The organism is Ruegeria atlantica (genome assembly GCF_013032505.1).
GTDB lineage: Bacteria > Pseudomonadota > Alphaproteobacteria > Rhodobacterales > Rhodobacteraceae > Ruegeria > Ruegeria atlantica_F.
Genome location: NZ_WQCG01000002.1, coordinates 403,701 through 460,514, shown reverse-complemented (window position 1 = coordinate 460,514; position 56,814 = coordinate 403,701). Strand labels below are relative to the sequence as shown.

At 54.1% G+C, this 56,814-nt stretch carries 56 protein-coding genes (2 of these 56 running past the window's edge); 28 read left to right on the top strand and 28 right to left on the bottom strand.

The features are described 5' to 3' along the window. A protein-coding gene (locus GOW92_RS09215; RefSeq protein WP_170560092.1) for a DUF4396 domain-containing protein crosses the window boundary here: on the top strand, positions 1-343 show its final stretch. Its footprint begins 512 nt before the window's first position; 343 of the gene's 855 nt are visible here — the last part of the coding sequence; its start codon lies off the left edge, out of view; it ends in the stop codon at positions 341-343. Between the two features lie 144 nt (positions 344-487). Here the strand turns inward: GOW92_RS09215 and GOW92_RS09210 are convergent, their stop codons facing one another. The 5 genes from GOW92_RS09210 to GOW92_RS09190 are packed head-to-tail and all read right to left on the bottom strand — an operon-like array spanning position 488 to position 4,093. Next, positions 488-862, bottom strand: coding sequence for a nuclear transport factor 2 family protein (locus tag GOW92_RS09210; protein WP_170560090.1), 375 nt, complete (start codon positions 860-862; stop codon positions 488-490). After that, entirely contained in the window at positions 859-1,755 is an 897-nt protein-coding gene (locus tag GOW92_RS09205; protein WP_170560088.1) for an alpha/beta hydrolase, read from the bottom strand. Before GOW92_RS09205 ends, GOW92_RS09210 begins: the two co-directional genes overlap by 4 nt. Before the next feature lies 1 nt (position 1,756). Next, the gene (locus GOW92_RS09200) at positions 1,757-2,233 is read right to left on the bottom strand and encodes a flavin reductase family protein (RefSeq protein ID WP_170560086.1); all 477 of its coding nucleotides are present in this window, start codon (positions 2,231-2,233) and stop codon (positions 1,757-1,759) included. Beyond that, positions 2,233-2,910, bottom strand: a complete 678-nt coding sequence (locus tag GOW92_RS09195) for a glutathione S-transferase family protein (protein WP_170560084.1) — start codon at positions 2,908-2,910, stop codon at positions 2,233-2,235. The genes GOW92_RS09200 and GOW92_RS09195 overlap by 1 nt, the downstream gene beginning before the upstream one ends. Further along, positions 2,903-4,093 (bottom strand): LLM class flavin-dependent oxidoreductase, encoded by a 1,191-nt coding sequence (locus GOW92_RS09190; RefSeq protein ID WP_170560082.1) that lies wholly within the window; start codon positions 4,091-4,093, stop codon positions 2,903-2,905. The genes GOW92_RS09195 and GOW92_RS09190 overlap by 8 nt, the downstream gene beginning before the upstream one ends. Positions 4,094-4,207: 114 nt before the next feature. Between GOW92_RS09190 and GOW92_RS09185 the strand changes: the two genes are divergently transcribed. After that, positions 4,208-4,813: a helix-turn-helix domain-containing protein gene (locus GOW92_RS09185; RefSeq protein ID WP_170560080.1), complete on the top strand. Its 606-nt coding sequence runs from the start codon at positions 4,208-4,210 to the stop codon at positions 4,811-4,813. A 264-nt stretch (positions 4,814-5,077) separates the two neighbouring features. Here GOW92_RS09185 and GOW92_RS09180 read toward each other — a convergent pair whose 3' ends face one another. Continuing rightward, positions 5,078-5,302, bottom strand: a complete 225-nt coding sequence (locus GOW92_RS09180; RefSeq protein ID WP_170560078.1) for a hypothetical protein — start codon at positions 5,300-5,302, stop codon at positions 5,078-5,080. Positions 5,303-5,783: 481 nt separating this feature from the next. Here GOW92_RS09180 and GOW92_RS09175 point away from each other — a divergent pair, with 481 nt between their 5' ends. The 4 genes from GOW92_RS09175 (at position 5,784) to GOW92_RS09160 (ending at position 10,347) form a co-directional block, all read left to right on the top strand. Continuing rightward, the gene (locus GOW92_RS09175; RefSeq protein WP_170560076.1) at positions 5,784-6,989 is read left to right on the top strand and encodes a YcaO-like family protein; all 1,206 of its coding nucleotides are present in this window, start codon (positions 5,784-5,786) and stop codon (positions 6,987-6,989) included. Then, on the top strand, positions 6,986-8,344 hold the full coding sequence (locus tag GOW92_RS09170) for a TfuA-like protein (protein WP_170560074.1): 1,359 nt from the start codon (positions 6,986-6,988) through the stop codon (positions 8,342-8,344). The genes GOW92_RS09175 and GOW92_RS09170 overlap by 4 nt, the downstream gene beginning before the upstream one ends. After that, positions 8,331-9,623 carry a hypothetical protein gene (locus tag GOW92_RS09165; protein ID WP_170560073.1) on the top strand — a complete coding sequence of 431 codons (1,293 nt, stop codon included), beginning with the start codon at positions 8,331-8,333 and terminating at the stop codon, positions 9,621-9,623. Before GOW92_RS09170 ends, GOW92_RS09165 begins: the two co-directional genes overlap by 14 nt. Before the next feature lie 148 nt (positions 9,624-9,771). Next, positions 9,772-10,347, top strand: coding sequence for a pentapeptide repeat-containing protein (locus tag GOW92_RS09160; RefSeq protein ID WP_170560071.1), 576 nt, complete (start codon positions 9,772-9,774; stop codon positions 10,345-10,347). A 55-nt stretch (positions 10,348-10,402) separates the two neighbouring features. Here the strand turns inward: GOW92_RS09160 and GOW92_RS09155 are convergent, their stop codons facing one another. The 3 genes from GOW92_RS09155 to GOW92_RS09145 all read right to left on the bottom strand — a co-directional run bounded on the left by GOW92_RS09155 (position 10,403) and on the right by GOW92_RS09145 (position 14,893). Next, positions 10,403-12,172 carry an adenylate/guanylate cyclase domain-containing protein gene (locus GOW92_RS09155; RefSeq protein WP_368040267.1) on the bottom strand — a complete coding sequence of 590 codons (1,770 nt, stop codon included), beginning with the start codon at positions 12,170-12,172 and terminating at the stop codon, positions 10,403-10,405. A gap of 94 nt (positions 12,173-12,266) precedes the next feature. Then, positions 12,267-12,869 carry a GNAT family N-acetyltransferase gene (locus GOW92_RS09150; RefSeq protein WP_170560068.1) on the bottom strand — a complete coding sequence of 201 codons (603 nt, stop codon included), beginning with the start codon at positions 12,867-12,869 and terminating at the stop codon, positions 12,267-12,269. A gap of 554 nt (positions 12,870-13,423) precedes the next feature. After that, entirely contained in the window at positions 13,424-14,893 is a 1,470-nt protein-coding gene (locus GOW92_RS09145; protein ID WP_170560066.1) for a di-heme oxidoredictase family protein, read from the bottom strand. Positions 14,894-15,258: 365 nt separating this feature from the next. Here GOW92_RS09145 and GOW92_RS09140 point away from each other — a divergent pair, with 365 nt between their 5' ends. From GOW92_RS09140 to GOW92_RS09125, 4 genes are all read left to right on the top strand, one after another. Beyond that, positions 15,259-15,747 carry a hypothetical protein gene (locus tag GOW92_RS09140; RefSeq protein ID WP_170560065.1) on the top strand — a complete coding sequence of 163 codons (489 nt, stop codon included), beginning with the start codon at positions 15,259-15,261 and terminating at the stop codon, positions 15,745-15,747. Between the two features lie 78 nt (positions 15,748-15,825). Continuing rightward, positions 15,826-16,233, top strand: coding sequence for a hypothetical protein (locus tag GOW92_RS09135; protein ID WP_170560063.1), 408 nt, complete (start codon positions 15,826-15,828; stop codon positions 16,231-16,233). Between the two features lie 53 nt (positions 16,234-16,286). Continuing rightward, positions 16,287-16,766, top strand: coding sequence for a helix-turn-helix transcriptional regulator (locus GOW92_RS09130; RefSeq protein ID WP_170560061.1), 480 nt, complete (start codon positions 16,287-16,289; stop codon positions 16,764-16,766). 362 nt (positions 16,767-17,128) lie between these two features. Next, on the top strand, positions 17,129-18,046 hold the full coding sequence (locus GOW92_RS09125) for a DMT family transporter (protein WP_254452961.1): 918 nt from the start codon (positions 17,129-17,131) through the stop codon (positions 18,044-18,046). 198 nt (positions 18,047-18,244) lie between these two features. On the opposite strand, the gene GOW92_RS09120 is transcribed toward GOW92_RS09125, so the two are convergent. Beyond that, positions 18,245-18,949: a helix-turn-helix transcriptional regulator gene (locus GOW92_RS09120; RefSeq protein ID WP_170560059.1), complete on the bottom strand. Its 705-nt coding sequence runs from the start codon at positions 18,947-18,949 to the stop codon at positions 18,245-18,247. 105 nt (positions 18,950-19,054) lie between these two features. On the opposite strand from GOW92_RS09120, the gene GOW92_RS09115 reads away from it, so the two are divergent. Together GOW92_RS09115 and GOW92_RS09110 are read left to right on the top strand one after the other, a co-directional pair. Next, positions 19,055-19,492, top strand: coding sequence for a VOC family protein (locus GOW92_RS09115; RefSeq protein ID WP_170560057.1), 438 nt, complete (start codon positions 19,055-19,057; stop codon positions 19,490-19,492). 39 nt (positions 19,493-19,531) lie between these two features. Continuing rightward, a complete protein-coding gene (locus tag GOW92_RS09110) occupies positions 19,532-19,888 on the top strand; it encodes a VOC family protein (RefSeq protein WP_170560055.1) in 357 nt (118 codons plus the stop codon). 156 nt (positions 19,889-20,044) lie between these two features. Here GOW92_RS09110 and GOW92_RS09105 read toward each other — a convergent pair whose 3' ends face one another. The 6 genes from GOW92_RS09105 to GOW92_RS09080 are packed head-to-tail and all read right to left on the bottom strand — an operon-like array spanning position 20,045 to position 25,246. Continuing rightward, positions 20,045-20,983, bottom strand: coding sequence for an HAD hydrolase-like protein (locus tag GOW92_RS09105; RefSeq protein WP_170560053.1), 939 nt, complete (start codon positions 20,981-20,983; stop codon positions 20,045-20,047). After that, positions 20,947-21,762: a phosphonate ABC transporter, permease protein PhnE gene (phnE, locus tag GOW92_RS09100; RefSeq protein ID WP_170560051.1), complete on the bottom strand. Its 816-nt coding sequence runs from the start codon at positions 21,760-21,762 to the stop codon at positions 20,947-20,949. Before phnE (GOW92_RS09100) ends, GOW92_RS09105 begins: the two co-directional genes overlap by 37 nt. Beyond that, positions 21,762-22,577, bottom strand: coding sequence for a phosphonate ABC transporter, permease protein PhnE (gene phnE, locus GOW92_RS09095; protein ID WP_170560049.1), 816 nt, complete (start codon positions 22,575-22,577; stop codon positions 21,762-21,764). The genes phnE (GOW92_RS09100) and phnE (GOW92_RS09095) overlap by 1 nt, the downstream gene beginning before the upstream one ends. Next, entirely contained in the window at positions 22,574-23,368 is a 795-nt protein-coding gene (phnC, locus tag GOW92_RS09090) for a phosphonate ABC transporter ATP-binding protein (RefSeq protein WP_170560047.1), read from the bottom strand. Before phnC ends, phnE (GOW92_RS09095) begins: the two co-directional genes overlap by 4 nt. Positions 23,369-23,428: 60 nt before the next feature. Next, on the bottom strand, positions 23,429-24,403 hold the full coding sequence (gene phnD / locus GOW92_RS09085) for a phosphate/phosphite/phosphonate ABC transporter substrate-binding protein (RefSeq protein ID WP_170560045.1): 975 nt from the start codon (positions 24,401-24,403) through the stop codon (positions 23,429-23,431). A gap of 60 nt (positions 24,404-24,463) precedes the next feature. Beyond that, positions 24,464-25,246, bottom strand: a complete 783-nt coding sequence (locus GOW92_RS09080) for a DeoR/GlpR family DNA-binding transcription regulator (RefSeq protein ID WP_254452959.1) — start codon at positions 25,244-25,246, stop codon at positions 24,464-24,466. Positions 25,247-25,750: 504 nt separating this feature from the next. Here GOW92_RS09080 and GOW92_RS09075 point away from each other — a divergent pair. From GOW92_RS09075 to GOW92_RS09060, 4 genes are read left to right on the top strand one after another with little or no spacing between them, the layout of a single operon-like run. Next, positions 25,751-26,776, top strand: coding sequence for an ABC transporter substrate-binding protein (locus GOW92_RS09075; RefSeq protein ID WP_170560041.1), 1,026 nt, complete (start codon positions 25,751-25,753; stop codon positions 26,774-26,776). After that, positions 26,777-28,993, top strand: a complete 2,217-nt coding sequence (locus tag GOW92_RS09070) for an ABC transporter permease (RefSeq protein WP_170560039.1) — start codon at positions 26,777-26,779, stop codon at positions 28,991-28,993. Continuing rightward, entirely contained in the window at positions 28,990-30,060 is a 1,071-nt protein-coding gene (locus GOW92_RS09065; protein ID WP_170560037.1) for an ABC transporter ATP-binding protein, read from the top strand. Before GOW92_RS09070 ends, GOW92_RS09065 begins: the two co-directional genes overlap by 4 nt. After that, complete coding sequence (locus GOW92_RS09060; protein WP_170560035.1) at positions 30,061-30,627, top strand: histidine phosphatase family protein; 567 nt, start codon at positions 30,061-30,063, stop codon at positions 30,625-30,627. It begins immediately after the preceding gene. Between the two features lie 3 nt (positions 30,628-30,630). On the opposite strand, the gene GOW92_RS09055 is transcribed toward GOW92_RS09060, so the two are convergent. Together GOW92_RS09055 and GOW92_RS09050 are read right to left on the bottom strand one after the other, a co-directional pair. After that, positions 30,631-31,422: an inositol monophosphatase family protein gene (locus tag GOW92_RS09055; RefSeq protein WP_170560033.1), complete on the bottom strand. Its 792-nt coding sequence runs from the start codon at positions 31,420-31,422 to the stop codon at positions 30,631-30,633. Between the two features lie 151 nt (positions 31,423-31,573). After that, positions 31,574-32,776 (bottom strand): aminotransferase class I/II-fold pyridoxal phosphate-dependent enzyme, encoded by a 1,203-nt coding sequence (locus tag GOW92_RS09050; protein WP_170560031.1) that lies wholly within the window; start codon positions 32,774-32,776, stop codon positions 31,574-31,576. A gap of 743 nt (positions 32,777-33,519) precedes the next feature. On the opposite strand from GOW92_RS09050, the gene GOW92_RS24765 reads away from it, so the two are divergent. Together GOW92_RS24765 and GOW92_RS25145 are read left to right on the top strand one after the other, a co-directional pair. Beyond that, on the top strand, positions 33,520-34,050 hold the full coding sequence (locus tag GOW92_RS24765) for a hypothetical protein (RefSeq protein ID WP_217356534.1): 531 nt from the start codon (positions 33,520-33,522) through the stop codon (positions 34,048-34,050). Between the two features lie 149 nt (positions 34,051-34,199). Further along, on the top strand, positions 34,200-34,424 hold the full coding sequence (locus tag GOW92_RS25145) for a hypothetical protein (protein WP_170560027.1): 225 nt from the start codon (positions 34,200-34,202) through the stop codon (positions 34,422-34,424). Between the two features lie 45 nt (positions 34,425-34,469). On the opposite strand, the gene GOW92_RS09035 is transcribed toward GOW92_RS25145, so the two are convergent. Next, the gene (locus tag GOW92_RS09035) at positions 34,470-35,852 is read right to left on the bottom strand and encodes a glutamate decarboxylase (RefSeq protein ID WP_170560024.1); all 1,383 of its coding nucleotides are present in this window, start codon (positions 35,850-35,852) and stop codon (positions 34,470-34,472) included. Further along, positions 35,849-37,276 (bottom strand): amino acid permease, encoded by a 1,428-nt coding sequence (locus tag GOW92_RS09030; protein ID WP_217356533.1) that lies wholly within the window; start codon positions 37,274-37,276, stop codon positions 35,849-35,851. The genes GOW92_RS09035 and GOW92_RS09030 overlap by 4 nt, the downstream gene beginning before the upstream one ends. A gap of 1,129 nt (positions 37,277-38,405) precedes the next feature. Here GOW92_RS09030 and GOW92_RS09025 point away from each other — a divergent pair. The 8 genes from GOW92_RS09025 to GOW92_RS08990 all read left to right on the top strand — a co-directional run bounded on the left by GOW92_RS09025 (position 38,406) and on the right by GOW92_RS08990 (position 45,509). Next, complete coding sequence (locus GOW92_RS09025) at positions 38,406-39,143, top strand: GntR family transcriptional regulator (protein WP_170560021.1); 738 nt, start codon at positions 38,406-38,408, stop codon at positions 39,141-39,143. A gap of 7 nt (positions 39,144-39,150) precedes the next feature. Beyond that, a complete protein-coding gene (locus GOW92_RS09020; RefSeq protein ID WP_170560020.1) occupies positions 39,151-40,188 on the top strand; it encodes an ADP-ribosylglycohydrolase family protein in 1,038 nt (345 codons plus the stop codon). Next, entirely contained in the window at positions 40,185-41,117 is a 933-nt protein-coding gene (locus GOW92_RS09015; protein ID WP_170560018.1) for a PfkB family carbohydrate kinase, read from the top strand. The genes GOW92_RS09020 and GOW92_RS09015 overlap by 4 nt, the downstream gene beginning before the upstream one ends. A 39-nt stretch (positions 41,118-41,156) precedes the next feature. Then, entirely contained in the window at positions 41,157-42,191 is a 1,035-nt protein-coding gene (locus GOW92_RS09010; protein WP_170560016.1) for an ABC transporter substrate-binding protein, read from the top strand. 32 nt (positions 42,192-42,223) lie between these two features. After that, a complete protein-coding gene (locus GOW92_RS09005; protein ID WP_170560014.1) occupies positions 42,224-43,087 on the top strand; it encodes an ABC transporter permease in 864 nt (287 codons plus the stop codon). After that, complete coding sequence (locus GOW92_RS09000; RefSeq protein ID WP_170560011.1) at positions 43,084-43,869, top strand: ABC transporter permease; 786 nt, start codon at positions 43,084-43,086, stop codon at positions 43,867-43,869. Before GOW92_RS09005 ends, GOW92_RS09000 begins: the two co-directional genes overlap by 4 nt. After that, positions 43,869-44,915 (top strand): ABC transporter ATP-binding protein, encoded by a 1,047-nt coding sequence (locus GOW92_RS08995; RefSeq protein WP_170560009.1) that lies wholly within the window; start codon positions 43,869-43,871, stop codon positions 44,913-44,915. The genes GOW92_RS09000 and GOW92_RS08995 overlap by 1 nt, the downstream gene beginning before the upstream one ends. A gap of 231 nt (positions 44,916-45,146) precedes the next feature. Next, positions 45,147-45,509, top strand: coding sequence for a DUF4345 domain-containing protein (locus GOW92_RS08990; protein ID WP_170560007.1), 363 nt, complete (start codon positions 45,147-45,149; stop codon positions 45,507-45,509). Positions 45,510-45,538: 29 nt separating this feature from the next. Here GOW92_RS08990 and GOW92_RS08985 read toward each other — a convergent pair whose 3' ends face one another. After that, on the bottom strand, positions 45,539-45,967 hold the full coding sequence (locus GOW92_RS08985; RefSeq protein ID WP_170560761.1) for a VOC family protein: 429 nt from the start codon (positions 45,965-45,967) through the stop codon (positions 45,539-45,541). A gap of 315 nt (positions 45,968-46,282) precedes the next feature. On the opposite strand from GOW92_RS08985, the gene GOW92_RS08980 reads away from it, so the two are divergent. Further along, positions 46,283-49,075 (top strand): bifunctional aconitate hydratase 2/2-methylisocitrate dehydratase, encoded by a 2,793-nt coding sequence (locus tag GOW92_RS08980; RefSeq protein ID WP_170560005.1) that lies wholly within the window; start codon positions 46,283-46,285, stop codon positions 49,073-49,075. A 37-nt stretch (positions 49,076-49,112) separates the two neighbouring features. On the opposite strand, the gene GOW92_RS08975 is transcribed toward GOW92_RS08980, so the two are convergent. The 6 genes from GOW92_RS08975 to GOW92_RS08950 all read right to left on the bottom strand — a co-directional run bounded on the left by GOW92_RS08975 (position 49,113) and on the right by GOW92_RS08950 (position 55,381). Continuing rightward, complete coding sequence (locus GOW92_RS08975) at positions 49,113-50,045, bottom strand: hypothetical protein (RefSeq protein WP_170560003.1); 933 nt, start codon at positions 50,043-50,045, stop codon at positions 49,113-49,115. Positions 50,046-50,051: 6 nt separating this feature from the next. After that, positions 50,052-51,365: a TRAP transporter large permease gene (locus tag GOW92_RS08970; RefSeq protein ID WP_170560001.1), complete on the bottom strand. Its 1,314-nt coding sequence runs from the start codon at positions 51,363-51,365 to the stop codon at positions 50,052-50,054. A gap of 4 nt (positions 51,366-51,369) precedes the next feature. Next, on the bottom strand, positions 51,370-51,903 hold the full coding sequence (locus GOW92_RS08965) for a TRAP transporter small permease (protein ID WP_170559999.1): 534 nt from the start codon (positions 51,901-51,903) through the stop codon (positions 51,370-51,372). Positions 51,904-51,971: 68 nt separating this feature from the next. Beyond that, positions 51,972-52,949: a TRAP transporter substrate-binding protein gene (locus GOW92_RS08960; RefSeq protein WP_170559997.1), complete on the bottom strand. Its 978-nt coding sequence runs from the start codon at positions 52,947-52,949 to the stop codon at positions 51,972-51,974. 51 nt (positions 52,950-53,000) lie between these two features. Then, positions 53,001-54,251 (bottom strand): NAD(P)/FAD-dependent oxidoreductase, encoded by a 1,251-nt coding sequence (locus tag GOW92_RS08955; protein WP_170559995.1) that lies wholly within the window; start codon positions 54,249-54,251, stop codon positions 53,001-53,003. Continuing rightward, positions 54,248-55,381 (bottom strand): enolase C-terminal domain-like protein, encoded by a 1,134-nt coding sequence (locus tag GOW92_RS08950; RefSeq protein ID WP_170559993.1) that lies wholly within the window; start codon positions 55,379-55,381, stop codon positions 54,248-54,250. The genes GOW92_RS08955 and GOW92_RS08950 overlap by 4 nt, the downstream gene beginning before the upstream one ends. Before the next feature lie 99 nt (positions 55,382-55,480). On the opposite strand from GOW92_RS08950, the gene GOW92_RS08945 reads away from it, so the two are divergent. Further along, positions 55,481-56,401 (top strand): LysR family transcriptional regulator, encoded by a 921-nt coding sequence (locus GOW92_RS08945; RefSeq protein ID WP_170559991.1) that lies wholly within the window; start codon positions 55,481-55,483, stop codon positions 56,399-56,401. Here the strand turns inward: GOW92_RS08945 and GOW92_RS08940 are convergent. Then, positions 56,362-56,814 carry the 3' end of a thiamine pyrophosphate-binding protein gene (locus GOW92_RS08940; RefSeq protein WP_170559989.1) on the bottom strand. 1,242 nt of this gene lie beyond the right edge of the window, so only the last 453 of its 1,695 coding nucleotides appear in the window; its start codon lies off the right edge, out of view — the gene reads right to left on this strand; it ends in the stop codon at positions 56,362-56,364. The two genes, GOW92_RS08945 and GOW92_RS08940, sit on opposite strands and share 40 nt — an antisense overlap.

Genomic DNA, 56,814 nt, shown 5'->3' with positions numbered 1-56,814 from the left:
GTCCGATGACCCTCTTACCCCACAATTCTGGTTCCGCATGAGCCTTGCCACCGTTGTCGGAGCGGTGATCGCTTTTCCGATAAACCGATGGTTGGTGGCGAACCAGCTGAAGCACGGCTGCATGACGCTCCCCGGTGCTGATGGCCCGGCGTTTGCGCTCGGCCATGTTTCACCGGAACAAAACAAGATGGCAGGTCAGGATAACCACAAAATGGCAGGTCATCGTCACATGGAAATGAAAAGGTTACCCTTTAGAAACGCTGCGATGTGGGTTGTTTCGACTTACGCCCTGCTTATCGCAGCACTGTGGTTGACAGCAAAACTTGTACCGATCAGGTTTTGAGTCACGCGTGCTCGGCGTGAAGCGACCCCGAGAAATTCCAGCTGATCGTCTGTCTCACTAAGCCCGCTCTTGATTAGACTTGTCCAAACTACGGGGCCCTCTGACAAAACTGCCGAAAGTCCGGTCGCATTAAGCGTCGACCGATCAGCTTGTCCGTTGTTTGTAATACGTGTCTTTGTGGACGATCATCCCATCGCGGTAAGTCAGGATGTCAACGCTCAGGAATTCTTCCTTCGTGCCATCTTTATGCGTCGCAGTTCGCCGATATTCGCAATAGGCTTTGTCACCAGAAATTGCGCAGTCCAGTGTTTCCCAATGTACTTTTTCAACTTTTTCGAATAGCGCAGAGAAAGCGGCTCGGATCGTGGCGGCACCTTCAAGCCGAACGCCATGCTCATCGGGGCCCACCGCATGGTCAAAGGTAGCATCCTCGGCGAAATGCTTCATCACGGCGTTGATGTCGTTGGCGTTGAAGGCATCTCCGACAGAGTCGACAAGATCTCGGGTCAAAGCGGTCATGTGTGCGGTCCTTTTCCTTGAAGCATATTGCATGTGTGTTTGAAGAAGGGGCTTGTCCGGTCAACAAGCGTGTTCAACTCGTCAAAATGATCAACGTCGGGCACAACATAGAGGCCCATTTGGCGGTCTTGGGTCTCGTATTTTTCGACATACATGCGCGCTTGACGGTGGAATTCATCCGTTTCCGCGCCACCAACAACAACCAGCTGAGGTGCATTTGTAACCGGGGGATGGTTGGTCATCGGGCTTTCGGCCTCGGCCTCTTCCGGAGTCATCCGGATGCCGGAATTGAGCGCCTCCGTCAGACGCACTGGTTCGAGGTAGCTGAGCGGTGAAACCGGGATGCCCGATTTGATCAGGTCTGCTGGAAGATCTGCTCTGAAAGCAGGCCAATTGGTCGCCATCATCATCTGGGTGATATGGCCGCCAGCCGAGTGGCCCATCACTGTGATACGGTCTGGATTGATGCCTAAATCGCGCGCGTTGCGCCAGATATAGTCAATCGCTTCGCGGATTTCATCGGAAATACGCGTGATGGTTACCGATGGGCACAGGTCATAGCCAATGACAACAACATTGATACCCGACGCGACAAAGGGCGGTGCAATGAAGCTGTAGACCGATTTGTCGCCGCGCTGCCAGTAGCCGCCGTGCACATAAACCAGCGTCGGCGCATCCGCATCCTGACAACGGAAGACATCCAGCTTTTGTTTCTCGCCTTCTCCATAGCGGATATCGAGGCTGCAATCGGTAGAGGCGCGCGCCGACTCGCTGTTGCTACTCCAACGCGGAATTACAGTGATTTCATAGTCCGGTCGTCCGGCCCGCAGGTTGTATTGTGCGTCGAACTCATCAGGGCTGAAGCGGGTGTGATAAGTCAGGTGATCGCTCATACTAAACCTCTAATTGCGGCGCGGAGAAGAACGCACCTTGGCAAAAGACAAGTGGGGGAACACCCACGTGGGTGTAGTTGATGACGCGACCCAACAGGATTTCATGATCGTCTGCGTCGACCCTGCCGTGGACCGTACATTCCAAGTGCGCCGAGGCACCGGGGATCAAGGGCGTCACGGTTCCAGGTATCCATTCAGTGTCGGCAAACCGGTTTTCGACATCGCTGGCGAAGTGCATCGCAAGGTCTTTCTGCTCGGTCGACAGGATGTTGACCGCGAAATGATCCGATTTCGACAACGTCGGAAAGACCCTGCCTGATTTTGCGACACAGACCGAGATCACCGGCGGCTGCAATGAGACGGAAGTGAATGAATTGGCGGTTAGGCCCCACGGTTCTCCGTTCTCGTCATAGGCGGCTACGATGGTAACACCCGTCGGAAAGGTGCCAAGTGCGCGGCGATAGTCCCGGACATCCATCAGAGCACCCCTTCGTACGCACAAGCTTTTTCCAGCGCAGCCCATTCATCAGGGTTTGTCCCGAAATGGCGCATAACGTGATCCTGATAAGCGGGGCGTTCCGCCAGCCGCTGATACCAAGCCTCGACATTCGGCAAGGGCGGGCGGGCGACCTCGACGTTGAAATATCGATAGGCAACACACCCCAAGGGAATATCCGCCATGGTAAAGTTGTCCCCGCAGACATAGGCTTTGTCCGCGAGATGCTGATCCAGAATGGTCAGGGCGTCATGGGCTTCGTCGCGCAGCTTGGCTATCTTTTCCGGGTCGCGCTGATCAGGGTGAGTGCGCACGGTTGCAAAGAACAGGTAGATCACGGGCCCAAAGGCGCGGCTGGCCGACCACTCCATCCATTGATCCGCTATCGCACGGGCCTGAATGTCGGACGGGCAGAGCGTTCCTGCGCCGTACCGGTCACAGAGATAGCGCACGATGGCGAGGCTTTCCCACAGCGCAAAGTCTCCATCTCGGATGGCCGGGATCATCCTGTTGGGATTGATCTGCGCATAAATTTCGGTGTCGAGCTTGCCAAAGCTGCCCCCGGCCAGTTGCAGTGTGTAGTCCAGCCCCAGCTCGTTCGCTGCCCAGATCACCGGAATGACGTTCGACGAATAGGGACGCCCCCATATCTCAAGCATGTTCCAGCATCCTTTTCTGGGCGATGGATTGTGTGCCGAATTTCGGAACAACATGCTCGAACAGACGATGCCAGCTGGCGAGGATCTTTTCGTACGACACACCGGTATATTGCTGCATCAGCATGAGGTGATCGAGGCCGATGGTTTCCTGCCGTTCCGCAAACCGATCCGCAACATATTCAGCGTCGCCCACCACGATGATCCCGCGTTTGTTGAGGAAATCGAACCAGTCCATATCTTCATCCTCGGGCGTCATCTCTTCGCCCACGTCCAGATAGCCGTGCTTGGTCCATTCCCCCTTGGGGCGCGACCCGCCAAGGAATTCATAGTAGGCATTGATCGGACCACGGATCGTGTTCACTGCTTCTTCCATGCTTTCGCCAACATAAAACGCCGTGCAGACACCGACACGCTCGCCAAGCTTCACCTCTCGCCCTTCGCGTTGCGACAAGGCTTGGCGATAGGGTTCCCAACAGGCCAGCGTCGCCTTGCGGCCAGCTGCCATCGAGACCACACCCCAACCGCGCTCGCCCGCCAATTTGAACGTGGGTGGTGCGTTCGACATCAGCCAGACCGGCGGATGAGGATTAGAATAGGGGCGCGGATGCACATACATCGCTTTGTATTCGCCATCTTCATCGTGATAACGCGGATCCAGAGGGTCAAAGAACCGGTTGCCCTCTTTCCAGCCGGGGACCGGGAACTGATAGAATTCACCGTGATGGGTGAACGCCTCGTTGGTCCAGGCTTTCAGGATGATCTCAAGGCTCTCCTGAAAAAGCCGCATGACCTTGGCATTGTCGCGCCGGTCTGCATCCTTGTTGAACTGGATGGTCGAGCGTTCGTTGATACCCTTGGCGACGCCGAAATCAAATCGGCCCAACGACATGTTATCAAGCATCGCGGCGTCTTCGGCGACGCGCAGCGGATGCCAATCGGGCAGGATGATGGGGGCTGTTCCGACCCGAAGTTTCTTGCAATGCGCGGCCACGTGGGTCCCCATTTGGATCGGGTTGGGTGGCGCATTCATATACCCGTTATGGGCAAAATGATGCTCAGTGAACCACGCAGTTGTGAAACCCGCCTGCTCAGCCAGCGAACACTGTTCGAGGATCATCTCTAGCGTGCGCTTCCAGGGAATCGTCTCACCGGGACTAAAATTGGCAATCAAATCAAAGCGCATAGTATCCTCCCAGCCGGTAGAAAATCAGTTGATTTTTTTCCCGTATTTCAACTAAGTTGATTTGCACTCGAAAAGTCAACCACAATCATTTATCTCAAAGACATGGAAAAAGACGTGTCTCAGACCGATGCCCAAAGGCTCGGCAGTGAAATTCGCGAAGTCCGCAAGGCGCGTGGACTGACGCTACAACTCCTGTCCGAGTCGGTTTCGTGTTCCAAAGCCTATCTCAGCAGGATTGAGCTTGGGACGGCCAAAGTATCAGAAGACCTGCTTGGCGAAATCAGCGATGCGCTTGCGGTTGACCCCAATTGGTTCTTTCCCAAACAGGAGGGCGACGGGCCGCTGGAGCGAAAGCACGTCGTGCGCCGCGAGAACCGTAGGGCACTGTCAGCGATGTACACGCGCTCAACAGATGAATTGGGCTTTGAGGACGAATTGCTTTCAAGCACATTGTCCGGCCATTGTTATTTGATCCTATCAAGGTTCCGCCCCGGTGCAGGAGAGCCGCCCGAGCCGCTGGAAGGGTATTCATTCGAAGGTGAGCAACACGCCATCGTTCTAAGCGGTGAAGTTGAGCTATGTCTCGGGGACGAGGTCATTTCATTGCGCGAAGGGGATAGCTTTTCCTATCCATCAATGATCGCGCACCGATTTCGCAACAAGACAGAGAAAGAAGCGACAATGGTCTGGGCAATGTCGCCTATACGCATTTCTTGGTGATATTGGCCTGCAGCCATTTATGCACGGAAAGCTCTAGTTTTTGGCGCTTTGAATACGACACGCAAATTACGCTATCATTACATCTGTATTGCTTAACCCACCAATCCGTCATGACGGGCAAACGGATGTAATGGAATGGACATCCCCTAGTCTCTCATCTGATAGGATTTTAAGATGGATGCCATTTGAATATCTATTTCAATTTACCGTTTGAGCGACAATCATTGGCGACACTTAGCCTTCATGTTCCAGGCAACACAAAATTCAAACTGAGGAAAGATATAAGCCTGAAGGTTTTTCGCGCGCCAATACAAGTGCGGCTGCTGCTTCAATGATGGTTTTCCAGCCGCCAAACAAAGCTTTGGCGGCTTCGGTGATGAAGAGGACGACGGTGAAAACTGGGGCTACTTTCTTGGCGTCGGCGTTGGGTACAAGCCTGAGTATGAAGGCTATTAAAAACAAGAAACCAACCCCTTCCCTGCGTTCCAAATCATGTCTCGTGATCGATACTTTTGAGCCCCGATGATCTTGGTGCCTTCATAGTTCAACAAGAAAGGTTTAGCCTTGGACAACCGCAAAGCCGATGGTGTCACTATTGAACGCAATTTGTCACTTTAAGTAAGTTACCTAAACTTTTGTAATAAATGTTTTATTCTCGTATGAAGCATGAGTGTCAAGGCCCGGCAATCTGGCGATAATTGCGGAAACGCTAAGTTATTGAGTTCCAGTCGAGACAAGTCTCCAAAAAACTCGATCTCACCGTTTTCGTACTCGACAGCTTTCCGGCTACAGACTCAAATACCGTGTAACCAGTCGATTGGAAAAACGAACTTCAAAAACCAACAACCAAGTTTATTGATCCCTACAAGAAACCAGCAAGGTTGACCCGCGCGGGATCATCTACCATCCTATCTACCTATAGCTTCTTGTATTGTGCTAACTTGCACGTTTTTTTGGCAAGGTCGATGAAATGACCGATAATTCACAAAAGACCTACGTGCATGATACTCACCGACTGCGCGAACCCGGACAAACCTTAAGGATAGTGCAACCTTTTCTTCGGGAAATGGGCATAACAAGGATCGCGAATCTGACCGGTCTGGATCGGATTGGCTTGCCAACAGTCATGGTTGCTCGACCAAACTCCCGGTCTGTTGCGGTGTCGCTTGGCAAAGGGCTGTCTTTGCAAGCAGCTCAAGCTTCAGGCGTAATGGAGGCGATTGAATCCTGGCATGCCGAACGCGTGCGACTGCCGCAACGGCTAGCCAGATATACAGAACTGATTGCTGAAGCGGCCGTTGTAGATGTGGACCGTCTTCCGCGGGTTGCCGGCGCGCAATTTGATCCGAACGGAAACATGTTATGGGTCGAAGGTCGGGATTTGAACGGCCAAAGCTCTTGCTGGGTTCCTCTTGAGATGGTGGATACCGACTACACTTCCGCTCCGCTGGCTGGACAACGTGCCTTTCCCAGAACAACGAACGGCCTGGCTTCGGGCAATAATGTCGCCGAAGCGAGTTGCCACGCAATTTGCGAATTGATCGAGCGGGACGCAACGACGCTGTGGTCACATCAAACGACGACAGCACGCATTGATCCCGCCACAGTCGACGACGAGCGATGTCAGTCAGCTATTGAAAAAGTAACGACTGCAGATCTGGAAATCGGGTTGTGGAACACCACGTCGGATATCGGAATTGCCAGTTTTCGCTGCGTAATTTGCGAAGCCGGCGGGCAACCCGGCCATATCGGCATTGGCGATGGTTGCCATCCGGACCGCGCAATAGCTTTGCTGCGTGCTGTGACTGAGGCCGCCCAGACACGGTTAACCTATATCTCTGGTGCGCGTGATGATCTGGACCCAGAAGAATTCACCGACCATGCACAATCGGAGCGTTGTCAGTATGTTCGCAATCTGATTGACGACGCCGCCCCGACAGTGAGTTTTCGGGACTGCCCGACGCATTCAACAGAGACGTTTGAAGGCGATCTGGCATTGCTGTCGAACAGGTTAGAGGCCGTCGGGATTTCTCAAATCGTGATCGTGGATCTTTCTCGGCCCGAATACGATCTTTCGGTGGTTAGGGCGGTTATCCCGGGCTTGGAAGCGCCACACGACGACGCGGATTATTTGCCGGGCCCAAGGGCATTGCAGATCAGGGGCGAAATCGCATGACCGTCGTCGTATTTGTGGGCCCTACCCTGCCCTCACAAGAGGTCAAGGCATATCTGGACGCTGTGGTCCTTCCCCCTGTTCAGCAAGGCGATGTCTATCGTGTAGCCAGGAACCAGCCGCAAGCCATCGGGATCATAGATGGGTTCTTCGAAGGTGTGCCCTCGGTTTGGCACAAAGAAATCTTGTGGGCGATGGAGCAAGGGATACCGGTTTTTGGCAGCGCCAGCATGGGCGCTCTGCGCGCCGCGGAACTGGTCGATTTCGGAATGATCGGTGTTGGCGGGATCTTTGAGGATTACCTAAGTGGCGTTTTACAGGATGACGATGAGGTCGCAGTTCTGCACAGCCCGGCAGAGTTGGGGTATCAGCCGCTCAGCACACCGATGGTTTCCATCCGGGCCACTGTAAAAAAGGCACAGGCGCAAGGGATTTTACCTGCTGAAAGTGCCTCTGAAATTCTTGAGCATGCTAAATCCAAACACTACCGGCACCGCATCTGGCAAGACATCGGCCAAGAAGTAAACAAACTGCCTGGAGTTCAGGCCTTTCTGGATTGGCTGCCGAAGAACCAAGTTGATGCCAAGGCAGATGACGCCCGCACGATGCTGGCGCTAATGGCGGATTGCCTGTCGCAAGGCACCCTACCCTCAAACCCTGTTACCCGGACGGAACCGACATTGGTTTGGAAACAGTTACGCAATCGCATCGATTCCGACGTGGTCAAAAACAATGCCGTGATCGACGAATTGAGGTTGGACCCGCAACTTTATTCCGAGCTACGCGACCGGGCGGTGCTGAGCGTTATCGCGCAGGAAGAAGCAACCGTGCAGGATCAGCAACCTGATCGCGAAACCCTGATCCGGCAAATGACGGACCACAGGGCCAAAGCAGGATTGTCTCATAAAGCACATTTGATGGAATGGCTGGATTCGAATGATCTGAACCTCGCGGGGTATGAAGACATGCTGGCGGATGCCGCCCGGATCGATGCGGCGGTCGCCGCGCGTTTACGCCAGTTGGACGGGCCACTGCTGGCCGAGCTGAAACGAACCGGCAGATATGTCGAGCTGCGAGATCGGGCAGTCGCCAAGAGTAATGCTGCCGTTGTGAATGGCCCCGTCTCGGGGGCGGATCGCCTGCGTATGGTTTTGTGGTACTTTGAAAATCGTCTTGGCACGGACGTCCCGGATAACCTTGACAGCTATGCGATCTCGCTTGGCCTAACCGGGCGTGCGGCGCTTGATGATCTTATCGAAGCTGAGTTTTTGTTTTGCGGCAGGAATTCTGGCGCGGGGGCCTCCCATGGCAAGGCGGCATCCGTCAGGCACGAAGGGTCGATTGATGAATGCACATGAGTCTTTAAACGACGAACCCGGCACACGGTTCCTGTTATACCCGCAATCGCCATTTCTGGAGCCGGGTGCTCAACCCGAACTGGTTGAGATTTCGGCTCCGCAGGGTAGCATCGGACCGGGCCCATCCGGCCCACGCATGTACACTGTAAACCCTGTCGGCAAAACCACACCTTACGGCGCCATTGTCCCCGGGCCAAATGGACCGGGTATGTATCTGCCGCCTTGGGACGGATACATCCAACCGCCCGCGATGCCTGATGAGTTAGGGAACTTCTTTCATATTGCCCCGTCGGATCCCTCATTTGAGGCGGCGCATTTGTTCGGATCAGCTCACTTTACAATGGATGTTTGGCAAGGGTATTTCGACCGGCCGATCCCATGGCATTTCGCACGCGATTTCAACCGGCTGGAGCTGTCGCTGCTGCCCAGCCTGGATAACGCCCATATTGGCTGGGGATTTCTGGAAACAGGCGGCACGCATGAGCATGGAAACGAGTACCGCCCCTACAGCCTGAACTTTGACGTGGTCGCCCACGAGATCGGCCATGCCATTATCTATAGCGTGATCGGTATGCCGTCAGACGGGGATGCGTCGGGCGAGTACTACGGATTCCACGAATCCGCGGCTGATATGGTTGCCCTGCTTGCCTCGCTGCATTTTGGATCGGTTGTCGAAGCGCTGCTGAAAAACACGCGGGGAAATCTGTACACGTTCAATCGATTGAACCGGTTTGCGGAACTGGGTGAAAACGCGCAGATCCGGATTGCCGCAAACACACGCTCCATGGCCGAGTTTGCAGCAGGATGGTCCAGCGAACATGACCTGTCGGAACCGTTAACCGGCGCAATGTTTGACATATTCGTGGACATTTATCACGAACGCCTACTGGTGCATGGACTGATCTCGGCTGAAGAAGAACACCTGTCCGACCAGCTTGAGGACTCACCGGAGTACAGCGAGGTTATGCAAGGTATTTTTGATAGCCGCTACGCTGAGAATCCCGAAGGCTTCCGCATTGCTCTGCTCGAAGCACGCGACTATCTGGGAACCTATCTGGCCGATACGTGGGACCGGCTCGACGCGGACATCCTCAGCTATTTCGGCGTCGAAAAAGCACTGCTTGCGGTAGACCAGGAAATCACAGGCGGTGCATTCCGCAACATCATCGAAGGCAATTTCCGCATGCGTGATATTGGTCTGAAATCTGCCGGTCCACGTCTTCCCGATCCCGAGGAAGACAGCCATTCGAATTCGGTTCGCACGCAGGTGCCGGAATGACGTGAAAATCCTTTATTTTTAAGTGGTTTTGTGGCATGCAATCGGAAGAAGTTTTTGGAACGCATTTACTCGGATTTTTGGTTCGGGTTTTTTTAAGGGGGAGATGAGGATTCTGGCTTCGTCGATCCCATAATTGGGAGAGAGAGATATGGCTGAATCCTTGCTCAGTTTTTCAGAAGTGTTGATATATGGCCGTGAGCTCGAAGATTTAGAGTACAAACGCATTCCGTCACAGGGAAAGGGCGACAACAAGCATCTCGACAAACAATTCGGGGTGGCAAAAGGGGAGAAAGGTCCTCGGTTCGCCAAGATTTATGGCTTTGCCTTTGAGGGCACTTATTACGATATGCCGGAGCCGGTGATCTTTCTGGTTCATGGTAAAGGTGAGCTGGTCGCTGATCCCGATAAGCCTGCAGACGACGCATCCCGAGCGCCGCAAGACCCGAGTATTGGCGGCGTCGCAGCGGCCGACTATCAGGTCGCCGATGGCATCCGCGTCTGGCGGTACGACAAATCTGACCAAACCATGCGTATGGACGTGATGACCGGCCAGTTCGAACAAGTCCTGTTGGACATCTATTTCGGCTTTGACAGCCCGGCAATCAGCGGTGCCAAAGTCAGCGGAGCGAAAGTGAGTGGGGCTAAGGTCAGCGGTGCCAAAGTCAGTGGCGCGAAGGTGAGCGGTGCCAAAGTCAGCGGCGCAAAGGTACGCGGCGGCGACTAAATCCAGTTTTCGAAAACAAACTCAGGGGCACCGGAACGCGGTGCCCCTTTGCATTTTAGAAACCGGCCTTTTTCAGACCTTCCACAAAGTGCTGCGTGTCTTCCTCTAGCCGATCCGGTTGAACGGTTGTCCACCGGGCCAGCGAAAAGTTCGGATGCGCCTCGCGATGCTTTTCCCGGATCAGGCGGGCCATGTCCGTTTGACCAAGCTGCGCATAACTCGCGGCCAGCATACGCTGCCCTTCGGTCGGGTTGTTCATCTTGTTGACCGTCTCAATGACGTCCTCATACCGTCTGAGATTGTAATACGCGCCGCCCAGATGCCAAAGGTATTGATCCGGGAAGTACGGATTCAGGCGCATTGCCTGCTGAAGATGCGTTATCGCCGTTTCGTTGTCGCCTGAATGGGCCAACGCATCGGCAAAGTCAGAATGCATATCCGCGTCATTTGGGTTTAACGCCAACGCCCTCTGATAGGATTGGATGGCTGCGTCATGCTCTTTGCGGTACAGGTGCACATAGCCCAATTCCCCAAACCCACGTGCATCGGTCGGATCGAGTTCAATTGCGCGTTGCGCCAATATCAGCGCTTTCTCCAACGCCTGCGACGGCTCTTCGGTCCAAGAATAGCGCCAATCGATATTAAGTGTTCGAGACAGCGCCGCTGCTGCACGGGCATACCCTTCGTCCCGTTCAAGGGCCGATTGATAGAAATTCTGTGCCTTTCGGTTGTCGTTCCGCGTGTATTTGAAGATGTGATGCTGGCCTTGCAGGACCGAGCCGTATGCTTCCAGATTGGATGGTATCGCCTGAATCATTCGCTTCTTTTCATGCGATTCGATCATCACCGCAGTGGCGGCAACGATGCACTCCGTCACCTCATCAAGAATGTCGAAAATATCGTCAATTTTGCGATCGAACCGTTCGCCCCAGATCGTGCGCTCGGTATTGGCATCAATCAACTCGGCGGAAATCCTGATCCGACTGGCTGAACGACGAACGCTGCCGCGCGCGACATATTGGACGTTCAACTTCTGTGCAGCCTCTTTCGGTGGCATCGACTGTGTCTTGAAGAAAAACGACGAATTCCGGGCGATGACAAAAAGGTTCCGGAACTTGGACAGATTCATGATGATGTCGTCTGTCAATCCTTCGGCAATCCAACTGTCGGATTCATCCCCGCCAGAACTGCTGAAAGGCAGAATTGCCACCGATGGTGTATCAGGCCGCTCTAGGATGTCCCCCTGCAGATCCGGACGCATCGTGCCCGCCATGGTCGCGCCGGCCACTTCGCTGCGGACGCAATACGTCGAGACAGGGTTCATGATGTTTTTGAGTTGCTTTGGTCCCAAAAATTCGTACCCAAAGCGCAGGCGATTGCAGACCTGATCATACACGGCAGAGCTGACATAGACCCGTTCTGGCTCCGCTATCTCTTGCAACCGGGCCGCGATATTGACGTTGTCGCCATGAATGCCGCGTTCGTCGATCAGGATCTCGCCAAGGTGGATCCCGGCCCGAAACTTGATTCGCTGAGCCTGTTCGCGGGTTTTGTTCTGCTCGCTTGCGATCTGGTGCAATTCCACCCCAAACTCAACCGCACTGGTGGCAGTCTCAAACAGGGCGAGAATTCCGTCACCGCGAACTTCGACCACACGCCCGTTGTATTTTGCGCAAGACGTTTCAAGCAAAGAAATCAATGTTTTCAATTCGTTATACGTATCCAGCTCATTCTCGCTCATAAGCCGGGAGTATCCTACGACATCAGCGAACAATACTGCGCCAAGCCGTTGAGTAATTGGAATGTCAGAAATTGTCGTACTCACAAGTGTTACTCTTTTTTCGGATTCAGTGCGGACCCGTAACCAACATATATCAAAAATCGCTTTTGACGACCGAAGCTGTTTTGACCAGAACTGATCACGCTTCTGAGATCCGAGGCGGCCATGACCAAGCGGCGCAATCATTCGGCCCCAATGTCACGATCGTATTCGCATCCAGTTCCTGTGCCAGAACGTTTCGGCGAACCATCCACTCGGATTTCAGAATCCCCACGACAACCATGTCCTGAAACTCGCCTTCGGCAAACCATGCCTGACGCATCGTGCCTTCAATCTGGAACCCAATTTTGGCCACAAGATCGCGGCTGTGATGATTATCCTCACGATAATAAGACGTTATGCGGTTCAGCCCCAGTTGTCGAAACGCCAAGTCCAACACCAAAGCAGATGCCCGAAGCCCAACACCGGATCTGCGCATCGCTTTGTTTACAAAGACTGCAACAACCGCATCGCGGTTAATTGTCGAGATAGACTCGAGCCCTGCAAGGCCAACGGCCTCACCCGCCGAGGACTCGACCACAAACCAACATTTGCAGCTGGCGTCTGAAGACGTAAACGCGTCTTTCCACCATTCCTCTGCGTGCGATGTATTTAGGGGCACCCGCGTCGTACGATCAAAGCGCGCAAGGTCTTCTACGTCCTGGAACCAACTCAGGACGGAATCCAGATCTGCCCTTTCCATCGGACGCAACCTGAACGTGTTTTTTGAATTGCTGCTCACGATAAATAGTACCTTTGAAAGAAATCAGTAAAATCTGTTCGGACACTAGCACAAAGTTTCTGGAATTACGAAATGAGAATACAAAATCTCAGCTTCTCTTTTTAAAGCCTTGTGATTTTGATACGAAAGCCCAGGTTCAGGAACGAACCACTCGACGGCGAAGTCTCCTACATCCTGCGGGGAGAAGTACTTATCGAAGATTGGAGGAGATACTAAAGCACAAAGCGATCCCAAAATGCTCTAGGGCATCATGCGCCAGCGCCTGAAACTATCGCCACGATGGATGAAAGGCCAATGATGCAGTTCAATCAAACTTGATTGGTCAGATGAGGCTGGTCAGAACTTTTATGGCACCTCGACAGAGTAGAAAGTGGCCCATACCTGCGATTGGGCGGTTAGCGTCTTTGCTGCGGTGCAGCCGCAAAACCAGCCGTTCACTGAACGAGCGGTACACCGGGGGCTATAATTTACGCGGTTCCAACCAAATCTGCCGTTCTACTTTTCTCAACCAACACTTACTCTTCGAGCGACTTGTATATCGTTAAATTCTTCAGAAACGCGACAATTTTGGTTTGTTCGCTTTCGCTGAGGTGTTTGTAAGCAGTGGTACTGTCTGAGGCCTCGCCTGCATGACTCATAATTGCCTCTTGCAAAGTAGTCGCCCGGCCATCGTGTAGCCAGGGTCCAGTTGCCCCGACACCCGCCAGTGATCGCGTCAGAAACATAGAGGCCCCCAACCCAAGAGGGTTATCGGGATCTGCTAAGTCGGAACCCATGTCGTGTCGTTTGAAGTCTGTGTACCATCGGGCCACTGGCTTACCTTCGGCATTCTGCTGCGCTGCACCCAGGTGTTGGATTGAACCGTCCAGCAGCTTAATCCTGTTGTTGGGTTGATCTCCGGCCAAATTGAACGTGATTGCATTGACGTTGTTCAAGCCGTGATTATTCGGGTCAGTTCCGTCCGGAAAACTGCTATCGAAGAAACCCGGAGTTTCGCTGGGTTCTTTGAACACTGCTTCCCGAAAGCTCATCGCTGGAGTGTGGCAACTGGTGCAGCCGGTTTGAGCGAATAGCGCCTCTCCTGCCAGAATATCGGTTCTTTCGGACCCAGATAAATCAATCAAACCCAGATCGGCCAGTTCTATCTTCGTTACCGGCCGTTCGAGGGCGGCCATGTATATTGTAAGCGCTGTAACATCACCGACGGTCAACTCATTCACCACGCCATCGAAATCGCCATCCTGGTCTCCGACAAGCTCGACGGCCTGCAATCCCAGTTCATTGTGCGCCGCATTCCTCGTGAAGGCTCTGATCGTTGCATGATTACCTTTCCATCCAAACGGCTTGATCACGAGGTCCCGGTCGATGCCACTCAATCCACTGGAATCCGTTTCGACGGAACATGGGTCTTTAGAAACACGCGTCAGTATGAGCGTTCCATAGTCTACGCCTTTGGACTCTAACTGAACTGAGGTGCGACCCGAAATGCAGGCAACCTGTTGGGCTGCATCACGTTGACGATATAGATCTGCGCTGATTTCTTCAGCAAGTCGCTGAGGGATACCAAGCGCAAACAGAGGCAGCGTATTTCTCTCAAGATATATGGTTGGGTCGCCCGTATGCGCGGGATCCACAAGAACGTTCACCGCAACGTCACCCGCCCCATTGGCAATAGGCGCGTTGTGACAGGCAATAAAAGATGTCGCGTTTGCCCCTCCTTCGCGCTTTGGAAAATGTGAAGCCCACTCGGATGGGTCTGCGAGATCAGCCCGGGGAACACGCGTAAAGCGACGGCCTTCGCCGATATTGGCACCGACCCCGCGAGCTGCGTCAAAGCTGAACTCGGTCAGTTCATCGCCTGCATCAAAGGCCCAAAGAAACGCTTTGGCTGCCCCTTCGCTTTGCATCATCTGCGAGAGTTCATGCTGATCGACGGGTGCAGGTTCCTCATCCGCCAAGACGGCCACAGGTGTTAGGCTTGCCATAACAAGGCACAAAATTCTTGGTCGCATATTGTGTCCACCTCTCGGTTGCGGGCCAGTCCAGTAGTGACGGCCGAAGGGGACTGAGTGACATGTTTGGCGACCTGAAAACCATTGAACCCAAGCTGCGAAAGGTCGTTCTAAGCCAAAGTCATATGGACGTTTGACACACAAAAACCGCATCGTGAAGAACGCAATCTGAAGGCGTCGATCTTAAGCATTTTGGCCGTGCTACGCGTGTCTATGACTTTGGCTTATTCCGCCAATAATCAGGCTCGCGTCCAGTATTCCGATCGAGTTTTTAACTGCATCCAGGCTTCACGGCATCAATCCAAGCCGCGCAAAAACTTACAAATAGGAAATGAAAAATGCGTACTCTCTCGTTCCCTCACAGCCCTTTGATCCTGGCCACCCTGATCACCGCAGTGTCGTTTCAACCGCTCGATGCCAAGAGCATCTCGGTTATTGACCCAAGCACGGGCGAAAATATTGAGCTGTCAGAACTGGATTTCGCCTCGCTGACCGAAGAAGAACGCGTCGAGATCCGGGATCAGTTGGAAGAAATGGGCGTTCGACCCCGAGGTCAAGGGCGCAACGCGATCGACATGTCTGAGGTTGAAGTCGTAGACCCGACAACCGGCGCGACCGTAGCACTGGGGGATATCGACCCTTCGACCCTGAGCCCCGAAGACCGACGGAACATTGGCGATCAACTGGCCAAACAAGGGGTGCCTACAGGCCGTAAGGGCCCTGACAATGGCAGCGGAAACGCGGAGCCCGACAGCGAAACTTCTGAAACCGGCCAAAGGGGTCGCGGCGGAGAAGGTCGAGAAGGCCGCGGCGGTCCCCGCGGGTGACATCAAAGCAACTGCGCATCGGTTGACACGATGCGCGGTAACCCCTTAGCCAAAATGCAAAGGTACGGGAACTCCATGATGCGCAGATCACTCATCCTCGTAGGCACCGCGGCAATCATGTTTTTGCACTCGCCTGCCCAGGCGCAGGAATCCGTTGCTGATGATGTCATCGCGCGGATTGAGGCCGAAGGTTATTCGGTTGACGAGGTAAAACGGTCCTGGCTGGGCCGTATAGTCATCACTGCAAGCGATCATGATGAGTTGCGCGAAGTCGTGTTGAACCGCACTTCGGGAGAGATTTTGCGGGACCAAAGGTTCGTGAAGGACCCAAATGGCGACAAGCGACCCGCGTCGCAACCAAGTGAACCAGACGAACACGCCCCACTTGGTGAACCAAACGCACATGGCGGCCCCAAAGGAAAAAGCAAATCCGACGGCCCCAAAGATGCGGGCGGACATCGTGGCAAAGGCAAAAACGGTGGGTGATCCGACATGAGACAACCTGCTGAAACAGAATTGCCCTGCGCAGGGTGTCGCGCATGATGAATCGTGCCTGGGTTGTTTGGGCCCTTGTCCTTATCCAGTGCCTATGTGGTGCGTATTTCGTGTGGGAAATCTTGGCATCTATTCTAGGCATCCCTTCGGTCCCGCTACGTTGGAATGTGCGAGAGCTTGTCGAAGCAGGTGCCAGTATTGGGCTGATACTTGGTGCTTTTCTGGGTGTCCGGCTTGCGCTCGTGGCGCAAAAAGCAACGCACCGCGCCGAAACTGCCCACCGGATCACGTCCGGCGAGTTTACAACCGTCGTAGAAGCGTATTTTGAGAAGCTTGGCCTGACTGGCGCGGAAACAGAGATCGCCTGGCTTGTCCTGAAAGGGATGTCTTTGGCTGAGATCGCCAATCTGAGGCAAACCCGCATTGGAACCGTCAAGGCTCAGTGTACTGCGATTTACAGAAAGGCGGGAGTGTCCGGCAAAAGCCAATTGATTTCACAGCTCGTGGAAGACCTTCTATTCTAAACACAAATTGGATCAGATGGCGCTATGGCACTCGTTCGATATAGCGCATCAACTTCTCATCCAAATCCAGATTTCTGGTTTCGACAGTTTGTTCGCCTTGTTCGAGCTGTTAGCTTTCAAGCCCAAGATCCAAGTTTCATCTCCAAATCAAAATTCTCACGGTTGGCATGCATCCAGACCGCGCAGTTGGCAACAAGAGATAACGAAGAAGCCAGAATTGTGCCGCTTCAAGGTATGTTTTTAGACATTAGAAAATACTGACCGCTTTTGTGTTTATCGCTCCTATCCGCATGAAACGGGTCGTCTCCATTTGATCGAATAAGTTATCAGAGTAAGGCAATTTGAAACTGGACCTGCCGAACATGACCAAAGCTCCCGCTCTGACCTTGGATTTAAAGTCGACCATGATGCTGTTGCTGCTTGCAGCTGTTTGGGGAGGTTCGTTTTTTTTCGGTGAGATTGCCCTGCGTGAGGTACCTCCACTCACTATTACGCTGCATCGCGTCCTTTGGGCTGTGCCTATCTTGGCGTTGCTTGTGCGGATAAAAGGCATTGCGGTTCCCAAGTCCCTTCGGGTTTGGGGTGCCTACTTGGTAATGGGCGCACTCAATAACGCCATACCATTTTCCCTGATCTTCTGGGGACAAACGCAGATTGATAGCGGGCTTGCTTCCATTCTGAATGGAACAACCGCCATGTTCGCTGCCGTTGTCGCGGGTCTTTTGCTTCCGGATGAACCGTTGACGGCAAAGAAAATCATCGGTGCTGCGTTGGGAATAGCAGGCGTAGCTTTCATCATGGGGCCGAGCGCATTGACGGAATTTAACCCTAGTAACTTGGCCCAGCTCGCGATTCTTGGGGCAACGCTGTCTTACGCGTTTGCGGGCGTTTGGGGCAAAACGGCACTAGGTGGACAGCCTCCACTCATGAATGCACTTGGCATGTTGATCGGCAGCACGGTTTTGATGATACCAATCGTGTTTGTGTTCGATGGCCCCCCGAATCTGTCTCTTTCCGCAGGCGTGTGGGGCGCTCTTATTGGCATGGCCGTCTTGTCGACGGCACTCGCGTACTTCCTCTACTTTGCCATTCTCGTACGCGCAGGTGCTGCCAATCTGTTGTTAGTCACGTTGCTTATCCCGCCGTTCGCAATCGGGCTTGGAGTAATGTTTCTTGGCGAGCAAATGGGGTTGGAAGCATGGATTGGTTTCGCCATTATCGCATTTGGTTTCGCGGTGACTGACGGGCGTTTGTTTTCGTATTTTCTTCGAAAACATTAACAAACAAAGCGGTCATTGGTTCAAAATGCTGCATCACATGGAATGAGCCTGGTGCAGACTTCGGAACTGACGCGGCATGGGCCCCTGCCCTGTTATGCGAAAATCAACTGTCGCGCATTCCGGGCGTGGCTCAAATAACGCGCTGTTTCATTTTAGCTTTCCCAAAGCAGCCTTTGAATAACTTTGCAAAATCCCGTCTCATGTCGCCTCTTCATAACGCTTCCTTTCCGCGTCCGTCGAGCTGCGCCACTCTGCGCGAAGAAGATCCATTCGCCGGGGAATGCACTCCTCAAGCACATCGGCCTTGATGATCCGTTCGGTTCGAAAGTAGCGAAATCCGCCGCGCAACTCGCACCAGCCGGCGATGATGCGGCTGGTGTCCCGGTATCCCAGAAGTATGGGCCAGATCACCCGACTGGTCTTCCGGTCTGAGTGGTCTGAATAGGTTAGAGAAATCTTCTTACGGTGCCGAATGGCCAGACGTATAGCGGCTGCACCGAGCACTTCATCTGGCTGAACGACGGGCGCGACTGTTACGGCCGGGTGAAGAAAGGACGTCCGGTATTTATCCGGTGTGACGGCTTCCAGTTTGGTGATCAGCTTCTCAGCCGCCAATGCAAGTTCGGGCTCACCTCGGGTTTGGACCCACAAAGCTCCGAGCGTTACGGCTTCGATTTCGTCGGGGGTCAACATCAGTGGTGGCATATGAAAGCCGGGTTCCAACACATAGCCGACCCCGGCCTCGCCGTTGATAGGCACGCCCTGCCCGATCAGCGCAGCAACATCGCGGTAAACCGTTCGTTTTGTCACGCCCAATTCTTCACCAATTGACTGGGCAGAGATCGGCCCTTTGGCACGTCTCAGAATTTCGATGATTTCAAATAGCCTGTCGCCGCGCCGCATGTGATCTCCCTTCAATGACACAAATCATACTGACACCATGCTGACAACACGCTGTCAGCATAGGCGAGGTAGAAGCACGAAGAACACCACAAAGGACATCAAATCATGAGACGTTTCACTGCCCTAGCACTTGCCGCGTTCCTGCCCACAACACTCTTCGCCGAAACGGCGGAGCCAAGAGTCCTCGCACCAATCGTAGCCATGGGGGCCTATGTTGCGACCGACGACATGGAGGGGTCCGTGGCCTTCTACCGTAAGCTGTTCGACAGTGCCCCAGTAGTCGGGCTTCCGGATTTCGTGGCGTTCGACGTAGCAGGCGGCTGGTTCGCGGTTGTTTCGCGGAAGAAGTATGCGCCGGGATCTGAGCCAGGCTTAGGTGCGGTCCCTTACCTGCAAGCTACCGACCTTGAAGAGTTGCGCGCCCGCGCCACCGCCACCGGCATTGCCGCGCCTGAAATCATCGAAGAGTCGGGGATCCATTTGCTCAAGATAACGGACCCCAATGGCCAGTTGATCGAGTTCTTCAAACTAACTGATCAGTGACGCGCCCATTACTAATCCTAAACTCAAAGGACATGCACCATGCAAATGAACTACTTTGTCGTCGGGACAAACAACATGGCCACGGCGACGCGCTTCTACGACAAGCTCTTCGCGCAATCAGGCTTAGAGCGCGTCTCGCCGACGGACAGAATGACATACTGGCTAGGACCAGATTTTGCCTTCGCTGCCGCGATCCCATTTGACGAGAACCCCGCAACGTTTGGTAATGGAACCATGGTGGGTTTTAGCGTCGGATCAAACGAAGAAGTGGAAAGACTACACTCCTTGGCTATTGCGCTTGGCGGAGCGTGCGAAGGCGAACCGAAGCAACGCGGGCCACGCTTTTCTGCCTATGTCAGGGATCTGGACAGGAACAAGATTTGCGTCGCCGCGTAATCCAACTAGGTGCGGCTTTCGCAACGGGCTTTGAACGGGTTCTCCAGCGCTGCCATTCGTGTGTGGCGCGACATTCCCACTTTCAAAGTTTTAGTGGCGCTGACATACTTGGCATTCCAGTTAGACAGAATATCAATCGAAAGGAACGCTCTGAACTCAGGGGCGGGAAACGACAAAGTTCGGTACGATCCCTGCCTTCTCGATCGCGGCTTCAACATCATGGCCTGCGAAAAACCCAAATCCTGAGATGAGAGCTGAAACCACACCGGCATTATGTGCGCCCAGAATGTCGGTGTGCAGGCTGTCGCCGACCATCAAAATTCGGGATTTGTCGATGTGCTCAAGGCGTTGGAAGGCAAGATCATAAATGTTGCCGAACGGCTTGCCAAAGAACTGAGGGGTGATACCTGTCCGGTCTGCCAACCGATGCGCGAAGAGACCAGGTTCTTTGGAGAATCCGTACTCGCGAGGGGCAACAATGTCAGGATTACCCACCAGTACCGGGCGGGGACGCTCTAGCAAGGCAGCCTCCAACATTGCCTGTCTCGTTTCTGTCCAAGCCGCTGACCCAATCATCAAAAACCCGTCGACGGTTTCGTAGGGCTTTGGGTCATCCTCCAGATAGGTGAGTTGCAACGCCTCCAAATCGCGAAGACCCGCGCTGGGTGTCGCCATTAACCCCCAATGCAACCCACTTTGATCGCTTAGCTCTGATAGTAGCGTGGCCCGACTCGTGATTACGTCCTGCGGCGCGAAGTCGTATCCAAGCCTAGTGTACTTTTCCAAGAGGGTGGCGTGAGGATATCCCGCAGCATTCGATACAACGAGAACACGCTTGCCTGCGGCCTTCAATGACCTGACCCGCTCTGGCGTGTCCGGGATTGCCGTTTCACCGATATTCAGAACTCCGAAGGCGTCGAGAAGGAACACGTCGAACTCAGGAGCTATATCTTCCAGTGTCTCAACCTGGCGATAGCTTACTTCTGTAGGTATGGTTTCCGGAAGGCGGTGGCGTACTGCCTCGTAGGCATTAAACGCCTCTTGCGCTGAGAAATCGGTCAAATGATCGCCCCTCGCACTTTCGCCGAGACCCATTCACTGATCATAACCGCGACTAAAATTACGATCAGTATCAAGCTGACTTGCGGCCAAGCCAGAACGTTTAGCGAAGCTGAAAGTTGCAACCCTATTCCCCCGGCACCAACCAGCCCCAAGACAGTGGATTCGCGGATGTTGATATCCCAACGGAAGACAGCAATGCCTGCGAAAGCTGGTAGGATTTGCGGAACGATCCCGTAAGCCATGACCTGCCAGCGCGACGCACCGGTTGCCGTGATCGCCTCGACCTGCGTGTGATCAATTTCTTCTATGGCTTCATAAAGAAGCTTTGCGCAAAACCCTATTGAACGGATGGCGATTGCTACAACACCGGCAAAGACGCCAGGTCCAATAATTGCAATCAAGAGTAGCGCCCAGATCAGCGAGTTGATTGAGCGGGTCGAGACAATGACTAGCAGCGCTACGGGCCGTATGAATAGGGCTGAGGGTGTGGTGTTGCGGGCTGCCAGAAAGGCAACCGGCACAGCCAGGAACAAGGCAATGATTGTACCCAGCGTCGCTATGTTCAAGGTGTCCCAAATCGGGCGGCCCAGTTGAGTGATGTAGTCCCATTTCGGAGGCGTTGCACGGGTCCAGATATCGTTGGCAATGCGCGGTGCGTCCCAAACGAAAAACCACGTCGTCGACTCCGAGATGAGCTGCCAGCAGTAAACGAAGATCGCTACGCCCAATAACCAACCGAACCATCGAACCAAACTCTGACCGGTCGTACGCCGGCGCCAGATTTGCGTATCGTCGCGTTCAAGTACCGGCATTACTGAACCCTCGCCCGGATAACTCCCGAAAGGTATTCAAGAGCCATGACGATCCCGATGATAAGTATCAGAATGGCCGCAGCCGTGTCGTATTCATAGCGATCAAACGCAGTGTTCAGTGTCGCACCAATACCGCCAGCGCCCACGAGGCCAAGAATTGCGCTTTCTCGGAAATTTATGTCGATCCGGTACATAGAAAGCCCTACAAGTCGCGGCATTACCTGAGGCTGAACTCCATAATTGATCCATTGCGGCCAACGTGCCCCGGAGGCCTTGATCGCCTCGGCCTGGACCTTGTCCATCGCCTCGATATCTTCGGCCAAGAGTTTTGAGAGAAACCCAATGGTCGCGAAAGAGAGTGTTAGAAACCCTGCCAGAGGACCAAAGCCGAAGATAGCCACAAGCAAAATAGCTACGATGATTTCTTGCAACGCCCTGCTTATCGCGACAATGCCCCGGCAAATCATGTAGATTGGCAAGGGGGCAATATTGCGTGCGGCCCCCAGACCAATTGGGATCGAAATCACGATACCCACGACCGACGCAGCCACGGTCATAATGATACTCTCGAGCAGACCGCTCCAAATGTCTGACCACCGCGAAACGAAGTCCGGGCTGGTAAATGCAAGCACAAACGCCCAACCCCTGTCCAACCCTTCATAGACGCGGCCCCAATCAACTTCGATGGTCATGAAAGCCGCTATCAGATAGGCGAAAAACCCAAGAAACAATGCCCACCGGAGCAGTGGGTTTTTGACAAAGGCAGGCTTACGCCAGCCCTTTCCCAACATGTCGTCCAAATCTCGATGGCTCATTCTGCAGCCTCGACATCTTCATCTTCGTCCACTTTTTCGATGGTCGCTTCCCAGTCTTCCTCCCCATAGATTTCGGTCAGCTTCTCGGGGGTGAGGCCTGTTGGAAGGCCATCATATACAATCTCGCCAAAACGGAGACCGACGACGCGAGGAACAAACATCTGGGCGAGTGCCACGTCATGGATATTGATGATCGCCGCCAATCCGCGCTCCTGACACAGCTCAGTGATTAGCCGCATTATCTGACGGCTGGTCTTTGGGTCCAGCGACGCAGTTGGCTCATCAACCAGCAACAGTTTCGGGTTTTGAATCAAGGCGCGGCAAATACCAACCCTTTGGCGTTGACCACCCGACAGTTCATCTGCCCGTTTATCCGCCATGTGTAACAGGCCAACCCGGTCAAGCAATCGGAAGGCCTCATCTACATCTGGCTGGGGATACCGCCGCAGAAAGCTGCGCCAGAACCCAACGTAACCCAACCTGCCGGACAAAACGTTTTCCATTACCGTCAGGCGTTCGACCAGGGCATATTCCTGAAAGATCATACCCATTTCACGACGTGCTTTCCGCAGCGCACCTGAGCCGAGCTTGGTCAGGTCCACGTCATCCAGAAGGACGCCGCCGCTTGTGGGTTCAACCAAACGGTTTATGCAACGGATCATGGTCGATTTGCCCGCGCCCGAAGGCCCAATCAACGCAAGAACCTGTCCCTTAGGCACCTCAAGATCAATAGCTTTCAAAGCCTGATCCCCGGTCTTGTATGTTTTCGTCAGCTTTTGAAGACGCAGCATGAATTGCCCCAGATTAGGGTGGACAGCGGGCCCGTTGAGGCCCGCCTGATTATTGGAGTATCACTGACAGGCGTAGGAAACGCCATTTGCTGCATCAATCTTGCGAATGACGTCCCAGAATTCCTGGTAGGTCATTTCAAGAAATTGGCCTTCGTTCGACTTTGAAAACTCAGCCTCAAGTGTCGTGCCCTCCCAGTCGAAGCTGAAGAAGGCATTGCGGATTTTCTCCTGCAACTCGGGTGTCAGATTGTAAACAGTGCCAAATCCAGTTGTTGGGAAAGTTTGCGATTTGTAGATTGTGATGACGTCATCTTCGTTGATCACATCGCGCGAAATCATTCGCGACTTTACCGAGTTCGCAATTGAAGCCGCCAGGTAATCCTTGTTGGCAACACCCAGGATCGAATTATCGTGCTTACCCGAGTAGACAGGTTCGAAATCACGTTCCGGCAGAAGATCAAAGTCGCTTTTCAGGATTGCCGAGGGTGCTTTGAAGCCCGAGTTGGATGTCGGCGACGTAAACGCCAGTTGCTTGCCCTTAATATCCTCAACTTTTTCGATGCCCGAACCCGGATAAGTGATGATTTCCATCTCATATCCGAAGTTACCATCCTTCGAAGCCATAATTGTAAATGGCCGGAACCCCGCACAGTTTACCGCCAGTGGATTGGAGCCTGTGTTGAAGCCCGCAATATGCAGACGCCCTGAACGCATCGCTTCGATCTGGGCTGCGTTGTTCTGAACCGGAAAAAAGACGACGTCCTTGCCGGTTTCAGCCTTCAAATGTTCTAGAAAATCGGACCAAGCAGTTTTGTAAACGGCGGGATCTTCCACCGGCGTATAAGCAAAGATCAAGGTATCAGGATCTATTTGCTCGGAGGGATCTGTTGGGATATCCGCGATCAAATCTCCGTCGGCGTCACAAAAACGCTCGTCCAAGTCACCGCGCGGACAATCCTGCGCCGACGCCGTTCCACTTAGCGACATTAGCGCAATTGCAGATGCACCAACCAATAGTTTGATATCGATCTTCATGTTTTCCTCCCAGTCATGCGCGGTACTTTTTCGATCCGCTGTTAATCAGTCAAATTATGCCTACCCTGCGACGAGAACATCGACCTCGGCGCCCTCAATAGCGTTACGCAATTCTCCTGTTGGTTTTTTATCAGTGACAATGGAATCCAAACTACAAAGGTCTCCCACTTGAGACAGACCTTTGCGGCCGAATTTCCCGGAATCAATAAGAAGATGCCGTTTTTTGGCACGCGTCAGCATCATCCTTTTTACTGCAGCAAAGCCCCGCACTGTTTCTGAGGGCCCTTCCGTCGAGAAACCCGATGAACCGATCAAGCACCTGTCGACGTTAAACCGAGATAGAAACTCAAGCGTCTCGGTTCCGATCGTGGCGGATTCAGCTGCCAAGTATTCACCTGGGCATAAAAGGATTTGAACGGGCCCTTGGCCCAGAGTCATCGCCACGGGAATTGAATTTGTAATCACCGTGCATGGGGTGCCGATATAGGCCAGTGCACGTGCCATCTCGATAGTGGTTGAGCCGGAATCGATCATGACCGTTTCACCGCCCTGAATCAGTTCCGCCGCGCTAACACCTATTCGCTCGCATTCATCAACTTGCGCGTTTGTTCGTTCATCCAAACCTGGATAATGCCCTTGGGTCGGAGCTGATGCACCCCCGTGGGCACGCGCGATAAGGCCGTCATTCGACAGGGCCTCGAAGTCCCTGCGCACCGTCTCAGTGGAGACATTGAACCGATGGGCCAACTCGTTGATGCGAACGTGCGGGCGCAGTTTCAATTCCAGCAATATCTGCTGGCGCCGGTCGGATTTCTTGACCCGACCCTTGCCCTTATCAGTCATTTTGCCGCGTGTTTTGGTTTTGGACATCCGACGACCCGACTAGGTTTCGAGCTCTACCTTTGTGGGCTTTCGGGCATTTTGCAATAATTTTTGTTGCATAACCCACGGAAGGTTGTGAGAATTCCAGAGATTCCAAGTGTTTCAAAGCGCAGAGTAAGAATGCACAGGCTGATCAATTTCAGAATGGGAATTGGGAAAACGTCTTAATCCGCCAACTGGCCAATAAGACAGTATCCTCATGTATTTGATCGTGTGGCATTGGGGGAAAGCATGAGCGGCAGCAAAACGGCAGATCAGATTGCAGCGTTCAATGTGCTTGGGCACGACGCGTCATTGGTTTTTGCCAGTAAAGCGAAACAGAAAAAGACCTGTCGCGATTACTGAAAAGTTTGACAGATGATCAGAAAGTTCAAACTGTCATGAAGAAGCTTCGAAAGGCTACATGAGGAAGGGCACAAAAAGAACCGGGAAACTCGGACGTAGAAAGCTCAAAGGGAGGAAACAATGAGAAAATTGACATACACTGCGGTAGGGTCGGTGATTGCCCTGACCGCGTCATTGTCGGCGGCACAGGCCGACAAGCTGACACTCTATTGTTCGGCGCAGGAAGATTGGTGCCAGCTCATGGCGCGAAGCTTTGAAGATGCGACTGGCATCGACGTCAATATGACCCGGAAATCCTCAGGCGAAACCTTTGCACAAATCCGAGCCGAAAGTTCGAACCCGAAGGGTGACGTTTGGTGGGGTGGCACGGGTGACCCGCATTTGCAGGCCGCCGAAGAAGGCCTGACGATGGAATACATGTCGCCAATGCGCGACCAGCTTCATGATTGGGCGATATCTCAGGCGGAAAGCGCCGGCAACAAGACGATCGGTATCTACTCGGGTGCGCTTGGATATGGGTACAATGCCGACCTTGTCGCCGCAAACAACCTGCCCGAACCCGCCTGCTGGAAAGACTTGCTGAAGCCCGAGTACAAGGGCCATGTTCAAATGGCGAACCCGAACTCGTCAGGCACGGCTTATACGACGCTGGCCTCAATGGTGCAGATATTTGGCGAGGATGAAGGCTTCGAGTTCATGAAAGGCCTGCATTCGAACATCAATCAGTACACCAAGTCTGGTTCAGCACCCATCAAGGCCGCCGGTCGTGGCGAGAATACCATTGGTATTGTCTTCATGCATGATGCTGTGAAACAGGCCGTTTCGGGGTTCCCGATCAAAGTTATCGCACCATGCGAAGGCACCGGGTATGAAATTGGCTCAATGTCAATCATAGACGGGGCTCGCAACGAGGAAGAGGCGAAAAAGTTCTACGATTGGGCCCTGTCGCCCGAAGCTCAGAACCTTGCACTTCAAGTCAACGCCTTTCAGGTGCCATCAAACAAGGGCGCGGAAACTTCGGACAGTGCGCCTGACATGAGCCAGATCAAGCTGATTGACTACGACTTTAAAAAGTATGGCTCCTCAGACGAACGGAAGCGTCTATTGCAGAAATGGGACGAAGAGGTTTCGACTCTGCCGCAATAAATGACTGACCAGAATTCAAAAACGACCCATCCGGTCCTGATCTTCTGGATCATCGCCGGGTGGGTCGGATTCTGCCTGTTGCCCTGGTACATGGTCGACGGCGGCCTGTGGTCGTTCGAGTGGCTTTTGGACGGCTACCCTTTCAATGAGGATTATGCCCCGGCTGCGTTTCTGATTGGGCAGGGTGAAAAACTCTGGCTGGCGCCGCTCCTGATCGCTCTGGCGCTGCCGCTTTTGGTGTTGAAACGCACCAAATCTGATCCACTTTACGCCCGCATTCTGATCCTGTCCGGCACGCTCGGCTTCGGCTGGTTGATCGCTCAGGGGTTCAGTATTGGCATAAGAGGATTCAATTTCGATTGGCTGGAAGCGTTGTTTGGCGACCTTGGCGATCGTCAGTTCGGCATGGGCTACGGCGCAATGATATGTGCCTCGAGCTTTCTGTTCCTGCTCACTCAGGGGATCGCAGCAAGAGGTGCCATTAACGGTGACGTCTTTGTTGTGAGCGCCATCGGCGGCGTGATTACAATCGTTACCGCATTTGTCTTTTTCCCAATTGCCAAAATGCTTTTCGCCGCCTTTATCACCGAAGATGGTGCGTATTCCATTGCGGTATTCTTCTCGAAGTTTTTCGATGATCGACTGTGGGGTCTGGGGTGTTTTCAGGGTGCGCGTTGTGGCGCGGCCTGGAATTCACTGTTCCTTGCCATCCTAGTTGGCGTCATCACCACCGTCCTAGGTCTTTGCTTTGCACTGGTCGTGACGCGTTCAGGCTTTCGTTACAAGCGTGCGCTGCGAGCTCTTACCGTTCTGCCAATAATCACCCCGCCGTTCGTGATCGGCCTGGCGCTAATCCTGCTTTTTGGCCTGTCCGGGTCTGTCACCCGGTTCGTTGCCGAACTATTCGGCACGCAACCGACACGGTGGCTTTACGGAATGCCTGGCATCCTGATTGCGCAGACACTCGCGTTCACACCAATTGCGTTCCTCGTGCTGATCGGCGTGGTTGAAGGCGTCTCTCCTTCGATGGAGGAAGCAGCCCAGACCCTCCGGGCCAGCAGATGGCAGACGTTCAAGACGGTTTCCTTACCCTTGATGCGACCTGGTCTGGCTAATGCGTTTCTTCTGGGCTTCATTGAAAGCATGGCCGATTTTGGCAACCCGCTTGTATTGGGCGGCAATTTCGATGTGCTTTCAACCGAAATATTCTTTGCTATCGTCGGCGCTCAATACGATCAAGGTCGGGCGGCAGTTCTAGCCATGGTTCTGCTGTTCTTTACACTTTCAGCCTTTTACGCGCAGCGTGCCTGGCTCGGAAAAAAGAGCTATACAACTGTTACCGGCAAAGGCGATGCAGGCGTGCACCCACTGATGCCAGGCGGCCTGTCGGTCCCCGTGCTGGTCGTGGCCCTTGGTTGGGGTCTATTCACAATCATCGTCTATGCGATGATCGTCTATGGCAGTGTGGTCGAGCTATGGGGCGTCAACAACTCGCTTACACTCAAACACTATGTCACGGCTTTCTCCGTTCGCTTCGAAGAAGAGGGCATTCGCTGGACCGGGGCGGCTTGGGACAGTTTCTGGACCACCATCACCATCGCGGCCATTGCCGCACCTTTGACCGCCGCTGTTGGGTTGGTGACTGCCTACCTGCTGACCCGACAGAACTTTGCGGGCAAGAACGCATTTGAGTTCGGCACCATGCTGTCGTTCGCAATTCCCGGAACAGTGATCGGCGTCAGCTATATCCTTGCCTTCAACGTTCCGCCAATCGAAATAACTGGAACTGGCGTTATCCTGGTTGTCAGCTTCATCTTCCGCAATATGCCGGTCGGCGTTCGCGCGGGCATCGCGAGTATGTCGCAACTTGACCGCAGCCTGGATGAATCCTCGCTGACTCTTGGTGCTAATTCTTGGCAGACTTTTCGAAACGTCATCTTACCGCTGCTGCGCCCCGCGATACTGGCCGCGCTTGTCTACAGCTTTGTCCGTGCCATGACGGCGATCTCGGCAGTCATCTTTCTGGTTAGCGCTGAGTATGACATGGCAACCAGCTATATTATCGGTCGGGTCGAGAATAACGATTATGGCCTTGCTATCGCCTATTCGACAACGCTGATTTTCGTAATGCTCGCGGCAGTCGGCTTATTGCAACTTCTCGTCGGTCGGGTCCAAATTGGTCGACGTACGCAGCACGGAACGGAGAGATCGCCATGACCGACACCAAAATCGGTTCCAAGGCCGCGCCGGTATGCTTTGAGAACGTTTCGAAAGTGTTCGGCAAGGATGTCGTCGCCGTCGACAGCATCAATCTTCAAGTAGACGCAGGAAAACTCGTCACGTTGCTTGGTCCGTCAGGGTGCGGAAAAACAACGACGCTGCGCATGATTGCCGGGTTGGAGATGGCAAGCTCAGGCAAAATCCTGATTGGTGAGCGAGACGTGACCAAACTGCCCGCCACCGACCGCGATGTTTCCATGGTGTTTCAATCATACGCATTGTTCCCTCATATGAGCGTGTTGGAAAACGTGATGTATGGCCTCACATTCTCGGGCTTTGCGAAGGATGAAGCGCGCAGTCGTGCCTTGTACGGCTTAGAGCTGGTTGGCCTTCAAGGGTTCGACAGCCGCCTTCCCTCTGAGCTTTCTGGAGGCCAGCAACAGCGTGTTGCCGTTGCACGCGCGCTGGTTCTTGAGCCACAGGTCTTGCTGTTCGACGAGCCGTTGTCCAACCTCGATGCTAAGCTTCGTCGTCAGGTGCGCGAAGACATTCGGGCAATCCAGCAAGACCTTGGTTTGACGGTTGTTTACGTCACACATGATCAAGAGGAGGCGCTGGCGGTCTCGGATGAGATCGTCGTTATGCGCAACGCCGCTATCGCCCAGACGGGTACACCGCGGCAGCTTTACGACGCCCCGAATGACCGGTTTGTTGCCGATTTCATTGGCGAGGCAAACCTTCTGAGTTGCCAAGTCGTCAATATCGATGGTGACATGGCAACGATCGAAATCGAAGGTTATCGCCATATGCTTCCACACCGAGGTTTGTTCAAAGGGCCGGCTACTATCGCAGTGCGCCCCTCACGTCTGGTCATCGGTTCAGATCAGGGCATACCAGCTACGGTGGCCAAAGCGACGTATGTTGGAGTCCGGATGGAATACACGCTGACAGGTAAGTTTGGTCAGGTTTTTGCTGTCCACGATAATGTAGACGCACCGTTTGAACCCGGCGTTCAAATCAAGATGGGTTTTACGGACAAGGGTCCGGTGCTTTTGCCAGATTAAATGCCGAACCTATTTGTCATCACACATCCCGAGGTCTCAGTTGATCCGGGTGTCCCGATCACAGATTGGGGCCTGAATGCGACGGGCCGCAGACGCGCTACTGTATTTGCTTCTGGTAAAATCTTGTCGAATGTCACACAGGTTTGGACCAGTTGCGAGCGGAAGGCCCAAGAAACGGGCGCAATTCTTGCCGAAAGTCAAAAGCTGCCAGTTAGTTTCCACTTGGGTCTTGGTGAAAACGACCGCACCGCAACCGGTTATTTGCCTGAGGACGATTTTGAGGCAGCAGCGGATGCTTTTTTTGCTCATCCTGAAGATAGTTATCGAGGTTGGGAAACAGCTGTCGAGGCTCAAAAACGCGTTCATCAGACAGTCACCGAGATTATCCAGATGCATAAGGCCGGGGATATCGCGATCGTAACACACGGGGCGGTTGGCACATTGCTGTGGTGTAAACTCTCGGGTCGATCGATAGACCGCAGGTACGACCAGCCTTCACAAGGCCAATTCTGGCGGGCAGATATATCGACGCTAAAACCGCAATCAGGTTGGATATCGTTGGCCTAGACGTCAAGCGGTCCAGGCACTTTCAGCGATCTCAAGCAACGTCTCGAATACATCTGGCGTACCCACGATCACACGCCCGCCGTCCCGGATCATAACGTCAGCATTTTGATCCTCGATAACGCCACCCGCTTCAGAGACCAGCAGTTGCCCAGCAAGACAATCCCAGGCGTTCATATGTTCTTCTACGTAGCCCAGAAGACGCCCGGCAGCCACATAAGCCAAAGACAGCGCTCCGCTGGCGTTTCTGTGGAACATGGCCCCGTGTTCGACCAGATCCGCGATAACGGGTAAGACATGGCGTGTTTCAATCCGGTTCGAATATCCCACAGCGACCGTTCCGTCCCGCAACGCCACGCCCGACGCGACGCGCATTCGTGATCCGTTTAGGATCGCTCCTTCCCCGCGCGTTGCGACAAAGGTCTCATCCACATTTGGGTCTCGGATCACGCCAATCGTTGTTTTCCCTTCCGTCACGCCAGCCAGAACGATAGTCCATGCAGGTATGCCATTAACGAAGTTTGTTGTTCCATCGATTGGATCTATCACCCAGTCAAAGCCGCTTTCCCCCGTTACTGCGCCGTGCTCTTCACCAAAAACTCCGTCTTTAGGCCACGCCTCTTCGATTCTTTGACGAATGAAGGTTTCGACATTTTTATCCGCTTCGCTCACCCAGTCCTGAGCGCCTTTTTGATCGACAATAAGACTATCCCGATCTGCGAAGTAATTTTGGGCAATTACTCCAGCCTCCTCGCAGACTTCGACGGCAAAATCTCTGCGTTCTGAAAGTCGAGACATGGGAAGCCCTTTTCCGGTTGAAGAGTTGCCATGCAACATTGCAGGCTAAGCGAATGCCTGGCAATCACGGAGTGGTTTCGCAGTCTTCAGGAGACTAGCACCCGTTTGGCGAACGAGTGTTATCCAAGTGACGGTGGACCTATGGCATCCTTTAAGCGCGCGCAGCATCAAAAGGCCGGAATTCTGTTGCGGCCGCCTGAAATGTTGGCATTGCGTTTTCTATCATTTCGTCAGTAGCCGTAAGGCAAATTCGAAAATCCGTTGGTCGGTCGAAAACTGTTCCAGGCATCACGTAGACGCCACGCTTTTGTAGAAACTCAGCAAAGGCATCGCTGTCACCGCCCGGGGCCCGCCCCCAAAGATAAAAGGTGCCTTCTGGCTTTGTCATCCCGTAACCCCATTGGCCGAGAGCGCCAAGCATACGTTCACGTCGGCGAGCCAACGCGGCAATGTCTATTGAAACGCTTTCAAGATCCGGCAAAGCGTAGATCAATGGGGCATCCGGGACATTCCAACCATCCGCCATTTGCACTGCAAATCGGAGAGTCTGAAGCTCTTTTCGTTCCGCTGCAGGCATCGTGGGAGAGATAGCAAGGTAGCCAAGGCGCAGACCGGGTGCGAGGAGAATTTTCCCGTAAGAATAGTCGATCAGTGTGTACGGATAGACAACGGCCGGGGTCGTAAAGCCAAGGCCTTCAAACCGAATTCGGCGGTAGGGTTCGTCAGACAATATCCAAATTCGATGACCAATCTCGGCTGACTTTGCCTCGAGCAGGTCGGCGAGCTGTTGCAAATCAGAACGCGAGTATATGCGACCTGTCGGGTTGTGCGGCGTATTGACAACCACGATCTTGGTGCGCGGGGTTATAGCGCTGGCAATAGCCTCCAGGTCAAGATCAAAACTGTCCGGATCCAGAGGCACCTGTACCTCTTTGGCATCTGCTGCCGCCAACATTGGCCCATAGCAGAACCAGCCCGGCAACGGCACGATACACTCATCTCCGGGCTCAAGTAGCATGGTGAAACACATCTTAATGGCCCCAAAGGCGCCCTTGGTTAGTGCGATGTCTTCCGCCTCAAATGGAAGACCCAACTCCTCAGACAAAGCTTCTGCCAGAAACGCACATTGGTCCGTTTCGTTGGTTTTGTATGCGAACCAGTCCACGCTCTGAGGTTCGGCGTGAGTTTTCAGCGCATCGACGACACTGGGCAGAGGCATTTCGTGCGGATTACCAAAAGTGAAATCTGCAACAGCAGGCGTTTCCTTTACCGCAGCATTGTAAGTTGTAAAGAAAGCTTCAACTTTCTGGATGGAGTGCGCAGCAGCGTTTGCACGGCGGGCCGTCATGGACATTTAACTCTCCTTGCTAAGATGGCGGTTTCGCGAGCACAGAAGGAATATTGTTAGGTCGAACAAAGATATCCGTTCCATAACACTTTGGAGCTTTTTTCGCCATTTAACTTGTGCAAGTTGGAGAGCTTTGTCGAAAGACTATTTCCAGATTTGTCTCGGAGCCTGCTTCCACATCAGTAATACGAAACGTCTAAAATCGAGCAATCTAGGCATCATCGCTTCGGCAATCGTGAACAGTGAAATTCAAATGCAACGATCAAATGGCTTTGGAACGGCAGGTATGGGCCCGAAGTATCTGTGCAGACACTACTGGATAATAACTCAATCCGACGGATACTGCGTTATAGGCGACTACTGCCTTTTTTAACGTCGGCCACATCTTTGTCCCAAAGCCAGAGTAGTAGACACGCGATCGTAATAATCCCCGAGTTGGGATATTCGGAGACCGTACAATGCGTGATGTGACCAATGGCGTCGTCGCAATTGTGGTAGTAACCATGATGGCAATAATGGTCGCTGCAATCACATATCAAGAGTTCTCTTGGTGGGTGTTCCCATTCAGTTTGTTGTTTTTTTCAATTTTCGCCGGAATTCTTTGGGTGTGCTTCCTGAACCATCGCGAAGACAGATTCCGCCGCGCTTTCAAAGGCGATTTTTCAGAGGAACCTTGGATGAAAGACAAGAGGTGGCGAACAGACCAAATGACGTCTCGAAGTAAACCAGAGTTCTGGGGAAGTCTATTGGTGGCATTTATCCTGGGGCTGTTTGCCGTCTTTGGCTTTGTCACCATGCAGTCAGGACTACCTGAAGGAAACTATTGGGTTTTGCTCAACGTCATTCCAATTGCCGGCGCGGCCTACTTTGCCCGCAACACTTACCTTGCTTGGAGAGCGTGGAGTTTTGAACGGTACTTTACCGTGACGTCCGAGACCCGCCCGGCATGGGTCGGCACAGAGTTCCTTGCAGTAATGAAGACGACGAAAGTTCAGCGAGTTGACCAAGTTGACGCGTGGCTGGAACACCTGAAAGTCGTGCGCCGAGAAGAAAGTGACGGGGTCACTTTTGAGAAAGTTATGGACCACAAACTAGCCTGCCAAACGGAAGAGATGGGTAGCGGCCAGATCAGAATCTCGGTCAACATCCCCAAGGAAAGCCCTGCGACTTCATGGGATGATGATGAGCAAGAACGATGGTGGGATTTGGTTATCGTAGTTGGTGCATCGGGCAAAAAGATCACTTTGAGGTACGAAGTACCCGTTGCCAGCGCAGCATAGCATCGAGTTTAGAGTGCTGGGCGCAGCCTGACCGGTGCAAATGAAAGCGGATGCCTCGCGACCGGTAAGAAACGGTGAATTTGTCGCGCTTCACTGCCACCTGAGAGTTGGGTGTGAACCCAAAATGACCGGCGCAGGAGGGTATCTGTATGGTCGAACTTGGGATTAAGCCGTCGCAGAAAATCTGCGCCAAACTTTACGGCCGAACAGCAGACCTGATCTCCGGCCTAAATTTCCCGATCCTTGACGAACGAGGCTATCTGCTACTTACGCAAACCGGCGGGCTGTTCCTGCTTCAACTGATCGGAAAACTCAGCGAACGCACCTCTATTATAGCGCGCAAAAAAACAGCAAACCCGGGGCATCAACACTGACTGGAGACTACGCAGCGCCGGGCCTGCTCAATACCAGAGGGCATATCAAACGTGTGAGAAAACACCTCTGTGCTTGACGTCAACAATGTTTGTCGCGATTTCCTCAAGACGTGCAACCACAGCACCTATGTCTTTCAATAGCATTTCGGCCATATCATAACTAAAGCCCTCCCTGATCACGATGCGCAAAACATGGATGTTCTCCGCCCCTTCGGGCATTGAATAGGCAGGCACCTGCCATCCGTGACCCCGCAAAAGCTCGGACACGTGATAAACCGAGTACTGTTTCGAAGCCTTTACCTTGAACGCAAAGACGGGAATCGCGCTGCCATCACTCAGAAGCTCGAATGGTTCCATATCTGCTATGCGTGCGGAAAGAGTCTGTGCAATCTCACTCAGATTACCCATGACCTGAGTATATCCGCTCCGGCCTAACCGCAGGAAGTTGTAGTACTGACCTACGATTTGATTGCCAGGGCGAGAGAAGTTCAGAGTGAAGGTGGGCATGTCACCACCCAAATAGTTGACATGGAATACAAGGTCTTCCGGCAAATCAGATTTGTCACGCCAGACAACCCAACCAACGCCCGGATAGACAAGCCCATATTTGTGGCCCGACACATTGATCGACTTGACCAGGGGCAAGCGGAAATCCCATTCAAGATCCGGTTGCAGGAAAGGCGCAACGAAACCGCCGCTGGCGGCATCGACATGCAGCGGAACGTCGAACCCCGTTTTTTTATTCGATGCTACTAAGGCGTCGTGTACCTCTTTGATCGGTTCATATTCACCGGTGAAGGTGGTCCCCAGAATTGCGACGATTCCGATGGTGTTTTCATCGATCTTGGAAATTGTGTCTTCGGGGTCGATCACATAACGATCTTCCGCCATCGGCACATACCGGGGTTCCACGTCCCAATATCTGCAGAACTTTTCCCAGACGACCTGAACGTTTGTGCCCAGAATGAGGTTTGGCTCGTCGGTGGGTTTTCCCTTTGCTTTCTGGCGAGCACGCCAGTTCCATTTCATCGCCATCCCGGCCAGCATCACGGCCTCACTCGACCCGATTGCGGACGATCCCGTAGCCTCGCCTGGCGCATTGAACAGATCTGCGACAATCTTGATGCAGCGCTCTTCGATCATCGCGGTGTTCGGATATTCATCCTTGTCGATCATGTTCTTGTCGAAGGTTTCCGACATCAGGCGTTCCGCCTGCGGTTCCATCCATGTGGTGACGAAGGTCGCCAGATTCAGGCGTGCATTGCCGTCTAGCATTAGTTCGTCATGGATCAGACGATAGGCTGAATCCGCATCCATCTCATTTTCCGGCAGGCTGAATTTCGGAATGGGTTCACGCATGTAGCGCCCGCCATAGGCTGGCGTCAGCACCGATTCAGTATCCGAGGACGGGTTACGTTTCTTAGTCATGATTCTACCTTTATTGCGTTTTGCAGCTCATGGTTCTGATCCCATTTGGGTTGGCGGAGCGCATAGATCAGGAATGGCACCGCCGAGACAAGCACGACACCCAACACCATCATTAGTTCGAAAGACAAGATCGACAGCCCGCCGACCGCGGGCGGGATAAACCCGATCCCAAAACAGGCAACAGCAGCAAGCAAGCCGATGCCTGCGATAAGCCACATTCCCGCATTGCCCCCGGGCACGCGATAGGCGCGCTTTACCTCTGGGTGAGAGTAGCGCAACCGGATCGCGGCTGCATACATAAGCACGTACATCAGCGAATAGATCAGCACGGCAATTGACGTCAGGATCAGAAAGGCCGTGTTCACATCATCGACCAACAGGAAGGACATCGCGATCAGCGATATCAAGAAGGCCTGCAGGATCAACAGGTTTGTTGGCACACCCTTTTCGTTGACCTTCTGCGCCCAAACCGGCAGGTTGCCGGCCTGCCCCGCGGCCAGAATACCTTTGACAGGTCCGACGATCCAGGTGCTGACCTGACCGGCGGCACCAAAGGCGACCAGAACGGCTGCGACAGGTGTCAACCATACCAACCCGAAATGCGCGAAGAAGGCCGAAAACGCCTGCATTGCGCCGTTGATCTGATCAATCGAGGCCGCGGGAAGGATTGCGGCAACGGCCAGCCCCCCCAGCAGCGTCAGCACAAACCCAATTGCCGCGGCACTGAAAACAGCCAGTGGATAGGTGCGGTGAACATTCTTGACCTCGCGCGCATGGCTGGCTGAAACCTCGACACCCACAAAACCAAAAATGAAACTGAGAAACAGGACAAGATTCCCGGTTTCCCACAGTGACGGCACCCAATTCTCGGCCGTCAGCGCGGTGTCGATTTCCAGCGGATTTCCTTCACCTGCATAAACTGCGCCCAACCCAACAAGCACAAAAGTCGGCAATAACACTCCAACGGAAACAGCAATACTGCTGATCAGGCCCGAGCTTTTTGACCCTCGAAAATTGGCGAATGTCGCCGACCAATAGACGATCAGAATAACAGAGACGATGAAGTACTTGTTTGCCCCCAAAGACGGATCGAACGCATAGGCCAGCGATGCGGCAACATAGGCCACAATCGAGGTGATCCCAAAAATGCTCTGTGCCCATTGAAGCCATACGGCGACAAATCCCGTTCTGGTACCAAAAGCGGCCTCAACCCAATGGAAGACACCGTTTTTAGGCCAACCAGTGGCCAGTTCCGCTGAAACCAGCGCCACTGGTATGAGATAGGCGACGATTGTGATGGCGTTGAAGACGACCATCTTCATTCCGGTCTGAGCCATCATTGGCATATTGCGCAGCGTCATGAACAATGCCGCAGTTATCAACGTCAGTGTGATGACACCAATCTGATGTTTGGTTTCGGTCAAAGAGATGTTCCCGGGTGTTCGATTTGGATTCCACTCGCCTCAGACGTCGTGCGCGATTTCCTGAAATTATGTTGGTTACGTAAATACAGGCAACTTCTGCATCTGTTCGCTGTCTAGCATGCAACGAATTAATTCAGTTTAATAGCGCCTCTGTGTTCATGACCTACCAGGTTAAACAATGATCCAGACAAATGGCGCCCCAGCCGACAAAAGCATAGGTTTTTGGCACTTCCAATTCGCAAAAGTTGTTCGCCAACCCGGCTTACGTGATGTTGCTGGAGGCTTCGGGCATAAGGGCATTACGACCCGGCGAAACTGGTTTTGGAACGAACAAATAGCAAGATGAAAATGACTCCCAGGTGTTAAAAGGCCCGTTTTCTCTCCGAGGCATCGTGGCCGCCGGACGCGTGAAATTGATTTATTTGAGTGCCCCTCTTAGCCTCACAAGAGGTACGGTTTCTCGGGCCTTGAATGGGCATTCAAGTACATCCGTGCTCACGAGAAACGGGTTGCGGTCACTGCCAGAAAAATAGGTTACATCCCACTCGGTCACGCGCAATATCCGCGCCAGTGTCATGCTCATAAAAGGCGACGAACCAGATAGGCAAAGCCCGGGAAAGACATGCTCGACGAGCTGGGGCGGATTGTTGAGAAACAAAGCTCCGATGGGTCTATTCTAGTCCAAACCAAGGCTGACTATACGCGGTTAATTTACCTTCGGTAAAAACAAGCCCCACCAATCCTGTACGATCGAACAGAATATGGACGGCCGGACTCACAGGATAGTGCGTCAGACTCGAGGTGAAAGCCGGCATGCATACACGAACTCTACGAAGCAGGCGACATAGCATGAATTTCTGGCGGGTCACGACGCAGCTTAGGTTTGCCAGCTTTCCGGAGCGTTAAATTAACTTTCTTCTAAAAATGTTTAAAATCTATAACTTGGTATCTTTTGTTAATGTTGCCAACAACAGAGCCCACCTGGATTTGGCCAACAGTGTTGTTTCGCTAAGTAACTGCTGAACTCATGCAGCACGCACCAAAGTCAGACGACGGCGTCCCGCGTCAGGAATAAAACTTCGGACTAATTTCGTTGACTATCAAAAACGGCCACAATAAAAGTACAGGTATGAACAGGTTTGAACACGATGATACAGGAATGGATTTGATAGGCGCCTCAAAACCGGTCCGGATCGCGCACACACTCGAAGCGGACATACGGTCAGGCATGCTGAACCGAGGTGATCCGTTGGCCAGCGAAAGCGCGTTGGTCAAAAGGTTCTCGGTCAGTCGCAACACCATTCGCAAAAGCCTTGAAATTTTGAGCAGCAAAGGTCTGATCACCACCAAAAGTGGCATCGGATCTTTCGTGACGTTTGATGGCAAAACCATCGACGACCGGTCAGGCTGGAGCGTCGCACTGGCCTCAGGTGATATCCGGCTGGAAACCCGTGTCTTGGCCCTGGCTCGTGGCCCGATCGGCATTTCCGATGCGCCGACACTGGACAGTTCTGAGTTTCTGGTCGTCGACCGCCTTCGGTTCCGAGCAGAAGATGGTGAGGGTGTCTCATTGGAACGTAGCCGGGTGCCTTGGCAGGACACCTTCGTTGGTGTTCTGGATGAGGGTCTGGAGGCGGGATCACTGACAGAGCTATTGCGGTCCAAGGGTTTGATAGTAGCCGGTGGTGACGAATGGGCCGGCGTCCTGCCTGCCCTGTCGGACGCGGACGCGCGACTGATGCAGCGCAGAGCCGGGGAACCGATGTTGCGCCTGCGACGCCTGACACGCGGCGCCGATGGCTCTGTCATCGAATTTGTCGAAAGCATCCTGGATCCGGTCATGTTCGGCCTGCATATGGAGTTCTGAGACACAAATGTCGGGTCATGACCTTCAATTCGATCGTGCATGTGGCGCCCTGATTGGGATGGCTATTGGCGATGCGATGGGGATGCCTTCCCAAACCCTGCCGCGCACGGACATTATTCGCCTCTACGGCAGGATCACGACCTTTGTCGATCCGTTCCCGGATCACCCCGTCTCGCATGGTTTGAAGGCAGCCCAAGTCACAGACGATACCGAACAAGCGTTCCTGTTGGCAGAACGTCTGATCGCGGACCAGGGTGCTTTGGACGAAACCCGATGGGCGCAAGACCTGTTGGGATGGGAGGCGGACGTGCGCGAACGCGGCTTGCGTGACCTGCTTGGCCCCTCCTCTAAGGCTGCGTTAGACGGAATTATGGCGGGGAAGCCAGCCAGCGAAACTGGCCGCAACGGTACGACAAACGGTGCCGCGATGCGCATTTCTCCGGTTGGGATCGCCTGCCCGATCAATCCAATGTCAGGTCTTCTGGATGCTGTCGAACTGGCTTGCAGGATGACCCACAATACCGGTGAAGCCATTGCCGGAGCGGCAGCCGTTGCCGCAGTGGTAAGCTGCGGCATTGAAGGATTGGCTTTCGACGCGGCCATCGAACCCGCGCTTCAGGCCGCAGCGATCGGTCAAAAACGCGGGTTCCCAGTTGGCGAGCAGGAAATGGCGCAGAGAATTTCTGCCGCACTTGCCGCCGCTGACACGGGGTTATCAGCAGAGGCCCTCGCCGACGGGATCGGAACATCTGTTGCTTCACATGAATCTGTCGCCGCTGCCTTTGGTGTTGTTCGGCTTGCAGGCTGCGACCCGTGGGAAGCAGCAAAAATAGCCGCAAACATCGGCGATGACACAGACACGATCGGAGCTATTGCCGGTGCAATGGCCGGGGCTTGTGTCGGCCAAAGCGGGATCGCCCCTAATGCCGTCAAAACGGTATTGGACGCAAATGATCTTCCTCTGGAAAAGATCGCAAGCGGCCTGTTGCGCTTAAGAAGCAACAGCGAAAAGCGGTTTGCCGACAATACGAGGGTTGAAAGATGACTACTCGTTTGTTGCAGATGTCCGGCGTTGTCGCAGACCTCCTCTACGAGGTAGAGCGCGTCCCGCTAGCAGGCGAAGAGGCCATTGTCCGGGGTTTTTCGATCAAACCGGGTGGCGGCTTCAACGCGATGGTTGCGGCAAAACGGGCGGGCATGATGGTATGTTATGGCGGCACGATCGGTTCGGGACCGTTTGCGCAGCTTGTCCGCGAAGGGCTAAACGCCGAAGGTATCCCCTTTTCACGAAGCCAGGACCTGACACGGGATCAGGGCTGCTGCAGTGTCCTGATCGACGCCGAAGGCGAGCGTACTTTCGTGGCCAGCGACGGCGCCGAAGGCCATGTCAGCGCCGAGGATCTGGATCAGATCGCCTTTGCTGAATTTGGCTGGACCCTCCTGTCCGGCTACGCGCTGCATTACAAGGGCTCGCGGGACACGTTGCGCCATTGGCTTGAGACTGAGAACACAATCCAGAACCTTGTTTTCGACCCTTCCCCCGTCATCGCGTCGATCCCGGACCAAGCGCGCGACGCGGCCCTGAACCGGGCGCAATGGATCAGCACCAACACCCGCGAGGCCACCGTCCTGACCGGTCAGAACGACCCCGCCACAGCCGCCCAAAACCTTGCCGCGTCCCGTCCGCCGGGCGGTGGTGCGGTGGTGCGCTGCGGCGCGGACGGGTGTTTTTTGGGCCAGGACGACACCGTCGAGCATATTCCGCCGTATCGCGTTCAGGTGGTCGATACAAACGGAGCGGGGGACGCCCATGTCGGCAGTTTCATCGCCCGGCTGGCAGCGGGGGACACGGCAATTCAGGCAGCCCGATATGCAAATGTCGCAGCCGCGATTTCAACGACACAAAAAGGCCCGGCGACAACACCACTCAGCGCGGTGGTTGCCGAGGTTCTGAACAAAAAAGAGGCCTGCTGATCGACAGGGTTTCCAATTGCGAATGACAGGGAGGTCAAAATGAAAAAGCAATTTCTGATGGCAACAACCATTGCAGTATTCGGAACAGCCGCGGCCGCTGACGAAATACGGGTACTGAACTGGCAAGGATACGGCACCGATCTTGACTGGGCGGTCGGCGCCTTCGCGCAAGCAAGCGGCCATACCGTGGTGCATGAGTATTTCAATTCCGAACAGGAGATGCTTACCAAACTGCGGACAAATCCGGGCGCTTATGATGTGGTCCTGATCAACGCGGCCTTTACACCTCAGGCTCAGGAAGAAGGTCTGATCGGACCCATTGACGTCACACTTATTGAAAATCTCTCAGATGTGCCCCCAGACATAGCGGGCAATCCGGATCTGAACGCCGGTGGTGCGCTGCACGGAGTTCCGTGGACTTGGGGCCTTACTTCTTTTGCCGTCAATACTGGTGAATTTGATCAGACACCGGATTCGATCGAAGTGTTTTGGGACAAGGCACATGAGGGCAAAGTTTCGATCCGCGACGATGCGCTTGAAGCGGTGCAGTTTGCTGCCATTGCAACCGGTCAGGACATCAACAATATCAGCGATCTGGATGCCGTTCAGGCCAAGCTTGCCGAATTGATGCCGCAGATCAAAACCTATTGGGGATCAGAAAACGACTGGAACCAGTTCATGGCAGCGGGCGATCTGGATGTAGCAACCTTCTGGTCGGGGTCGGCAAGTCGGTCGATGGCTGCGGGCCTGCCGGTGCAGTTCGTTGTGCCCAAAGAGGGCGCTATCGGTTGGCTGGACGGATTGTCCATCCCCACCTCCTCGACCAAAAAAGAGGCGGCGCACCAGTTCATCGACTGGATGATCGATCCCGAATTCTACGTGAAATGGGCCGCCGACGGAGCACCTGCCTCTGCCAATGCCAAAGCAGCGGCGGCACTGCCTGATGAAGCATTCAATAAGCGTATTCTGGGCGATCCGGAGGTCGTCGCGCGGGTTCAATTCCAGCGGCCAGTTTCCGAAGAGAACCGGAAAAAATACCTCGAACTGTGGCAAGGCCTGAAGGCGGCGCAGTAGGCAGATAGCCCGAATGAGGGAAGTGATCGAAGATGTCCAATGTCCTTGCAAATCAGGAACGACTGAAAATCTTCGGTCTGCTCTCTCCGGCCTATCTTTGGCTGACAGTGGCGATATTTCTGCCGCTGTCGGCCATGCTGTACTTCAGTTTCCTGTCTGATGTTCCGTTTGGCGACGCCGAGTGGACATACACGGCAAATAACTATCGGGCCTTTTTCCAGACCTCGACGTATGCCACGCTTTTGTGGAAATCTCTCAAACTTGGTTTGATGGTGACCTGCATTTCGCTGCTGGTCGGATTTCCGTGTGCCTATGTTTTGGCCAAGGCCATCAAGGGCCGATCACGCGAGGCGTTGTTCCTGCTGGTCATCCTGCCATTCTGGTCCAACTCGCTTGTGCGCATCTTTTCCTGGGCCATCGTTCTGCGCGGTAATGGCGTACTGGAACTCGGACTGAACGCGATCCTGCCTTTTGAAGTCGACGTAAATCTGATGTTCACTACTCCTGCCATCGTAATTGGGCTGGTGCATTCCTACCTGCCTTATGTGATCCTGACATCATACCTGGCCTTGCAGGCCATCGACGACAATCTGATCGATGCAGCCCGATCGATGGGCGCCAATAAGCTAACGATCCTGTGGCGCATCATCCTGCCGCTATCCTTACCCGGCTTGCTGGCCGGAGCGGTCCTGATTTTCGTGCCAGTCGTTGGCTCATTCATGGAGCCGCGCATTCTGGGCGGTCGGGTCGGCACTTATTTCGGCACCGTGATCGAGGATCAGTTCGTCGCGGTGTTCAATTGGCCGCTCGGCGCGGCGCTATCCTTCATCTTGCTAGCTGTCGTGCTTCTAATCCTCGCGGTTGCCAGCCCGGTTTTGAAGAGGGCACAGACATGAGCGGGCGTTTCCTGACCCTATTGGGAAAGACTTGGCTGGGTCTGATCCTGTTTTTTCTCTACGCGCCGATCATCGTAATGGCCTTCATGTCCTTCAACGCGTCGCAATATTACCAGCTGCCCTTCGAGTTTTCGCTAAAGTGGTACCAGGATCTGGCTGGCAACGATGAGATCATCGCCGCCGCAACTCGGTCCGTGCTAATTGCGCTTGTGACCACGGTCATCGCCACCATTCTAGGCACCGCCGCGTCGGTTGCGCTGTTCCGGTTCGAGTTTCGCGGCAAGCGGTTCCTACAGGTCATGCTATTTCCCCCGATCGCCATTCCATGGCTCATCACAGGTACCGCCATGCTGATCTTCTTCTTTGGCGTCGGGCTGGGACGCGGAACGCCATCTGTGATCATCGGCCATGTCGCGCTGGCGCTGCCTTACGTCATCGTCGTCGTCAGCGCCCGGCTTGCGACCTTTGACGCCACGCTGGAGGAAGCGGCGCGCTCTCTTGGAGCCGATGCCTGGACGGTGACGCGACGTGTCACGCTGCCTTGGATTTCGTCCGGTGTCATCGCAGGGGCCTTGTTTGCCTTTGCGGTCAGCTTTGACCAATTCGTGGTGTCCTATTTCCTGTCCGAACCCGGCGACAGCACCCTACCAGTTTTGATTTACACCTCTATCCGCAAAGGGTTCACACCGGAAATCAACGCGATTTCCACGATCATAATTGTTGTTTCAATGGCCGTGATGCTGTTTGCCGCACGGTTCTCAAACTTCGGAGGAGAACGCTGATGGCCGAGGTTTCTGTCCAGAACGTAACCAAGCATTTCGGAACGCTGAAAGCGCTCAATAATGTTACGATGGATTTCCCTGACGGGGGGTTCTTTGCGCTACTTGGACCGTCGGGCAGCGGCAAAACTACCCTGCTGCGCGCCATTGCAGGCTTTATTTTCACCGATGGCGGTTCGATCCGTATCGGGGATAAGTCGGTCGAGCACATCCCTGTCGAAAAACGCGACATCGGCATGATGTTTCAAAACTACGCGTTGTTCCCCAACATGACGGTGGCGGATAACGTCGGCTTCGGGCTGCGGGTCCGAAAGGTAGGGGCCGACGAAGAACGTCGCCGCGTCGGAGAGGCGTTGGAGCTTGTCCAGCTCGGCCAGCACGGGGACCGCAAACCGCATCAGCTGTCCGGCGGCCAACGTCAGCGGGTCGCATTGGCCCGGGCCATGGTAACCAATCCCAAGGTGCTGTTGTTGGATGAGCCGCTGTCTGCACTCGACAAAGCGCTGCGCGTTGACATGCAGATTGAACTCAAGCGAATTCAGCGTGAGATTGGTATCACCACCATCTTCGTGACGCATGACCAGGAAGAGGCTCTGACCCTCTCCGACAAAATAGGTATCCTCAAGAACGGCACCATGATCCAGGCCGGTCCCCCGCGCGAAGTTTACAGCAACCCTGCCGACGTCTTCACTGCCGAGTTCCTTGGCGAGGCCAATTTCTTATCAAAGGACGGAAAGGGCGTCCTCGGTCTGGATGCGGCCAGCATCAAGCTGCCCGCCGGCACCGGGACCAACGCGACTCTGGCGGTCCGGCCCGAAAGCATGAGCATCACAGTTGACGAGCCGCAGCAGGACGACATGTCGAAACTGCCCGCGACGCTCGAGCGCCGCATATTCGCCGGTGCAATGGCAACCTGTATACTCAATTGCGACGGGCAAGTGTTCAAGGTGATCGCACGTGATCAGGATATCCCCGAACTAAAAGAAGGTGGCCAAGTCTGGCTGAGCTGGAAGCCCGAAAAGACAATAGTGGTCCCCAGCGGTGGATAAGAAACAGCAGAACGTTACATCGAAAGTGTCGTGGTGCGCTGATCTGGATCGGTAGCCCGGATCAAGGACCAAGACATGCGTGCCAACGCACATATCCCAAAGCAACCATTCAAACGTTGATTGGTCTGAATTCACGTGATGCAGTGCGGAAATGAGATTATTCAGTTTGTGAAAGACACATTCAACGGCGGTTGAGGGCGGGTTAAGATGCTGAACGATCAAAAAATCATAATGTTCAATTCTATCGTCTTTGGACTGGTTGGCTCGGCTTTCCTGGTTTTTCCGCAGACACTGGCTGAATTCACGACAGGCAGTGCCCCTTCTTCACCTTCCGGTCTGATGGATATGCGCGCTGTTTACGGTGGGGTCGTTCTTGGATTTGGGGCAGTGTTGTATCTTTTGGGACGTAGTCCGGAAACTCGAAGGCAGGGGTTGCTGGCGCTGATCGCCGTCCTTGGCGGCATGGCCATCGGTCGTGTCATAGGTTTTTTTGTCGATGGCCCCGGCAATTTCTTTATGTGCACGTTTTTGGCTTACGAGGTTCTGTTCATATTGCTTTGTGTTCTTGCTCTGGGCAGAAAACCTACGGCGTAGTTGCAAGATCCTGCGTACGCATTGCGCCTTTACAATCCTTGTTGTCCGTCTCGTCCAGGTTCGTTCGGGTCGCTTGAGAACAATGCGATCTTGTTGCCTTGTGGGTCGCGAAGGTAGCCGACATAGAAGTTCGGCCCATAGGACACTCGAAAGCCGGGCTGCCCTTCATCGAAGCCACCGGCGGCCAGTGCGGCGGCGTGAAGATCTCGGACCTGTTTTTGACTACGCGCCTCAAATGCAACCATTGTCCCATTACCTGCCGAAGCTGGCCCCCCATCAAAAGGTGATTTGATGTAGAGCTCAGGCAGGGCCTGCAATTGGCCGGGTTGCTGGGGCAGCGAATAGCTCAGGTCGCCATGGTACTTTTCTTGCCTGTATCCGAGGGCCGGCAGAAAAGCAGAATAAAAGCGTTCCGCGCACTCGATGTCGTCAACGCCAAAAGTGATGTATGCAATCATTCTGTGCACACCTTTTTGCAGATCGGGTTCTTCGAACGGAGAATTTGAACATCGTGTGGACAAGACCCCGTGTTCATCCGACCGACTATACATTAACCATTTACTCGATTGTATCCCGGCTGAACTGATAGGGACAGTCGCCATGATCAGCGTTTTAGAACTGAACCGGATCCAGTCACGAAACAAAACCGGGAAATTTCCAATGCGGTATCTTGAAACCTTGGCAGCAATTGTATACCGGTGCATACAAATATGATCGAGCGGGTTGCCCAACGCCTCTCTACAGCAGCAGACCTATACAAAGCGGAAACAGCCATGAGCCAGTATTCAGATTATTTGGATGAAATTGAAACGCGTAAAGAACAAGGGCTTAGCCCCAAACCCATCGACGATGGTGCGCTGGTCGAAGAAATCATCGAACAAATCAAAGATACCGGTCATCCACATCGCGCAGATTCGCTGCATTTCCTGATTTACAACACGTTGCCTGGCACAACCAGCGCTGCAGGTGCGAAAGCAAAGTTCCTGAAGGCTATTATCCTCGGCGAAGTAATTGTCGAAGAAATCTCGCCCGAATTCGCATTCGAATTGTTGTCACACATGAAGGGTGGCCCGTCGGTTGAAGTGCTGCTGGATGTTGCTCTGGGCGACAAACAGGATATCGCGGTTCAGGCTGGCGAGGTCCTGAAAACTCAGGTCTTTCTGTACGAAGCGGACACGGATCGCCTGAAAGCAGCCTATGATGCAGGCAACAAAATTGCTGCAGACATCCTTGAGAGCTATTCCAAAGCAGAATTTTTCACAAAGCTGCCCGACGTGGACGAAGAAATCAAAGTCGTCACCTATATCGCGGCCGAGGGTGACATTTCCACCGACCTTCTGTCACCGGGCAATCAGGCGCACTCGCGGTCTGACCGTGAGTTGCATGGCAAATGCCTGATCTCGGAAGCTGCACAAAAAGAAATCGAAGCGCTGAAGCTACAGCACCCCGGCAAGCGCGTGATGTTGGTTGCCGAAAAAGGCACCATGGGTGTTGGATCTTCGCGGATGTCGGGTGTTAACAACGTGGCGCTTTGGACTGGCAAACAAGCCAGCCCCTACGTGCCTTTCGTCAATTTTGCACCGGTCGTGGCAGGCACCAACGGCATTTCGCCGATCTTCCTGACAACAGTCGGCGTCACCGGCGGGATTGGTGTCGACCTGAAGAACTGGGTCAAGAAAGTGGACGAGGATGGCAAAGCGATCCTAAACAACGACGGCAACCCGATCCTTGAGCAGCGCTATTCCGTCGAAACAGGCACCGTGCTGACTATCAACACGAAAGAGAAAAAGCTCTACAGCGCTGATGGCAATGAGGAGTTGGTCGACATGGCAGGCTCTTTCACGCCGCAAAAGATGGAGTTCATGAAGGCTGGTGGGTCCTACGCCATCGTCTTTGGCAAGAAGCTGCAAACATTTGCGTGCGAGGCACTGGGCGTCGAACTTAAATCAGCTTTCGCCCCGTCGAAGGAGATCAGTCACGAAGGTCAGGGCCTGACGGCCGTCGAAAAGATCTTCAACGCCAATGCCCGCGGAACAACGCCCGGCAAAACTCTGCATGCGGGCTCGGACGTGCGCGTCAAGGTCAACATCGTCGGCTCTCAGGATACCACCGGTCTGATGACCAGCCAGGAGCTTGAGGCCATGGCGGCCACCGTACTGTCACCCAGTGTCGATGGCGCATATCAATCTGGCTGTCACACGGCGTCGGTTTGGGATCTCAAAGCGCAGGCTAATACACCGCGTCTTATGGCGTTCATGCACAAGTTTGGCCTGATCACCGCGCGGGATCCCAAGGGTGTGTATCACTCGATGACAGACGTTATTCACAAGGTGCTGAATGACATCACTGTGGATGACTGGGCCATCATCATCGGCGGCGATAGCCACACACGGATGTCAAAAGGCGTAGCCTTTGGCGCTGACTCGGGCACGGTTGCGCTGGCGCTTGCCACGGGTGAGGCGACAATGCCAATCCCTGAATCTGTCAAGGTAACGTTCAAGGGCGAGATGGCCCCGCACATGGATTTCCGCGACGTGGTCCATGCCACGCAGGCGCAGATGTTGGCACAGCACGGTGACAACGTGTTCCAGGGACGGATTATCGAAGTGCACATTGGGACGCTTTTGGCGGACCAAGCCTTTACCTTCACCGACTGGACAGCCGAGATGAAGGCGAAGGCATCGATCTGTATTTCGAACGATGACACGCTGATAGAGTCATTGGAAATCGCCAAGTCCCGCATCAAGATCATGATCGAAAAGGGCATGGATAACGATGTTCAGATGTTGCAGGGTCTGATCGACATCGCCGACAAACGTATCGCCGAAATCCGCTCGGGCGAGAAACTGGCCCTGCGTCCTGACGACAATGCCAAGTACTTTGCCGAAGTCGTCGTGGATCTTGATCAGATTGTCGAACCGATGATCGCCGATCCGGATGTCAACAACGCCGATGTATCCAAGCGCTATACCCACGACACGATCCGCCCGATTTCTTACTACGCGGCGGAAAAGAAAGTGGATCTAGGCTTTGTGGGATCGTGCATGGTGCACAAGGGCGACATCAAGATCGTGGCCCAGATGCTGCGCAACCTCGAAGAGGAATACGGCAAGGTCGAGTTCAAGGCCCCGCTTGTTGTTGCCGCGCCGACTTACAATATCGTTGATGAGCTGAAGGAAGAAGGCGACTGGGCAATTCTCCAGAAGTATTCGGGCTTTGAGTTCGATGACCTGTTCCCCAAGCAAACCGCACGGACCGAGTACGAGAATATCCTCTATCTCGAGCGCCCGGGCTGCAATCTTTGCATGGGCAACCAGGAAAAAGCCGCCAAAGGTGACACCGTTCTGGCCACGTCCACTCGTTTGTTCCAGGGCCGTGTTGTGGCGGACAGCGAGACAAAAAAGGGTGAATCCCTTCTGGGCTCAACCCCGGTTGTTGTTCTGTCAGCTATTCTGGGTCGCACGCCGACTCTGGAAGAATACAAGGTGGCGGTCGACGGCATTGACCTGACCAAGTTCGCCCCGCCGATGGAAGCGCCCGGTACGACCCGCTCGGTGCATTTCTAAAACAAATAAGGGCGCGACGAAACTCGCCGCGCCCTGACTACTCTGCTGTGGCCGTCTCTTGGTAAAATCGGCGCATCACAATAGGGGTCAGGTACATCGGGATTTGATAAGCCCCGATGAACACGAGAAGTGAAGCGGTGACCTCAGATGGCAGCGCGATCAAAAAAATCGCGACGTTCCGGTTTCCAGCGACGATGGATAAAGCGGTGGTTTTGTCTGCAGCCGAATGATTGCGCGCCAGAAAAAACATCACCAGTTGTGCGCCGAAATTGATCAGACACGCAAATCCGATCCAAAACGCGGCAAGACCCGGATCGGTAAGGGCTGCCGCGGTTACGGAAGGCATCAAGCCGATTACAAAGACTGCAAGGGTAATCGTTGCCAACCCTTCCAGGTTTTTGAGTGCGGTTTCCGACGGGTTTCTCAGAAAAAAACGCCGCAACAGCACTCCAGCGACAGTTGCCCCCGCTATGGTCAGAAAAAGGCGTAAAACTGCGATCAAAACGGATTGAAAATCACCCAACTCTGGTACTAGCGCGAATATCGGAAAGACCGTCAGCGGTAGAACCGCGGTCCCGATAACCATCAAGCGCAAGGCGTATTCTGGTGGGTGCCCCATCATCAGGCACATATTAGCACTGCCCGAGATGGATGGGGCCGCCATCATAATCAACAGAGATAGAAAGACCGGCGTGCCGGTCCATCCACCGATCAGGCCAATAGTCACTACGACCAGCGGCAAAATCAGCTGAAACGAAATCACTGTATTTCCAACCTGGCGTAGTTCGACCAGAGACCCCAACAGCAGAGACGGCTCAATGCGAAGGACGGTCAGAAACAGCAGCAGTGCAACAAGCGGCGGCAAGACTGCCCGCATCGGTTCGGCCAACGCAGGCAGCAGCAATCCTGCGGCCAACCCTGCGACCAAGACATAAGGACCGTTGCGCGCCGCAAGACGAAGAGGGTTCAATGCCCCCTACCCACCCGGGCTTTGCCTGAGGTTTTCCGGCAACCACGTAGCAAGTTCTGGGAACCAGATCAGGACGAAGACCATCAGCACCATGATCAAGAACATCGGTATCGCGGCTCGGGCGATATAGCTCATCTCATGGTTCGTCATGCCTTGCATCACAAACAGGTTGAAGCCGATCGGCGGTGTGATCTGCGCCATTTCAACAACGACCACGATGAAGATACCAAACCAGATCAGGTCGATACCCGCATCCCGGATCATAGGCTCGACCACGGCCATCGTCAGCACAACTGAAGAGATGCCATCGAGGAAGCAACCCAGGATGACATAGAAGACCAGAAGAACCATCAACAATTCAAACCGTGTCAGTTCCCATCCGGCGATCAGGTCAGCCAACCCGCGCGGCAGGCCGGTAAATCCCATGGATAAGGAAAGGAACGCAGCTCCGGCCAGGATAAGAGCGATCATCGCGCTGGTTCGGGTTGCCCCCATCAGGCTTTCCGTAAATGTCTTCCAGGTCAGCGACCCCTGCCCCGCAGCCAGCAGCAGACCGCCGATCACGCCAAAGGCGGCGGCTTCGGTCGCTGTGGCATAGCCTAGGTACATGGACCCAATCACCACCATGATCAGCAGGATCACCGGCAACAGGAAGCGTGAGTTTTTGAGCTTTTCAGAAAAGCTCAGTTTGCCCTCACTGTTAGGGTTCCAGTCTTTCCCCAATTTCGAATAAATTGCGACATATCCCATAAACATCGTCGCCAGCACTAATCCGGGCAGGATGCCCGCAAAGAAAAGTTTGGTGATCGATTCATTGATGGTCACGCCATACACGATCAGCGTCAGCGACGGCGGGATCATCAAGCCCAGCGTCGCAGCACCTGTAAGTGTACCGATAATCATCCGTTCGGGGTAATTGCGTTTGCGCAGTTCAGGAATCGACATCTTGCCAACGGTAGTCAGTGTTGCCGCTGATGACCCGGACACGGCCGCAAAGACCGTACAACCCACGATATTGGTATGGACCAACCCGCCTGGCAAGGGCGCCATCCACGGCGAAAGCCCTTTGAACATGTCCTCCGATAATCGCGTTCGATACAGGATCTCGCCCATCCAAATGAACATCGGAAGTGCGGTCAAAGTCCAAGAGGAGGATGCTGACCAAATGGTCGTGATCATCACGTCGCCTACGGGGCGGGTCGTGAAAAGCTCCATTCCTACCCAGGCAACGCCCATAAGCGCCAGCCCGACCCAGACGCCGGTACCCAGAAGGGTGAACAGAACAAACAGGAAGAGGATGATAACAGACAGGTTTTCCATGCGCTCACTCCCCGTGGCTCTGATCGGCCAGATCACGGACGATGCGGTGGTCGCCACGGAACAGGACGTGGATCAGATGGTCTGTCAGGGCGATTGCAAGAATGACTGCGCCTACCAGCATTGCAGACTGCGGAATCCACAGTGCGGTTTTGTCCTGCCCTTGGCTGATGTCGTTGAATTTCCAACTCCAATAGACAAAACGATAGGCATACCAGCAGAAATACCACATCACCGCCGCGCCAACAGTAAAGCACCAAATTTCAAGGATGCGCCGAACCCGGTCGGGAACCGCATTGAGCAGGATAGAGACACGAATGTGGCTGCCACGGTTCAGCGCATTGGCAAAGGCCAGAAAAGACGCGGCGGCCATGGCATAGCCCGCGTAATCGGGAGCACCGGGAAAAACTTCACCAGTCCAGCGGGCAAGCATCTGAACAACGATCAGCAGCAAAATCGCGATCAGGCTAAGTGCCGCCAAAACCCCCGCCGCCAGATAGATGAAATCCAATACAGACCTGAGCCCTCGTAGTGCCGCCATGCTGTCCCCACTATTGATTTATTGATGGAAACGGGCGGCAGATTGCTCGACCGCCCGGCTCTGGACAATTACTGAGACGAATTGAACGCGTCGACGATGGCTTTGCCCTCATCTCCGGCGGCCTCTAGCCACTCGTTCGTCATGGTAACGCCGATTTCTTTCAGCTCGTTGGTCATCTGCTCGGATGCCGGGCCTACCGTCATGCCGCCGTCACGCAGACCTTGCAAAGTGAAGCCAGTGTATTCCTTTGCACGCCAGTTGCCTGCGTATTCGGCAAGCTCTGCGCAGCCCTTGATAACGTTCTTGTTGGCATCAGACACGCCGCCCCAAACGTCTGAGTTCACCATGACGTAGTTGCGTGGCAGCCAGGCATCCACTTCGTAGAAGTAGTTCAGGCTTTCCCAAACCTTGCGGTCGTATCCGGTTGAACCAGAAGACACCATTGAATCCGCGACGCCAGTGGCAAATGCCTGGCTGATCTCGGCGGCCTCGATTGTCACCGGCAGCATACCTGTCAGTTCTGCCAAACGAGACGTCGCATTATTGTAGGACCGGAACTTGATGCCTTCCATGTCCGCGACCGAGTTGACCTCATCCTTGAAATACAATCCTTGCGGCGGCCATGGCACGGCATACAGCAACGTCAGGTTCTGTTCAGCCAGTAGTTTCTCGATGGATGGCTTCGCGGCCTCCCAAAGCTTGGCGCTGTCGTCGAACGAGGTTGCCAGAAACGGGATCGAGTCGAACCCGAACAATGCGTTCTCATTCTGGTGGCCGGACAGCAGGCGCTCGCCAATTGGGGCCTGCCCGGTCTGAATGGCGCGCTTGATGTCGGCCCCTTTGAATAGCGACCCCGAAGGGTGTGTGACGATTTCAATCTCACCTCCGGTCCCCGTTGTCACGCATTTGGCAAATTCCGCACCTGTGGCTGAATGGAAGTTCGACGCCGAATATGCCATCGGCATATCCCATTTCTCGGCCGTCGCCGGTGCGGTTGCTGCGGCTGTCAAAGCGGTTGCCGCCAAAAGGCTTGTCAATTTCTTCATCTTTTTCTCCCTGTTTAATTTTGTGTTTCCGGCCTGTTTTACCGTTGCTTCTTAAGTCACGTAGCGAGATGGCGCATAAACGCTCATGTCCGCGTTTGGGGTCCTGCCCGCGATCATCTGCGCCAGTAGACGCCCTGTTTTCGGCCCGCCCGTCAGGCCGATGTGATGGTGGCCAAAACCCATATACGCACCGTCAACCCCCGGCACCTCGCCAATGATCGGGATCGAGTCTGCCGGCGCAGGCCGGTGCCCCATCCATTCCACTTCGTCCTTCCATGTCACGCCCGGAAAGGCCGCCCGAGCGTTCTTGCGCATCAGTTCGAACGGCGCCCGCGAGGGCGGCGCGTCAAGCCCGCCGAATTCGACAATCCCGGCCAGCCGAATGCGGCCATCCATCGGCGTGGCGACAAACTTGCCCGAAGCTACCATAACCGGACTTTTCGGCATCGCGGAAGGTTCCACTAATTCAAGATGATAACCACGTTCTGTCTCTAGAGGAACAGTAACACCCAATTTGCTGGCCAAAGGCCCGGACCAGACACCAGCAGTGACGACGGCAGTGTCGCAAGCGATTGTCTCACCGGCCGTCCGCACGCCAATGACCTTGCCGTTATCGCGGACAACGTCTTCTACAGTCGCGCGGATAATCCTGCCGCCGTTGACTTCGACATGCGCGGCCAGGTCTTTCACATACCGTCCGGGGTCAGTGATATGACCGTGATCAGAGAGTTTAGCAGCAAACCCGATATCCTTGCTGAAGATCGGGTCATAGGTGTGGAAGGCGTCGCCCTCGAGTTCCTGCCACCTAAACCCATGCTTGCGGCGGACATCCCAACCAAAGGCGTCGCCTTCAAAGTGCTGGCGGTTTTCGTAGAGGAACAGATAATCGGATGGCACGATCCATTTTTCGGCAGCCGTTCCCTGAGCCAACGCTTGATGGTCATCCAAGCTGTCCCCAACAATAGGGGTCAGTGCTGCGGCGATCCGTTCCACATCGTTTGCGTTGGCGTGTTTCAAATAACGCGTCAGCCATGGCAACAGCTTGGGCACATAACCCCATTTCATGAACAAGGGCTGCGACGGATCAAACAGCATTTTTGGTGCTTTTTTTATCAGCCCAGGCACCGTTACCGGGATGATCGAGCAAGAGGCCAGCACGCCGCCATTGCCATGCGAGGTGCCTTCGCCCGGTCCGGCCTTGTCGATCAGGATGACATTATGCCCGTCACGCTGCAGCCAAACGGCAGCTGACACGCCAACAATTCCGGCGCCGATAATCGCTATGGTTCTGGATTCGCTCATCCCCCCACCACTCTCGAGACAGCATAGTGGTCTAGCTTGGCAACATCCGGCCTACCGCCCAAACCCGGTCCGTCAGGCACAACTACATGCCCCTGCTTTATCTCGAAGGGTTCCTCGAGGATATCCTCGGCCAAAAAGTAAGAGGCCTGATAGAATTCGCAGCCCAGTGTAATTTCCGGCGTCGCGGCGATCATATGAGTTCCGGCCAGATGTGCCAAACCAGCTTCGAACATATCCCCGCCATAAGCGCTGAGACCGTGTGCAGCAGCTACACGTGCAACTGTTTGCCCACGCGTTATACCGCCGGATTTCATGATTTTGACTGATACGCCGTCGCACATACCCTCACGCGCAGCCCGCTCCATATCCTCTGGTCCAAAAACACTTTCGTCGGCCAGCAATGGGACATCCGTCAATTGCCTCAGCCTCGCCATCATGCCGTACTGGTGTGCGCGAACAGGTTGTTCGATGAAATCTGGATTAAACTGCGCGACGTCTCGCACCTGAGCCGGCGCATCCTCGATCGTCAGGCCCTGATTATAGTCTACACGTACCGAGAACTGTGGATATTGCTTCGCCAAATACTCAAGCCGCATAATATCGAAGGCATGGTCTTTGAAACCTGTCTTCAACTTCACAATCCGCACGCCATCGTCCTGCAATCGCGCAAGCAGATCGATATCCTGCGCAAAATCGGGGTTCGCGACAGAACAACTCAGCGGGATCGTGTCACGGCATTTTCCACCCAACAAAGACCAAACAGGTACGGCGCTGATCCTGCCCGTCAAATCCAAAAGTGCAGTTTCCAGCGCCGCTTTGGCCTCGGTGCAATGCGCCACCGCGTATGCGGCCCGCGACATGATTGCAGCCCTGTCAGCGACTCGCGCGCCCATCACCAACGGCCGGAGATAGCGATCCAACGCGGCATAGGTTGCCTCGGGCGTTCCTGTGAATACCGACCAGGGTGAGGCTTCACCGTATCCCTGGCTGCCATCCTCGGATGTCAGGCGCAGAATAACGACCTCGCATACGCCTTCGACAGACCCAATGCCGTGGTCCCGGCGGGATGTGACAGGCAGTTCAAGATGCCACAGGTCATAGCCGATGATTTTTTGTGACAGATCGACCATTCGTCCTCCCCAGCGATGGGTGGCAGCCTGCCTTGACCAATATATCATTTCAAATACTATATTTTCATAAGTCCATCATAAGAAATGATGAGGTAGACTGTGTCTTTGCGTTTTCGTCAGTTGCAGGCGTTCCATGCCATCATGGAAACCGGAACCGTGACAGGGGCCGCCTCTGTGCTGGGAATCTCGCAGCCGGGTATCAGCAACCTTCTGGCTCAGCTGGAGCGGGAAGCCCGGTTGCCCTTGTTTGAACGCAACAAAGGACGTCTTTTGCCGACGCCAGAGGCCGAGCTTTTGTATCGTGAGGTCGATACAGTCGTTCGTGGGCTGGACCATGTCGCGCAGGCTGTCTCAGATCTACAGAACAAGCACCCCGGTCAATTGCAGGTCGCCGCTCCTCATCTGCTGTCGTTTGGCTTCATGCCCCGAGAGATTGCGCGTTTTGCCAGATCGCGCCCCAACCTGTCCGTCAGTTTTCAGTCTCAGTACTCGTCGAAAATTCAGGAGTGGGTTATCTCTGGCCTGTTTGAGATTGGTATCGTCGAGATGCCAATTCTACACGACACACTGAACTATCAGGTCTTTCATTTTGAAACGATGGCGACATTCCCGGAGGGAAGCCATCTGGCCGCCCATGACGTTCTGACACCAGAGTTATTGGAAAACGAACCCTTTATTGTCATGGGCCCTGAACATCAAACCCACCGTCGGACGCGCGACATTTTTCAGGTTGCCGGACGCGCGTGGCAAACGCGAATTCACACGCATTTGTCAGAAAACCTGCTGAGCTTTGTAAAACAAGGCATGGGTGTCGCGATGATCGACCCATTCACCGTTACCTTCGATGGAGAGAGCGGGTATCAAACCCGCCCTTTCAAACCTGCAGTCACGCTGGACCTTGCGATTATCACTGCAAAGGGGCGCCCTTTGTCGACGATTGCGCAGGAATTCTTGGCCCAGTTGACTCCATCAATCGCGTCTTACGCTACCCACTCCGAAACCGGTGCCGCCGCTTCGTGAAGCGGTTGCGAGTGAATGTCGACCAGCGTCGGACCATCGTGTTCAACTGCCAGTTTCAATACACGACGCAGGTCGTCCGGGTCTTTCACCGTCCAAGATTTGACGCCAAACGCTGAAGCAACGGCAGCGTGATCGGTTCGGTTGAAGTCCACGTTGTAATAACGTTGACCAAATCCCGCATCCTGTCCGGCTTTGATCCAGCCAAAGACCGAGTTTGAGAATACGATCGAGGTAATGGGCATCTTGTGCCGCACCATCGTTTCAAACTCACCGCAAGTGAAGCCGAAAGAGCCATCCCCCATGACAGACAGTGTCTTCACCGACGGGCGACCCACGTGGGCCCCCATAGCAGCACCCAGCGAATATCCCAGCGCACCATGCGCCCGATTGGTGATAAAATGGCGCCCCGGCTT

Excerpts from the sequence above, each read along its gene's own strand:
- GOW92_RS09210 (WP_170560090.1), bottom strand. The coding sequence starts at position 862 with ATGACCGCTTTGACCCGAGATCTTGTCGACTCTGTCGGAGATGCCTTC.
- GOW92_RS09205 (WP_170560088.1), bottom strand. The coding sequence starts at position 1,755 with ATGAGCGATCACCTGACTTATCACACCCGCTTCAGCCCTGATGAGTTC.
- GOW92_RS09200 (WP_170560086.1), bottom strand. The coding sequence starts at position 2,233 with ATGGATGTCCGGGACTATCGCCGCGCACTTGGCACCTTTCCGACGGGT.
- GOW92_RS09195 (WP_170560084.1), bottom strand. The coding sequence starts at position 2,910 with ATGCTTGAGATATGGGGGCGTCCCTATTCGTCGAACGTCATTCCGGTG.
- GOW92_RS09190 (WP_170560082.1), bottom strand. The coding sequence starts at position 4,093 with ATGCGCTTTGATTTGATTGCCAATTTTAGTCCCGGTGAGACGATTCCC.
- GOW92_RS09175 (WP_170560076.1), top strand. The coding sequence starts at position 5,784 with ATGACCGATAATTCACAAAAGACCTACGTGCATGATACTCACCGACTG.
- GOW92_RS09170 (WP_170560074.1), top strand. The coding sequence starts at position 6,986 with ATGACCGTCGTCGTATTTGTGGGCCCTACCCTGCCCTCACAAGAGGTC.
- GOW92_RS09165 (WP_170560073.1), top strand. The coding sequence starts at position 8,331 with ATGAATGCACATGAGTCTTTAAACGACGAACCCGGCACACGGTTCCTG.
- GOW92_RS09160 (WP_170560071.1), top strand. The coding sequence starts at position 9,772 with ATGGCTGAATCCTTGCTCAGTTTTTCAGAAGTGTTGATATATGGCCGT.
- GOW92_RS09150 (WP_170560068.1), bottom strand. The coding sequence starts at position 12,869 with ATGGAAAGGGCAGATCTGGATTCCGTCCTGAGTTGGTTCCAGGACGTA.
- GOW92_RS09145 (WP_170560066.1), bottom strand. The coding sequence starts at position 14,893 with ATGGCAAGCCTAACACCTGTGGCCGTCTTGGCGGATGAGGAACCTGCA.
- GOW92_RS09140 (WP_170560065.1), top strand. The coding sequence starts at position 15,259 with ATGCGTACTCTCTCGTTCCCTCACAGCCCTTTGATCCTGGCCACCCTG.
- GOW92_RS09135 (WP_170560063.1), top strand. The coding sequence starts at position 15,826 with ATGCGCAGATCACTCATCCTCGTAGGCACCGCGGCAATCATGTTTTTG.
- GOW92_RS09130 (WP_170560061.1), top strand. The coding sequence starts at position 16,287 with ATGATGAATCGTGCCTGGGTTGTTTGGGCCCTTGTCCTTATCCAGTGC.
- GOW92_RS09125 (WP_254452961.1), top strand. The coding sequence starts at position 17,129 with ATGACCAAAGCTCCCGCTCTGACCTTGGATTTAAAGTCGACCATGATG.
- GOW92_RS09120 (WP_170560059.1), bottom strand. The coding sequence starts at position 18,949 with ATGCGGCGCGGCGACAGGCTATTTGAAATCATCGAAATTCTGAGACGT.
- GOW92_RS09115 (WP_170560057.1), top strand. The coding sequence starts at position 19,055 with ATGAGACGTTTCACTGCCCTAGCACTTGCCGCGTTCCTGCCCACAACA.
- GOW92_RS09110 (WP_170560055.1), top strand. The coding sequence starts at position 19,532 with ATGCAAATGAACTACTTTGTCGTCGGGACAAACAACATGGCCACGGCG.
- GOW92_RS09105 (WP_170560053.1), bottom strand. The coding sequence starts at position 20,983 with ATGGGTCTCGGCGAAAGTGCGAGGGGCGATCATTTGACCGATTTCTCA.
- phnE (WP_170560051.1), bottom strand. The coding sequence starts at position 21,762 with ATGCCGGTACTTGAACGCGACGATACGCAAATCTGGCGCCGGCGTACG.
- phnE (WP_170560049.1), bottom strand. The coding sequence starts at position 22,577 with ATGAGCCATCGAGATTTGGACGACATGTTGGGAAAGGGCTGGCGTAAG.
- phnC (WP_170560047.1), bottom strand. The coding sequence starts at position 23,368 with ATGCTGCGTCTTCAAAAGCTGACGAAAACATACAAGACCGGGGATCAG.
- phnD (WP_170560045.1), bottom strand. The coding sequence starts at position 24,403 with ATGAAGATCGATATCAAACTATTGGTTGGTGCATCTGCAATTGCGCTA.
- GOW92_RS09080 (WP_254452959.1), bottom strand. The coding sequence starts at position 25,246 with ATGACTGATAAGGGCAAGGGTCGGGTCAAGAAATCCGACCGGCGCCAG.
- GOW92_RS09075 (WP_170560041.1), top strand. The coding sequence starts at position 25,751 with ATGAGAAAATTGACATACACTGCGGTAGGGTCGGTGATTGCCCTGACC.
- GOW92_RS09070 (WP_170560039.1), top strand. The coding sequence starts at position 26,777 with ATGACTGACCAGAATTCAAAAACGACCCATCCGGTCCTGATCTTCTGG.
- GOW92_RS09065 (WP_170560037.1), top strand. The coding sequence starts at position 28,990 with ATGACCGACACCAAAATCGGTTCCAAGGCCGCGCCGGTATGCTTTGAG.
- GOW92_RS09060 (WP_170560035.1), top strand. The coding sequence starts at position 30,061 with ATGCCGAACCTATTTGTCATCACACATCCCGAGGTCTCAGTTGATCCG.
- GOW92_RS09055 (WP_170560033.1), bottom strand. The coding sequence starts at position 31,422 with ATGTCTCGACTTTCAGAACGCAGAGATTTTGCCGTCGAAGTCTGCGAG.
- GOW92_RS09050 (WP_170560031.1), bottom strand. The coding sequence starts at position 32,776 with ATGTCCATGACGGCCCGCCGTGCAAACGCTGCTGCGCACTCCATCCAG.
- GOW92_RS25145 (WP_170560027.1), top strand. The coding sequence starts at position 34,200 with ATGGTCGAACTTGGGATTAAGCCGTCGCAGAAAATCTGCGCCAAACTT.
- GOW92_RS09035 (WP_170560024.1), bottom strand. The coding sequence starts at position 35,852 with ATGACTAAGAAACGTAACCCGTCCTCGGATACTGAATCGGTGCTGACG.
- GOW92_RS09025 (WP_170560021.1), top strand. The coding sequence starts at position 38,406 with ATGAACAGGTTTGAACACGATGATACAGGAATGGATTTGATAGGCGCC.
- GOW92_RS09020 (WP_170560020.1), top strand. The coding sequence starts at position 39,151 with ATGTCGGGTCATGACCTTCAATTCGATCGTGCATGTGGCGCCCTGATT.
- GOW92_RS09015 (WP_170560018.1), top strand. The coding sequence starts at position 40,185 with ATGACTACTCGTTTGTTGCAGATGTCCGGCGTTGTCGCAGACCTCCTC.
- GOW92_RS09010 (WP_170560016.1), top strand. The coding sequence starts at position 41,157 with ATGAAAAAGCAATTTCTGATGGCAACAACCATTGCAGTATTCGGAACA.
- GOW92_RS09005 (WP_170560014.1), top strand. The coding sequence starts at position 42,224 with ATGTCCAATGTCCTTGCAAATCAGGAACGACTGAAAATCTTCGGTCTG.
- GOW92_RS09000 (WP_170560011.1), top strand. The coding sequence starts at position 43,084 with ATGAGCGGGCGTTTCCTGACCCTATTGGGAAAGACTTGGCTGGGTCTG.
- GOW92_RS08995 (WP_170560009.1), top strand. The coding sequence starts at position 43,869 with ATGGCCGAGGTTTCTGTCCAGAACGTAACCAAGCATTTCGGAACGCTG.
- GOW92_RS08990 (WP_170560007.1), top strand. The coding sequence starts at position 45,147 with ATGTTCAATTCTATCGTCTTTGGACTGGTTGGCTCGGCTTTCCTGGTT.
- GOW92_RS08985 (WP_170560761.1), bottom strand. The coding sequence starts at position 45,967 with ATGATTGCATACATCACTTTTGGCGTTGACGACATCGAGTGCGCGGAA.
- GOW92_RS08980 (WP_170560005.1), top strand. The coding sequence starts at position 46,283 with ATGAGCCAGTATTCAGATTATTTGGATGAAATTGAAACGCGTAAAGAA.
- GOW92_RS08970 (WP_170560001.1), bottom strand. The coding sequence starts at position 51,365 with ATGGAAAACCTGTCTGTTATCATCCTCTTCCTGTTTGTTCTGTTCACC.
- GOW92_RS08965 (WP_170559999.1), bottom strand. The coding sequence starts at position 51,903 with ATGGCGGCACTACGAGGGCTCAGGTCTGTATTGGATTTCATCTATCTG.
- GOW92_RS08960 (WP_170559997.1), bottom strand. The coding sequence starts at position 52,949 with ATGAAGAAATTGACAAGCCTTTTGGCGGCAACCGCTTTGACAGCCGCA.
- GOW92_RS08955 (WP_170559995.1), bottom strand. The coding sequence starts at position 54,251 with ATGAGCGAATCCAGAACCATAGCGATTATCGGCGCCGGAATTGTTGGC.
- GOW92_RS08950 (WP_170559993.1), bottom strand. The coding sequence starts at position 55,381 with ATGGTCGATCTGTCACAAAAAATCATCGGCTATGACCTGTGGCATCTT.